We start from the raw sequence: 56,016 nt of genomic DNA on the forward strand, positions 1-56,016 counted from the left end.
AGCCCAACGTCGTCGGCGTCGAGTCGATCTCGGGCAACACGGTGACCATCCGGGTCATCGCCAAGACCGCCCCGGAGCAGCAGTACGGCGTGTCCCGGGAGATCCGCGAGCGCGTCAAGGCCGCCTTCGACGCCCAGGGCATCAAGGCGCCGGCCATGATGCCCTACGGCCCGGGGGCACCATGACCAGCACGGGGCAGTTCGGGAGCTTCTACGACGAGGTCGGTGGGCACGAGACGTTCCGCAAGCTCGTCGCGGAGTTCTACCGTGGCGTGGCGGGCGACCCCGCGCTGCGGGCGCTCTATCCCGAGGCGGACCTGGGACCGGCCGAGGAGCGGCTGCGGCTGTTCCTCGAGCAGTACTGGGGTGGGCCGACGACGTACTCGCAGGAGCGCGGCCACCCCCGGCTGCGGATGCGCCACCACCCGTTCAAGGTGACGCCCGCCCAGCGCGACCGCTGGCTGCTGCACATGCTGGCGGCGGTCGACACCCTCGACCTGCCCCCGGCCAACGACCTGCTGCTGCGCGACTACCTCGAGCGGGCTGCGCACTCGCTGGTCAACTCGCTCGACGAGGACTGACCCGGACCCTCGTACTCGGGCCCTCGTCGTCCTCGGGACCGTCCTCGGGACCGTCCTCGGGACCGTCCTCGGGACCGTCCTCGGGACCGTCCTCGGGACCATCCTCGGGACCATCGTCGACCCGTCCATTTCAGCCAGTAAGACGGTGTCGCCCCGCAGGTGCAGCCGGTTTTCCCGAACGCGTTCGATGCGTCAGCATGGTTCACCGTGACTGCCTCACTCGACACGCACCTCATCCACGCCGCCGCTGCGGCCGACGCCGCCTGGTGGCGCCATGCCGTCATCTACCAGATCTACCCCCGCTCGTGGGCCGACGGCGACGGCGACGGTATCGGCGACCTGCCCGGCGTGACTGCACGCCTCGACTACCTCAAGGCCCTCGGTGTCGACGCGGTGTGGTTCAGCCCCTTCTACAAGTCGCCTCAAGCCGACGCCGGCTACGACGTGGCCGACTACCGCGACATCGACCCGCTGTTCGGCACGCTCGCCGACGCGGACGCGATGGTCACCAAGGCCCACGGGCTGGGCCTCAAGGTGATCGTCGACCTGGTGCCCAACCACACGTCCGACGAGCACGAGTGGTTCCAGGCAGCCCTGGCCGCCGGCCCCGGCAGCCCCGAACGCGACCGCTACATCTTCCGCGACGGCCTCGGAGCCGACGGCTCCACGCCGCCCAACGACTGGCACTCGGTGTTCGGCGGGGACGGCTGGACCCGCGTCACCGAGGCCGACGGCCGGCCCGGTCAGTGGTACCTCCACCTGTTCGACGTCAAGCAGCCCGACCTCAACTGGGACAACCCCGAGATCGGCGACGAGTTCGAGTCGATCCTGCGCTTCTGGCTCGACCGCGGCATCGATGGCTTCCGCGTCGACGTGGCGCACGGCCTCATCAAGGAGGAGGGGCTGCCCAACTACGACGCCGAGCTGCACATCCTCGACGGCGAGGTGAAGCCCGGGGCCCCGATGCCCCCCATGTGGGACCAGGACGCGGTCCACGACGTCTACCGCCGCTGGCACAAGGTGCTGGCCGAGTACGGCGAGCCCGACCGCATCCTCGTCGCCGAGGCCTGGGTGCGCCCGCAGGAGCGCGCGGTGCGCTACATCCGGCCCGACGAGATGCACCAGGCCTTCAACTTCGACTTCCTCCAGTCCCAGTGGCGCGCCAAGGACCTGCGTGAGGTGATCGAGTCCTCGCTCGAGGCGGCTGACTCCGTCGGCGCCCCGAGCACCTGGGTGCTGTCCAACCACGACGTCGTGCGCCACGCGTCGAGGCTCGGGCTGCCCGTCGGACAGCGTCGGCCCAACGGCATCGCCGCCGACGACCCGCAGCCCGACCGTGCCCTCGGTCTGCGTCGGGCCAGGGCCGCGAGCGCGCTGATGCTCGCGCTGCCCGGTGGGGCGTACGTCTACCAGGCCGAGGAGCTGGGGCTGCCCGACTCGACCGACATGCCGGCTGAGTTCCGGCAGGACCCGACCTTCGTCCGCAGCGAGGGCAAGGAGGTGGGTCGCGACGGCTGCCGCGTGCCCATCCCGTGGGAGAAGGACAAGCCGTCCTTCGGCTTCGGGCCGACCGACCAGACCTGGCTGCCGCAGCCCGCGATCTACGGTGACTATGCCGTCGACCAGCAGGACGGCGTCGCAGGGTCGACGCTCGAGCTCTATCGTGACCTCCTGCGCCTCCGGCGCGAGCGCAACCTCGGCACCGGCGGCCTCGAGATCGCACGGGACTTTCCCGACGACGTCGTGGCGCTGGTCAACACCGGACAGGGCGAGCGGACGCTCATCATCGCCAACCTGGGCGTCGAGGCCGTCGAGCTCCCCGAGGGCGCGACCGTGCTGCTGGCCTCCGGCGCCCTGACCGAGGACGGTCAGGTGCCCACCGACACGACGGTCTGGGCGGCTCTCTGACGGAGGCTCCAGCCCGGACACGTCGATCCCGGGACACCTCGCTGAAGGGGTGTGCCGCGTCCCCGCGCGGTGCACCCCTTCAGCGTCCGACTGCCCCACGATCCCGTCCCCGCCGTGGGTCCATGCTCGGCCGGAACGCTCGTGGATGCGCGTCACCGCTGGTCAGCCTATGATTGGCGAGCCGCCCGCCTCCGGGCGAGCGGCACCGACGAGACTGCTCTGGACCGTATGGCAGCGCCCCATCGAGGCACGCCCTGCGGAGGTACCGTGAGCCAGCAGATCGACGACCAGTCCGTCCGCGACACAGCCGAGCCGGCTGCGCCCCCGTCGTCTTCGGGGCCTACCCCCCTCGACCTGCCGTCGCTGACGGTACGCGCCCTGGTGACGGCGCTGGGCGAGGCCGAGGACGTGCTGCGCGGCCTCGAGCCCTTCGTCGTCCAGCACGGACGCCTGGTCGTGAACCCGGCGCGGGCACCGTGGATCACCCGGGAGCGAGCACTGGTCGCCGAGCTGCGGTCGCGGCACACCTCCTGGCGACGGGGCGCTCTCAACGGTTATGCAGCCCCCGGCACCGACCGGCGGCCCGACTGAACGCCCGAGTGGACGCCGCGAGTGAACGCCCCTGACGAACGGCTCAGGGACGCAGCCCCTCCTCGACCACCATGGACGCGACGGTGTGCAGCGGCGTGTTGTGGTTGCGGGAGTAGGACCGGATCCGCTGGAAGGCCTCGTCAACCCCCACGCCCAAGGCCTCGGCGAGCACCCCCTTCGCCTGCTCGACGACGACGCGTGAGCTCAGGGCACGCGACAGCTGGTCGGACAGGTCCACCTGCTGTTGCAGCCGCGACGCGTTGGCGAGGTAGGCCGTGGCCATGTCGGCCAGGGCCTGCGCGGCTGCGAGGTCAGCATCCGGCCACTCACGCACCTCCCCGGCATACAGGTTGAGGGCCCCGACCCCCTTGCCCTTCAGCCGCATCGGGATCCCAGCCACGGCTGCCACCCCGAGCCCTTGGGCCACCTCGGCGTAGTCGCCCCACCGCCGGCCCGCCTCCCGGACGTCACCCACGGCCACGATCTCGCCGGAGTAGCAGGAGTCGACGCAGGGCCCTTGTTGCAGGGTCTCCTGGAGTCGCTCGAGCTGGGCCACCCGGCCGGCCACGGCCGAGACGAAGGTCAGCCGGCCGTCGACGTCCAGCGACACCCCGCTGCCCACGAGGGCGAGGACGTCGGTGACGCCCTCCGTGAGGCGCTCGAGCACGTCCTCCATGTCGTAGTCGCTGACCATGTCTGCCGTGAAGGCCGACAGGGTCCGCAAGAGGCGCAGCTGGTCGTGCATGGTGAGTCTCCGTGACGTCGTGACCTCGCTCCCGGCAACCCAACTGTATTCCTGCAGGTCAGGGGCGTGCGGGTAAGCGGCGGCCCAGTTCCTCCAGTCTCGGTCGCCGGCCGGTGGCGGGCACGCGCAGGTCGGGCCGGTACCCCAGAATGGACCGGTGAGAGCAGCCGACCACCCCTACTTCGACTCCCCCACCCCGATCGGGCTCGCCCACCGTGGTGGCGCGAAGCTCGCGGCCAACCTGCACCTCGAGAACACCATGGCCGCCTTCCGGGAGGCCGTGCAGCTGGGCTACCGCTACCTCGAGACCGACGTGCACGCGACGGCAGACGGGGTCCTGCTCGCCTTCCACGACGCCCGGCTCGACCGGGTCACGTCCGGGACGGGGCGCGTGGCCCACCTGCCGTATGCCGTGGTGCGCGAGGCGCGGATCCACGGCACCCAGGAGATCCCGCTGCTGTCGGAGCTGCTCGAGGAGTTCCCCGACGTCCGGTTCAACGTCGACGTGAAGTCGGCCGGGGCCATCGACCCGCTTGCCGAGGCGATCAGGGCGCACGGGGCCATCGACCGGGTCTGCGTCGGGTCCTTCTCCGACCGTCGCCTGAGGGCGATGCGCGCCCTCGTCGGCCCGGGTCTGGCCACCTCGGCAGGTCCGGCCGAGGTCGCTGCCCTGCGGCTGCCGCCGGGCTGGCTCGCGGCGCAGGTGCGCTCCCCCGCCGCCGCCCTCCAGGTCCCCACCGGACACGTCGTCCACGGCAGACGTCTCGACCTGGTCACCCCTGCCTTCGTCCGACGCGTCCACGCCCTCGGCAAACACGTGCACGTCTGGACGATCGATGACGCCGACGAGATGCACCGCCTCTTCGACCTCGGGGTGGACGGCATCGTGTCCGACCGGATCGACGTGCTGGCCGACGTGCTGGCGCAGCGGGGCGTCCCCCTGGGCGCCTGACGGCGCCCCTCAGCGGATGAGGACGTGCCCCGCGTCGGTGGACAACCGGGTCCAGCGCCCGTGGCTCCAGACGGTCACCTCGCTGCCGGGTCGGCTGAACCCCAGGACGTATGCCGCGAACGCGCCGCCCGAGGGCACCGGAGGGACGGTTGCCGTGGGCTGGCCCCACACCTGACGGCGCAGGGCAGTCACGGCGTGGCCACCGGCCGCCGCCGGGGCACCCTCGGCGATCTGCGAGATGCCTTGCCTGGCAACCGAGTTGAGCTCATCAGCGGGCACCGCGCCGACACGCTCCCACCCGCCACGAGGCGGCGCCACCGCCGACCACGCGGTGCTGACGGTCACCGGCGGCAGGGGCAGCGTGGTGCCGACCTCGCGGGCGAGCCGGTCGGTCAGGGCCGCGAGCGAGACGGTGAGGTCGAGGTCGGCCGGCTCCTCGAGCGGCATGACGCGCAGCCCGATCACGGCGCCCTCGGCCATCAGCCCGGCACCCGGCAGGATCCCGACGTAGGCCGCGAGCGTCCGGTCGCTGGCCTGCAGCCGGACCGCGCCATCCTCGTCGGCGGCCTTGGCGCGGGCGACGAACGTGCGCAGGTCGTCGAGCCCCCTGGCGTCGGGAAAGTGCAGCTCCATCAGCGCCGCCGCCACCGGAACGGCACCGGTTCGCCGGCGTGGGACCGCAGCCGGGCGCGCAGTGCCTCGTCCATGCGGCGGGGTCTGCTGGTCGCGAAGTCGTAGAGGACGAGGGTCGTCTCGGCCCGGGCGAAGACGGTGTCGTCGCTGCTGGCGTGCTCGCGTCGGCCGTCGCGCACGACGTACCCCAGGTCGAACCCGGCTCCCCCGAGCGAGGTCACCCACATCTCGACCACGATCGGCGGGACCCGGAACAGCAGGGGTGCGAGGTACTCGATCTCGTGCCGGGCGACCAGGATGCCCTCGTTGAGCACGGAGCGGTCCTGCCCGAACCACTCCTCGAAGCCGATGACGCGGGCGTCCTCGAGCAGCCGCAGGAACTGCACGTTGTTGACGTGGCCGTAGGCGTCCATGTCGCTCCAGCGCAGCGGCACGTTGACGCGGTACCGGGCGTCGGGCGTGCTCGGCTGCTGGGCCAGGTCGTCGTCCATGGGGCCATCCTCGCAGGGGTGTCGGCCACGCGGCATACGGTGGTCGCCATGGGAACCCCGACCGCCGCCGCACCCGCCACCGACCTGCGCCCCGGCGCCGCCGGGTCGCTGCGGCAGCAGGCGACGGCGGTGCTGCGCCGCCTGGTCGGGCGCGACGACGTGGACTTCCGCGACGGACAGTACGACGCGGTCGAGGCACTCGTCGGGCAGCGCCAGCGCGTGCTGGTCGTCCAGCGCACGGGGTGGGGCAAGTCGGCGGTCTACTTCGTCTCCACTGCGCTGCGGCGTGCCGAGGGCGCCGGGCCCACCGTGATCGTGAGCCCGCTGCTGGCCCTGATGCGTGACCAGATCGCGGCCGCCGAGCGCGCCGGCATCCGGGCGGTGACGATGAACTCCGCCAACGCCGACGAGTGGGGGCGGGTCTCCGCGGCCCTGGCGGCGGACGAGGTCGACGTGCTGCTGGTGAGCCCCGAGCGGCTCAACAACCCCCGGTTCCGCGACGAGCAGCTGCCCGACCTGGCCCGACGCTGCGGCCTGCTCGTCGTCGACGAGGCGCACTGCGTCTCCGACTGGGGGCACGACTTCCGCCCCGACTACCGGCGCATCCGCGACCTGCTCACGACCTTGCCCTCCGACACCCCCGTGCTGGCCACCACCGCGACGGCCAACGCCCGGGTGGTCACCGACGTCGTCGAGCAGCTCGGGGCAGGCGGACACGAGGTGCTGACCCTGCGCGGCGGGCTGGCGCGCGACTCCCTGCGGCTGGGCGTCATGCGGCTGACCTCCCCGGAGCAGCGCCTGGCCTGGCTGCTGGCGCACCTCGACACCCTGCCCGGCAGCGGCATCGTCTACACCCTCACGGTGTCGGCCGCCGAGGACATCGCGGTCGCCCTGCGCGAGGCAGGTCATGAGGTGCGCGCCTACACCGGGCGCACCGACCCCGCCGACCGCGAGCAGCTCGAGGGGCTCCTGCGCGACAACCGGGTCAAGGCCCTCGTGGCGACGTCGGCGCTCGGGATGGGGTTCGACAAGCCCGACCTGGGCTTCGTGCTCCACCTGGGTGCACCCTCGTCCCCGGTCGCGTACTACCAGCAGGTGGGTCGCGCTGGTCGCGCGACCGAGCGAGCCGACGTGCTGCTGCTGCCGGGGCCCGAGGACAAGGACATCTGGGCCTACTTCGCTTCGGCGTCGATGCCCCGACAGGAGCAAGCCGACGCGGTGCTCACGGCTCTGGCCGAGTCGGCACGCCCCTTGTCGACGGTCGCCCTCGAGTCGATGGTCGACATTCGGCGCACGCGGCTCGAGCTGCTCCTCAAGGTGCTCGACGTCGACGGAGCGGTCCAGCGTGTCCCGGGGGGCTGGACGTCGACCGGTCAGCCGTGGACCTACGACGCCGAGCGCTACACCCGCGTCACCGAGGCGCGGGTGCGCGAGCAGGACCTCATGGTGGCCTACGAGCAGGCCACCGACTGCCGCATGGCGTTCCTGCAGACCTCCCTCGACGACCCCACGGCCACCCAGTGCGGGCGGTGTGACGGGTGCGCCGGGACGTGGTTCCCGACCGAGATCCCGGACGTGGCCGTGACCACCGCCCGCGGACGCCTCGAACGCGCCGGGGTCGAGCTCGAGGCGAGGGCCCAGTGGCCTTCGGGCATGGACCGTCTCGGCGTTCCCCTCAAGGGCAAGATCGCCGCGTCCGAGGCGATGGAGACCGGTCGCGCGGTGGCGCGGCTGACCGACCTGGGCTGGGGTCAGCAGCTGCGCAGCCTGCTGCGGGCAGACGACGCACCCGTCCCGGCCGAGCTGCTGAGGGCCTGCGTCCCCATCCTGCGCGACTGGGGCTGGGCGCAGCGGCCCGTCGCGGTGGCAATGGTGCCCTCGCGTACCCGTCCGCTCCTGGTGGAGTCCCTCAGCCGTGGCATCGCCGAGATGGGGCGCATGCAGTGGCTGGGCGCGCTCGAGCTCGTCGATGGCGGCCCCGTGGGTGAGGCCGGCGGCAACAGCGCCTTCCGGCTGGCCGGGGTGTGGGGTCGGCTCCGCGTGGCGGGTGAGCAGGCCACGCTCCTGGCTGACCTCGACGGGCCGGTGCTGCTCGTCGACGACATCGCGAGCTCGCGGTGGACCCTCACCGTCGCGGCCCAGGCGCTGCGTCAGGCGGGGGCACCCGGCGTGCTGCCGTTCGTGGTGGCCCTTGAGGCCTGAGCCCGGTTGGCAAGCGCGCCCTGCGGAGGGGCCGGGCCTCCCCGACCGTCGAGTGAGCGCGATGGGCGGCTCCCGGGGCCGGGAGGAGCACATCGCGCTCACTCAGGCGCTCACCCAGCGGTCAGGCTGCCTCGACCTGCGGGCTGGTGGCGACCAGCGACTCGACCGCGGCCACGAGCCGGTTGACGACCTCCTGGTCGCCGAGCACGTCGACGTCGATGCTGGTCTGCGAGAACACGATCTCGTCGGGCGCCACGGCTCCGGCGATGGTGGCCGAGCGGCGGGCGTGCTCGTGCGCCCACTTGCCGCCGTAGGGAGTCGGGGTCACGCCGACGACGGCGAACGGCTTGCCCTTGATGGCACCGGCGCCGAAGGGGCGGGAGAGCCAGTCGATCGCGTTGTTGAGCACGGCGGGCATGGTGCCGTTGTACTCGGGGGTGACGGCGAGGACGCGGTCGGCGCCAGCGACCAGCTCACGCAGCGCGCGGGCGGCGTGCGGGGCCGACCCGGTGTCGAGGTCCTCGTTGTAGAAGGGGATCTCGCCGAGGCCCTCGGCGATCTCGACCTGCACACCCTCGGGGGCGTGCTCGCGGACCTTCTCGGCCACGCGGCGGTTGACGGAGTCGGCGCGCAGGCTACCGAGGAGGATGACGACGCGGGTGTCGGACATGGGGGGCCTTTCGGAGGGAGGATGTCTGCCATCGACCCTAACCGGACTGTGGTCCGGTTCATTCCCGCCCCTAGGATCGCCCCATGAGCCAGGCGCCGCTCCCCCTCCTCGGTGGGCCGCCCCCGGAGCGACGCGACGCCGCGCGCAACCGGGAGGCACTGCTCGACGCCACGACACGCCTGCTCGACCACTGTGGCGTCGACGCGGTCACGATGGATGCCGTCGCCGCGGCCGCGGGCGTGGGCAAGGGCACGGTGTTCCGCCGGTTCGGCAGCCGGGCCGGGCTCATGGCCGCGATGCTCAACTTCCGCGAGCTCGCCTTCCAGACCAGTGTGCTGTCCGGACCACCCCCGCTCGGCCCCGGCGCACCGCCCATGGAGCGACTGCTGGCATTCGGACGCAGCCGGCTCGAGTACAACCTCACCGCCGGCCAGCTCATCGAGGCGGCCGGTCGAGCGGGGCGCCAGGCCACGGGCGTGAGGTCGTTCGGCGTCATGCACGTGACCTACCTGCTCGGTCAGCTCGGGGTCGAGGGCGACCGCAGGTTCCTCGCCGCAGCGGTCCTAGCGCCCCTGGACAGCCTCGTCCTCGAGGACCCCGAACGGCTCGAGGAGCTCGTCGTCGACGACGTCGTCGCGGGCTGGACCGACCTGGTCCACCGCGTCGTCACCGGTCACCCCAGCAGGCCGGTCTGACCGCAGTGCGACGGTGAACAGGGGTAGGAAGGCCTGCACGACGGGGCCGATCGCCACGGCATACAGCACGGTGCCCAGGCCGACGACGCCGCCCAACAGCCACCCGACGACGAGCACGGTGAGCTCGATGCTGGTCCGCACGACCCGGATGCTGCCACCAGTGCGCCGGACCAGCCCGGTCATCAGGCCGTCGCGCGGGCCGGGTCCGAACTGGCTGCCGATGTAGAGCGCGCCCGCGATGCCGTTGAGCACGACCCCCGCCACCAGCAGGGCCACGCGGGCCACCATCGCGTCGGGAGCCTCGAGCAGCGCCAGCGCCGCGTCGGAGACCAGGCCGATGACGACCACGTTGGCGATGGTGCCCAGGCCCGGCCACTGCCGCAGCGGGATCCAGAGCAGCAGGACCAACGCACCCACGACGATGACGACGGTGCCGAAGCTGAGCGGGAGGTGCTCGGCCACGCCGTAGTGGAAGACGTCCCAGGGGTCGAGCCCGAGCTCGGACCGGATCATCATCGCCATCGACACGCCGTACAGCGTCAGCCCCACGAGCAGCTGGGTCAGCCGACGCGCGGTCCGGCCGGCTCGCAGCTGCTGGAGCGGGGTCATCGGGGTGAGGTGGGTCCGGGTCATGGACTCCATGATTGGCCCCCATTGGCCTTTCTTTCCATAGCCAATCGTGGAAAAGTGGTCTGCATGGCTCCTCGCAGCATCACCGCCGCCCGGCTCGCGCCACTGCTCGGCTCGGCCCTGTCCGTCACCCCCGCCTACCGCGGCCTCGCCGACGCGCTGCGGCTGCTGGTCGCCGACGGCCGACTGCCCGTGGGCACCCGCCTGCCCAGCGAGCGCGACCTCACGGGCGCGCTCGGGGTGAGCCGGACGACCGTCACCCGCGCGTATGCCGAGCTGCGCGACCGCGGCTACCTCACCTCCCGGCAGGGCTCGGGCAGCGTGGTCGCCCTGCCGGCCGACGCGGCCGGCCACCGGTCGGGCACCGCGTTGCGACCGGGCGACCCGCTCGATGCCGGTGTCATCGACCTCACCTGCGCCTCGATGAGCGCCCCGGCCGGGACCGTGACGGCCTACGAGCACGCGGTGGCCCAGCTCCCGGCCTACCTGTCGGGCACGGGCTACCACCCTCTCGGACTGGCCGAGCTGCGCCAGGCACTGGCAGACCGGTTCACCCAGCGAGGGCTCGCGACCACCCCGGACCAGATCATGGTCACCAGCGGCGCGCTCGCCGGCCTGGCCGTGACCGCACGGGCGCTGCTGTCCCCGGGCGACCGGGTGATGGTCGAGAGCCCGAGCTATCCGAATGCCATCGACACGCTGCGGCGCAGTGGCGCCCGCGCCGTCGGGCTGCCCGTGGGTCGCGGCGGTTGGGACATCGCCGCAGCCGAGGCGGCGCTGCGCCAGACAGCGCCGCGGGCTGCCTACCTCATCCCCGACTTCCACAACCCGACCGGGTTGCTGATGACTGACGAGCAACGGCACGCGCTCGGCTCGGCCCTCGGCGGCACCCACACGATCGCCGTCGTCGACGAGACGCTGGTCGACCTTGCCCACGACCCCGCCCTCTCCATGCCCCAGCCACTGGCCAGCCACCATCGCCAGACGGTGACCCTCGGTGGCGCGAGCAAGTCGTTCTGGGGCGGTCTGCGGGTCGGGTGGATCCGCGCCCCGCGCGACCTGATGCCGGCGCTGGTCAGTGCTCGGCTCACCCTGGACCTCGGTGCCCCAGTCCTCGAGCAGCTCGTGCTGACCGAGCTGCTTGCCCACCGTGATGACATCCTCACCGACCGCCGGGCCACGATCGTGCGCACCCGGGACGCGCTCATGGGGGCTCTGCGCCAGCGCCTGCCCGAGTGGGAGTTCCGCGAGCCCGAGGGCGGCCTGTGCCTGTGGGCCGAGCTGCCCGAGCCGCTCTCCACGCCGTTGTGCGCGGCAGCAGACCGACACGGCGTCATCCTCGCCCCCGGCTCGCAGTTCGCGCCCGAAGGCGGGCTCGAGCGGTTCCTGCGCCTGCCGTTCACCGGACACGAGCCCGAGGTGGTCGCCGAGGCCGTCGACCGGATCGCCCTGGCCTGGCAGGACACCAGCGCCGCCCGGTCCACCACCCGACGCGGACCTCTGGTGGCCTGAGGTTCAGAGCGCAGGGTCGACCACCCCGGTGCGGCACGTGGACGCGGCGGTCAAGGCCTCGGTCGAGCAGCATCCGGCCGCGGTGAGGGCCCTCGCACTGCTGCGGAACCGGGTCGCCGCGCCCGCTAGGGTCGGGGCGTGACCGCAGCCGACACCTCGTCCTTCGACCCGCTGACCGACCTGCTCGACACGCTCGACCTCGAGGAGCTCGGTACCGCGCGCATCACGGTGGAAGGCGTTGGCGACCGCGCCGACTTCGGCGAGTCGGGCGCGACCGTGTTCCTCGGTCGCAGCCAGAAGATGCCCCACGGCCGCGTCTTCGGTGGGCAGGTGCTGGCGCAGTGCATCATGGCCGCCGGCCGCACGATGAGCGACGTCGATGACGGCGACGGCCCCCGTCGGATCCACTCGTTGCACGGCTACTTCATGCGTCCGGGCGATGACACGAAGCCGATCCGGTTCGCCGTCGAGCGGATGCGCGACGGCAACTCCTTCTCGACGCGCCGGGTGCACGCCATCCAGGACGGCCTGCCGATCCTGTCGATGATCACGTCGTTCCAAGAGGCCAGCGGCGGCCTCGACCACCAGGACCCCATGCCGCAGGTCCCCGGTCCTGACGACCTGCCGTCCATGAGCGACCTGTTCGGTGGGATCGACCACCCCGGGGCCCGGCACCTGCTCAAGCGTCCGGTGGAGCACCGACACGTCGACGGCAACCTCTTCGTCGCACCGGGACCCGACCTGGTGTCCCACCAGAGTGTGTGGCTCAAGGCCGTCGGCACCCTGCCGGACGACCCGTTGGTGCACGCGGCCGTCCTCGCCTACGCCTCCGACTACACCTTGCTCGAGGCGGTCTTGCGTCGCCACGGGCTGACCTGGACCGACCGACGGCTGCGGCCCGCGAGCCTCGACCATGCGATGTGGTTCCACCACCGCCCCGTGCGGGCCGACGAGTGGCTGCTCTATACGCAGGAGTCGCCCTCCGCGTCCGGCGGTCGCGGCCTGGGCATCGGGCGGATCTTCTCCGCCGACGGCACGCTCGTCGCGACGGTTGCCCAAGAGGGCATGGTGCGAGTCAAGGAGGGCTAAGCACGGGCATGCGGCCGGCCCCGCCGGGGTCGGCGGGGTGTGGGGCGCGGTCACGCTGGTTCCTGCGCGGCGCGCCGCGCGAGCAGCTGGTCGTAGGAGCCGCGGGTCAGGTCCCACTCCACCCGCTCACCCTCCGGACCGGTCACGACCCGCCCGGCGAGGCGTCGCTGGTGGACGATGGTGTGGTGCCGCTCGCACACCAGGGCGGCGTTGGACAGGTCCGAGGTGCCGAAGTCGGCCCAGTGCACCAGGTGATGACCGTCCGTCCACGCCGGTGGGGCTCCGCACCCGGGGTACGTGCACCCGCCGTCCCGCAGCCACAGCCGTCTGGTCTGCGCCGGGGTGAAGAACCGGACCGTGCGGCCCAGGTCGAGCACCTCACCCCTTGACCCCAGCACGACCGGGACCACGGAGGCGTCGCASGCGAGCCGGCGSACCGTCTCGGGCGCGAGGTGGGTGCCGGTGTCGAGCCCGCCCAACGTCGTRCCGGCCCCGGTGGCGTCGCGCAGGGACGCCCAGTCCATCGTCACCAGCAGCGTSGTCTTGGCGTTCTTGCCCACCGCGTCGTCCGCGCCCACCGCCCGGCGCACCAGCGCGATGAGGGCGTCACCGCGCCGCCGGTCGCTGCTGCGCAGGTCCCGTTCGCCGTCCACCGGGCGGGGTGCCGAGAGGGGTCCGAGGGCCGCCTCCAGGACCGCCTTGCCCTCGGTGTCGAGGGTCAGGTGGTAGTCGTAGATGCCGGTCGGGCAGTCCTGCGGCTGGGACAGGGACACAAACGCCTTGGCGGCGTCCTGCTCGCGCTGCAGCACGTCCTGGCGGCCGTGTCGGGCCAGCAGCGCCGGCCGCACCAGTCGGCAGCCGCGGGGCCCGTGCTCGACGGCTATGGCGATCAGCCCCGCCAGCACGTGCGGCTCGGCCCCGTCGGTCAGCAGCGGGCGCAGCTTGTCGGCCTCGACCACGACCGCGGCCGCGGACCGCACCGGCAACACCCCCGCCCGCACCGCCTCGGCCACCGGCGCATTGACCGGCTTGCCGAACGCCGCCGCCAGCTCCACCACCTGCCGCGCCCCGCCGGCCCGGGTCGACGGCGCATGACACCGCACCCACTGGGCCGGGGTCAACGCCTCCGACCCACCGGACGTCTCCCCCCGGCCCATCGCCACAGCCGTCACCATCACCCGCGCCAGATCACACGCGCCACCCAACGCGTCCACCTCCGTGAGCAGCCCGGACAACCCCTGCGGGCCACCGCCGGAGGGGACCTGCCACAGCAGCTGCCCGAGCGCGCCCAGCGACTCACGGGCGGCGCTGATCCGCTCGCGGTGCTGCTCCAGCGTGAGTTCCCCCTGCATGACAACCACCGTAGAACCCGCCACCGACAGCCCCCCAACCCCAAGGACGACGCGAGTCCCGTTGCAGCGCAACGGAATCACGCGGCATACCAAGCCCGAACAGGCAAGGGGCTGACGCCCACCTGTGAACAGCCAACCGGCCAACGACCGCCCCTGTGGACAGACGGCGAATGACGACGACCCGCCATACCCCTCGAAAGCCAGGCCACCGAACAGGCGCCGAAGGCGTCCGGCGTCAGCCCATCCCGCGATCGGCATCGATGCGGACGATGGCGACGCTCTGCGGTGGCAGGTGCAGGCCGCGGTTCTGGATGCGGGTCTGCCCCGGCTCCCACGCCAGCACCACCTCGAGCGGGGACGCGTCGAGGGGCACCGTCCACCGCGAGCCGTCGAAGTTGCACACGGTACGCAGGTCGCCTCGACGCATGACCAGCCAGCTGGCGGCTTCGTCGAAGTCCACCTCGACCAGGTCGAGACGACCATCGGTGAGCTGGAACTCGTTGCGCCGCAAGGCGATCAGGTCGTGGTACCAGCGGAGCATCCGTGCGTGGTGCGGCTTGCGCGGCTCGGCCCAGTCGATCCGCGAACGCAGGAACGTCGCCTCGTCCTGCGGGTCGGGCACGTCGTCCCAGGCCAGTCCGTGGGTGGCGAACTCACGACGACGACCCTCGGTGACGGCCGCCCGCATCTCGGGGTCGTCGAAGTCGGTGAAGAACTGGAACGGCGTCGTCGCGCCCCACTCCTCACCCATGAACACCATCGGCGTGAAGGCGGAGGTCAGGTAGAGCGCGGCCCCGATGGCCTGCTCCCCCGGCTCGAGCAGCGCGCTGATCCGCTCGCCTCTGGCCCGGTTGCCGACCTGGTCGTGCGTCTGCAGGTAGCCCAGGAAGCGGCGCCCGTCCGTGGCCTTGCGGTCGACCGGGGCACCCCAGTCGGACTCGCGGAAGCTGGACCACGTGCCGTCGTGCAGGAACGCCCGGGTCAGGGTCTTGGCGAGGACCGCCAACGGACCGCCGTCGGGCAGGGCGCGGTTGCGTCCCGCAAAGTCGGCGTAGTACCCCTGCTGCTCGCCGGTCAACGTCACGTGCAGGGCGTGGTGGAGGTCGTCGTCCCACTGCGCGTCCATGCCACGGCCTCCCTTGCTGGTCGGGGTGACCATGCTGGGGTCGTTCAGGTCGCTCTCGGCAAGGAGCTCCAGCGGCCGGCCGAGGCGGACCGACAGGGCCGCAACCTCGGTGGCGAGCTCGGCCAGCAGGTGCCGGTCAGAGTCGTCGTGCAGCTCGTGGACGGCATCGAGGCGCAGCGCGTCGACGTGGAAGTCGCCGAACCAGCGCAGGGCGTTGTCGATGACCCACCGGCGGACGTGGAAGCTGCCGTCCCCATCGAGGTTGATCCCCGGACCCCAGGGCGTCGGGTGCCGGTCGGAGAAGTACGGCCCGAACCGGGACAGGTAGTTGCCGACGGGTCCGAGGTGGTTGTAGACCACATCGAGGCACACCGCCAGGCCCCGGGCGTGACACGCATCGACGAACCGCTGCAATGCCACCGGACCGCCGTACTGGTCGTCCACCGCCCACGGACCGACGCCGTCGTAGCCCCAGTTCCACCGTCCCGGCCAGGAGGCGACGGGCATCAGCTCGACGACGTCGACGCCGAGCCCGACCAGGTGGTCGAGCCGTCCCTGGGCCGCGTCGAGCGTGCCCTCGGGCGTGAAGGTGCCCACGTGCAGCTCGTAGACGACACCGCCGAGGACGCCCTCGCCCAGCTGCGCTCCGGCCCACGTGGCATCGCGCCAGGGGTACAGCCGGTGGTCGAACCAGCGGCTCTCGCCGTGCACGCCATACGGTTGCCACGCGGAGCGGGGGTCCGGGGTGACGTCACCCCCGTCGAGGCGGAAGCCATAGTCCAAGGACGGGTATGCCGCCGTGCCCGACTCCCCGTCGAGCTCGGGTTCGGCCGGTGGTGCCTGCCAGCGCCACCAGCCGTCGCCCTTGGGCTCCATGTCGTCACGCTCCGCACTGGCGTCTGCCAGGGACCACTCGACCTCGACGCGGGTAGCGTCGGGCGCCCAGACGGTGAGCTCCGGTCCGGCATGCAGTTGTGGTTGGTGCGTGGTCATCGCGGGCAAGACTGTCATGTCCGCGCGAGCACTGCGACCGGCAGCACACCCAACAGCGCTCCGAGGCCGACCCGGCCGTCGGCGGACTCGACCTCGCGACCGGTGAGCAGGTCGCGCCAGGTCCCCTCGGGCACGGCGACCGTGTGCTCACCCCAGCCACCCGCGGACGCCAGCGACTCGCTGAGGCGGGTCACGACGGCGATGACCTCGGGCCTGTCGGCGTCGCCCCGCGCCACGGCGACGGCGTGTGCGCTCGAGGCTGGCACCGCGGCATACGTCGCGTCGGGGCCGGTGAACCACTCGGGGTGCTCGCGGCGCAGCCGAAGCACCCGCGAGGTGACCAGGAGCTTCTCGTCGTCGAGGTCTCGGGCGGGCTCGCCGGAGTCGAGGCGCGCGAGCCGCTCGAGTCGGGGTGCGTAGTCCACGGGCCGCCGGTTGTCCGGGTCGACGAGCGACAGGTCGACCAGCTCGGTGCCCTGGTAGACGTCGGGCACCCCAGGCAGCACGAGCTGGAGCAGCTTCTGGCCGAGGGTGTTGACGCGAGCCGCCGCAGCCGCCCGGTCGACCCAGGCATCGAGGTGCGCAGCCAGGGCGGGGTCGGTCGTGAGCGCGGAGACGACCCGGGCGACGGCGGTCTCGTACGCCTCGTCGGGGTCGGTCCAGGTCGTGCGGTCCTTCGCCTCGCGAGTCGCCTTGGTGGCGTACGCCTGGAGGCGGTCCTCGGTGATCGGCCAGGCCCCGACCGCGGTCTGCAGCAGGAGGTACTCCGTGCGGGCGTCCACCAGCTCGCCGCGGTGGTCGGCCAGCAGCTCGCGCGCCGTCGCCACCCAGGCGGCCCACTCGACCGGCAGCTCGGAGATCACCGACAGGCGGGCCCGGACGTCCTCGGACCGCTTGGTGTCGTGGGTCGAGAGCGTCGTCATGGTCGTGGGCCAGTGCGCGAGCTGTCGCTCGGCGAAGGCGTGCAGCTCGGCGGGGTCGAGCCCGAGGTGGCCGGGGTCGCCGCCCACCTCGTTGAGCCCCGTGAGTCGGGCGTAACGGTAGAACGCGGTGTCCTCGATGCCCTTGGCCATCACGGGACCGCAGGTCTGCTGGAAACGCACCATGAACTCGCGGTGGGCGGCCTCGGCGTCGTCGTCGAGCTCGTCGAGAGGCGTTCCCTCGGCCAGGAGGGCGACGATCCCGATCGCGTCCTGGTCGGCATCGTCGGCGGCCGCGGCGGCCCGCGCCTCCGCGTGAGCGAGCACCTGGAGCTGGGCGTGATCGGCGTCCTGCCCCGGCGACAGGTAGGCGCGGTAGCGGTCCATGGCGACGAGCAGCGCCCCGAGGCCGCGGCGCAGAGCGGCTTGGTCCTCGTCGGGCACGATCCGTGCGAGCAGGCGCATCAGCCGGTTGACCTCGGCGATCTGCACCTGCGCGACGACCTGCTCCTTGGCGGCCTGCACCATCGCAACAAGGTCCTGGTGCTCACCCACGAGCTCGGTCAGCAGGTCGGTGAGGGGCTGCTCTGCGGCCGGGTCCACGAAGACCTGCTGCACGCGCAGCAGGGTGTCGTAGCCCGTGCTCCCGGCGCACCGCCAGTCCTCGGGGAGCTGCTCCTGGCCCTCGAGGACCTTCTCGGCGACGACCCAGGCGTCGCCCGTGGCGTCCGCGAGCCGCGCGAGGTAGCCGGCGGGGTCGGCAAGGCCGTCGGGGTGGTCGATGCGGAACCCGTCGATCGTGCCGGCGCGGAACTCCTCGAGCAGGAGCCGATGGGTGTGGTCGAAGACGTCGGGCTCCTCGACGCGCACAGCGGCCAGCGTCGTCACGTCGAAGAACCGGCGGTAGTTGAGCCGGGTGGTCCCCTGACGCCAGTCGCACAGGCGGTAGGACTGGGCCTCGACGAGCTCCGGGATCGGCAGCCCCTCCGTCCCGGGACGCACGGGGAACACGTGGTCGTAGTAGTGGAGCACCGGCTCGTCACCGTGAGGTCCCCCGTCGGCCGCCAGGGACAGCTCCTGCGCGGCCACCACGTCCTCGAGCGGTTGTCCGAGCACCGGCAGCAGGACACGGCCGTCTTCCGCGTCCCAGTCGACGTCGAACCAGTGCGCGTGGTCCGAGTCCGGCCCGAAGCGCAGCAGCGACCACCACGGGTGGTTGAGCGACGCCGGGGTCGGCGTGGTCATGTGGTTGGGCACGACGTCCACGACCGTGCCCAAGCCGGCCCCACGCAGGGCCGTGGCCAAGGCGTCGAACCCGGCCGCTCCCCCGGCCTCCTCGTTGAGGAACTCGTGGCTCACGACGTCGTACCCGTGCGCCGAACCGGGGCCGGGCTGCAGGACCGGCGACAGGTAGGCGTGCGAAACCCCAAGCGCCGCAAGGTAGTCCGCTTGCGCCCCGGCATCCTCGAAGGTGAACGCCGGCTGGATCTGGAGTCGGTAGGTCGAGGTCGGCACCACCCGACCCGTTCCCGGACGATGCGGCACTGGACCGTTCGGCATACCTGTCTCCTCCCTCTGGCTCATCGTCGTGCGGCTGCGGCTCCTGCGGGCGATCCGGCGGGAAGGGGCCGCGGGCAGCGCAGCACCACGACGCTCCGCCCCTGCGCCTTGACCTTGGAGTCGGGCTTGTACTCCTTGGCCTCGACCTCCTGGGCGGACGTGTCGATCTCGGTGACCCACCGGTCGCCGTACTCCTTGTTGGGCAGGACGAACGGCATCACCTCGTGGTGGCCGTTGAAGATGACCAGGAAGTGGTCGTCGAGCGTCTGCTGGCCCCTGGTGTCCGGCTCCGGGATGGCCTGCCCGTTGAGGAAGACCATCATCGAGCGGGCATAGCCGTTGGCCCAGGACTCCTCGTCCATGTGGTTGCCACCCGGCTCGAACCACGCGATGTCGCCGACGGCGCTCTCGCCACCGTGGTCGGCAGAGCCGGCGAAGAACCGGCGGCGCCGGAACACGGGGTGGTCACGCCGCAGCTCGACGAGCCGCTGCGTGAAGGAGATGAGGTCGAGCTGGTCCTGGTCGAGGTCCCAGTCGATCCACGAGATCTCGTTGTCCTGGCAGTAGCCGTTGTTGTTGCCGCCCTGGGTGCGCCCGAGCTCGTCGCCGTGCAGGATCATCGGGACACCCTGCGAGACCAGGAGGGTGGCCAGCATGTTGCGCTGCTGTCGGTGACGCAGGGCATTGACCTTGGGGTCATTGGTCGGACCCTCGACGCCACAGTTCCACGAGCGGTTGTGGCTCTCGCCGTCGTTGCCGCCCTCGCCGTTGGCGTCGTTGTGCTTCTCGTTGTAGGACACCAGGTCGCGCAACGTGAAGCCGTCGTGCGCTGTGACGAAGTTGATCGACGCGATCGGCTTGCGGCCGCTGTGCTCGTAGAGGTCGCTCGACCCGGTGAGGCGGGAGGCGAACTCGCCCAGGGTCGCGCTCTCGCCACGCCAGAAGTCGCGGACGGTGTCGCGGTACTTGCCGTTCCACTCGGTCCACAACGGCGGGAAGTTGCCGACCTGGTAGCCGCCGTCGCCGACGTCCCAGGGCTCGGCGATGAGCTTGACCTGGCTGACCACCGGGTCCTGCTGGACGAGGTCGAAGAACGCCGACAGCTTGTCGACCTCGTGGAACTGGCGGGCCAGCGTCGCCGCGAGGTCGAACCGGAACCCGTCGACGTGCATCTCGGTCACCCAGTAGCGCAGCGAGTCCATGATCAGCTGGAGCACGTGCGGGTGCCGCATCAGCAGGCTGTTGCCGGTGCCCGTGGTGTCGTAGTAGTGCGCCTTGTCCTCGTCGACCAGCCGGTAGTAGGCCGCGTTGTCGATGCCGCGGAAGCAGATGGTGGGGCCGAGCTGGTTGCCCTCGGCGGTGTGGTTGTAGACCACGTCGAGGATGACCTCGATGCCGGCCTCGTGCAGCGCCTTGACCATGCCCTTGAACTCGGACACCTGCTCCCCGCGCGTGCCGTATGCCGCGTAGCCGTTGTGTGGCGCGAGGAACCCGATCGTGTTGTAGCCCCAGTAGTTCGACAGACCCTTGTCGCGCAGGGTGAAGTCGTTGACGAACTGGTGCACCGGCATCAGCTCGATGGCCGTGATGCCGAGCTTCTTGAGGTGGTCGATGATCACCGGATGCGCGATGCCGGCATAGGTGCCGCGGATGTCCTCGGGGATGTCGGGGTGGGTCTCGGTGAGTCCCTTGACGTGGGCTTCGTAGATGACCGTGTTGTGGTACTCGTGCCGCGGCAACCGGTCCTGGCCCCAGTCGAAGAAGGGGTTGATGACGACCGAGAGCATCGTGTGGCCGAGGCTGTCCTCGACGTTCGCCTTCTCGGGGTCCTCGCTGGGTGCGTCGAAGTCGTAGGAGAACAGCGACTGGTCGCCGTCGGGCTGCCCGTCGATCGCCTTGGCGTAGGGGTCGAGCAGCAGCTTGTGGGGGTTGCACCGGTGGCCCTCGGCGGGGTTGTAGGGCCCGTGCACGCGGTAGCCGTAGCGCTGACCGGGCTGCACGCCGGGCAGGTAGGCGTGCCACACGAACCCGTCGACCTCGGGGAGCTCGACGCGCGTCTCGGCACCTGCGTCGTCGATGAGGCAGAGCTCGACCTTCTGGGCCACCTCGGAGAAGAGCGCGAAGTTCACCCCAGTGCCGTCATAGGTGGCGCCGAGGGGGTAGGACTTGCCGGGCCAGATTTCCATACATCGCCTTCGTCGTGAGAGCAGCCCTGGTTTCCGGGGCCGTGTGAAGAAGGACGTCGACGGCCTCCAGCTGACCCATTGTGCACGACACGGCGGCCTTTCACCGCCACGCCCACCGCACGGGGTAAGCAAGCGCTTAGTACACTCACCGCCATACCTCATGCGGTGAGGCCCCACTGCGCACCCCGGTGGGACCCACCACCGCGCACGCCATGGGACCGCACCGGCCCACGAGCTGACCCGACCAAGGAGTCCCGATGTCCAGCACCAGCACCCAGCGCGTCGCCATCGTCACCGGAGCCGCCCGCGGGATCGGCGCGGCCACAGCCGTGCGGCTCGCCAAGGACGGGCACGCCGTCGCGGTGCTCGACCTCGACGAGGCGTCCTGCGCGGGCACGGTCGCGGCGATCACGTCCGCCGGCGGTCGGGCCATCGCGGTGGGCGTCGACGTCAGCAAGGCCGACCAGGTCGAGGCGGCCGTGCAGCGGGTCGCCGACGAGCTGGGGGCTCCGACGATCCTCGTCAACAACGCCGGCATCATCCGCGACAACCTCATCTTCAAGATGACCGAGGACGACTGGGACGCCGTGATGGGCGTGCACCTGCGGGGTTCGTTCCTCATGACCCGCGCCGTCCAGGCGTACATGTCCCAGGAGAAGTACGGCCGCATCGTCAACCTGTCCTCCTCGTCGGCCCAGGGCAACCGCGGCCAGGCCAACTACTCGGCCGCGAAGGCTGGGCTGCAGGGCTTCACCAAGACCCTCGCGATCGAGCTCGGCCGCTTCGGCGTCACCGCCAACGCCGTGGCACCCGGGTTCATCCAGACCGACATGACCGCGGCCACGGCCGAGCGCATCGGCGTGCCCTTCGAGGACTTCATCAAGCACTCGGCCTCGCAGATCCCCGTCCAGCGGGTCGGCCAGCCCGAGGACATCGCGGCCACCATCTCGTTCCTCTGCTCGGAGGAGGCCGGCTTCGTGTCCGGTCAGGTCATCTACGTGGCCGGCGGCCCGCTCGACTGAGACCGGCACCGGCGAGTTCCTCGACGTCTTCCAGCCGCGACACCTCTTGACACAGCCCACGGCCAGGTTCATAGTTTCCCTATCGGTTAATAAACCGATTGGTTAACAAGCGAACGGCAGACCGCATGGAGCATGACCCGCTCAGCACCACCTTCGCCGCCCTGGCCGACCCCACGCGACGTGCGATCCTCGAGCGCCTCGCCGACGGCGACGCCACGGTGACCGAGCTGGCCGAGCCGTTCGCCATGTCCCTGCCGGCCATCTCCAAGCACCTGGCGGTGCTCGAACGAGCCGGGATGGTCGCCAAGAGCCGCGACGGGCAGCGCAAGTACTGCCGCATCACGGCGACGCCACTGAAGAACGCCAACGCCTGGCTGGACGAGTACCGCCGCCACTGGGAGGCCAACCTCGACCAGCTCGACGCCTACCTCACGAGGATCCAGGCACCGGGCCCACGGACACCGGGCCTACGGACACCGAGCCCACGGACACCGAGCGGCCCACCGAGCAGGGGCCCAGGCACACAGGAGAAGAAGTCATGAGCACAGCCACGCACCGCGCCACCGTCACCACCGAGGGTGCGGACATCGTCATCACCCGCGAGTTCAGCGCCCCGGCCGACCTGGTCTACGACGCCATGACCACGCCCGAGCACGTCCGCCAGTGGTGGGGCGCCGGTCACGGCACCATGACCACCTGCGAGATCGACCTGCGGGTCGGCGGGCTCTGGCACTTCGCACAGGTCACCGGCGACGGCCACGAGGTCTCGTTCTCCGGCGAGTACCTCGAGCTGGACCGGCCGCACCGGATGGTCCACACCGAGAAGTTCGACAACATGCCGCAGAGCGAGCCCTCGACCATCGTGACGACCCTGACCGAGGAGGGCGGCGTGACGACGTTGCGGGCCGTCTGCACGTACGACTCCCCCGAGACCGTCGACCTCGTCGTCGGATCCGGGATGGAGCGCGGGCTCCAGTCGTCGTACGACGCCATCGACGAGCTGCTGGCCCGCCTGCAGGCTGCCTGAGCCGCGAGGCCGGGCGGACACTCGACGCACCGCAGCGCCTGGGCGCCTGCGGGTCAGGCGCCCAGGACGACGACCCGACCGGTGCTCTCTCCCGCGGCGACGCGGGTGAGGGCGGCCGGCGCGTCCTCGAACGAGACCTCTTGCGAGACAACGGGTTCGATGCGGCGCTCCGCAGCAAGGTCGAGCAGCCGTGCATGGGCGTCCAGAGCCACAGAAGGGTTCTTCTGCAGGTACAGCCCCCAGTGCAGGCCGACGAGTGAGTAGTTCTTGACCAGCGCGTGCCCGAGCGGCGGCGCCGGGATGACGCCACTGGTGAACCCCACCACGACGATCCGGCCCTCGAACGCCACCACCTTGGTCGAGGCGTCGAAGGAGGGACCACCCACGGGGTCGAACACCACGTCAGCACCTCCGCGACCGAGCGCGTCCTTGAGGTTCGCGACGAGGTCACCGGACGTGCGGTCGACCACCACATCGGCCCCCGCCGCCCGGGCGACCTCCGCCTTGGCGGAGCCGCCCACAACCCCGACCACCCGGGCGCCGAGGGCCTTGCCGAGCTGGACCGCTGCGGTGCCCACCCCACCGGCTGCCGCGTGGACGAGCAAGGTCTCCCCTGCCTGCATGGCCGCCCGCCGGACCAACCCGACGTATGCCGTCTGGTAGCCGATCGTGAGGCAGCTCGCCTGCGCGTCCGTCCAGCCGGGCGGCGCGGCGAAGGCGCCGCCCACCGGCATGAGGCACTGTTCGGCGAGCCCACCCGCCGGGACCGCTGTGGTGCCGACGACGCGGTCACCGACACGGTGCCCGGCGCCGTTCGGACCGTCGCCCAGCTCGAGGACCTCGCCACACACCTCGATGCCCGGCGTGAACGGGGGTTCCGGGCGGACCTGGTAGTGGCCCCGGATCATCAGGGCGTCGGGGAAGTTCAGCGCCGTCGCCAGCACGCGGACCCGCATCAGGCCAGATGAGACCTCGGGTGGGGAGGTTTCGACGAGGGACATGACCTCGGCGGGCTCACCGAGGGCCGTGACCTGCCACGCCTTCACTCAGTCGACCCCCATCGTGACCGGCGGCAGCGCCGCGGCCATCTTGCGCATCCCCGCGAGCCAGCGGTCAGGCTCGGCCGCCCGGTTGGCGTACATCTGGGCCACCTCGGGGTGTGGCAGCACGAGGAAGCGCCCCTCGTCCATTGCCGCCAACAGGTCCTTGGCGACCTGGTCGGGCTCGACCGCCGACGGCTCCATGAGCGCGCGGCCTGCGGCGCCCGAGCTCCACAGCATGTCGGTCCGGACCCCCTGAGGGCACACCGCGTGAACACGGATTCCCTTGGCGCCGTAGGTCATCGACAGCCACTCGGCGAACGCGACGGCGGCGTGCTTGGTCACGGCATAGGGGGCCGCGCCGGGGATCGAGAGCAGGCCGGCGGCAGAGGCGGTGGTCACGAAGGTGCCACCACCGCGCTCGAGCCACTCGGGGACGAGAAGCCTCGCGGCGCGGACGTGGGCCATGACGTTGACGTTCCACGACACCTCCCACGCCTTCTCGTCGACCGCCTCGGTGCCCCCGCGGGCGACACCGGCGTTGGCGCAGAACACGTCCACCTGTCCGAGCTCGGCACGCGCCGCCTCAACCAGCGCGGTGACTCCGGACTCGCTGCATGCGTCGCCCGGGATCGCCACCGCACCGAGGGCTGCAGCCGTCGCGGTGGCGGTCTCAGGGTCGAGGTCGTTGACCACGACCCGCGCCCCACGGGAGACGAAGGCCTTGGCGAAGGCCGCGCCGATCCCCCGGCCGGCGCCCGTGACCACGACGCCCTGCCCGGTGAGGTCGAGGCTCACAGCCCGCCACCCAGCGTGACGCCTCCGTCGACGACCAGGGTCTGACCGGTGATCCAGTCCGCGTCGCGGGACAGCAGGAACGAAACCGCGCCGGCGATGTCCTCGGGGACGCCGAGTCGCTTCATGGGGTACCTCGAGGCAACCTTCTCCTCGCGCCCCTCGTAGAGCGCTCCTGCGAACTGGGTCTTGACGATGGCCGGAGCGACCGCGTTGACCCGCACCGCGGGTCCGAGCTGGTAACCCAGCTCCACGGTGAGGTGGATCAGGGCCGCCTTGCTCACGGCATACCAGCCGATGACCCCGGTGGCACCCAGGCCGGCGATGGACGCGACGTTCACGACGGCGCCGGGCGTGCCGTCACGGCCCAGCCCTGCCGCCACGGCCTTGCTGGTCCACGAGAACGCGGCGACGACGTTGGTGTCGAGGATCTTGCGGACCGCCTCGGTCGGCGTCTCCAGCATCGGTCCGTAGGACGGGTTGATCCCCGTGTTGTTGACCAGGTAGTCGAGCCCGCCGAAGGTCTCGCGGGCGGCGGCGATCACCTCGTCCTGGTGTGCCTCGTCGGCGGCGTTGCCGGCGACGCCCAAGGCGTGCTCAGGTCCGCCGAGGTGCTCGACGGCCTCGGCGAGGGCCTCGGGCTTGCGGGCGGTGATGACCACCCGTGCGCCTTCCGCCACGAGTCGCTCGGCGATCCCGAGCCCGATGCCCCGCGAGGCGCCGGTGATGATGGCGACGGCGCCCTCGTGCTTGCCGGTGGCTCCCATGTGGTCAGCCGGCTCAGAGACCGAGGTCGCGGCCGATGAGTTCCTTCATGATCTCGTTGGAGCCGGCCCAGATCTTCGAGACGCGGGCGTCGCGCCAGGCGCGGGCCACGCGGTACTCGTTCATGAAGCCGTAGCCGCCGTAGAGCTGGACGCACTCGTCGAGGACGTCGTTCTGCACCTGGGCCGAGAACCACTTGGCCTTGGCGGCGTCGACCGGCGTCAGGGTGCCCTCGGCGTGGGCCGCGACGCAGTCGTCGACGTAGGCCTGGGTGACCTCGAGGCGGGTCTGCAGCTCGGCGATCTTGAACTTGTTGTGCTGGAAGGAGCCGATGGCCTGGCCGAAGGCCTTGCGCTCCTTGGTGTAGTCGATCGTCTCGCGCAGGATCTGGAAGGCGTGGGCGGTGTTGGCGACGGCGGCACCGACCCGCTCCTGCGGGAGGCGCTGCATCATCGCGACGAAGCCCAGCCCCTCGTCGCCGAGGCGGTTGGCGTCGGGCACGATGACGTTGTCGAAGAACAGCTCGGCGGTGTCGGACTCCTCCTGACCCACCTTGTCGAGCTTGCGCCCGCGGCTGAAGCCCTCCATGCCGGCCTCGACCATGAACAAGGTGATGCCCTTGGCGCCCTTGGACGGGTCGGTCCGCGCCGCGACGATCACCAGGTCGGCCTGGTAGCCGTTGGTGATGAAGGTCTTGGAGCCGTTGAGCACCCAGTGGTCGCCGTCCCTGACCGCCGTGGTCTTGAGGGCGGCGAGGTCGGAGCCCCCGGACGGCTCGGTCATGGCGATGGCGCAGATGAGGTCGCCGTTGGCCATGCCCGGCAGCCAGCGCTCCTTCTGCTCCTGCGTCCCGAGGTCGACGATGTAGGGCGGGCACACGTCGGAGTGGATGCCGAAGCAGCTCGAGACCGCGAAGTTGAACCCAGCGACGACCTCGGCCGCGATCGCGTTGAAGCGGTAGTCGTCCGCACCGGCGCCGCCGAACTCCTCGGGGATGTCGAGCCCGAACAGGCCCTGCTTGCCGGCTTCCTTCCAGATGTCGCGGTCGATCGACTTGACCTCGAGCATCTGCTCGGCACGGGGCTTCAGGGTCCGCTCCACGAACTCCTGGACGGAGCTGCGGAAGGACTCGTGGTCGGGGCCGTACAGGTTCCGGGGCATGGGCTCTCCTTGGCGACACGTTCTGGGGGTGCGACTGCGGTGACTAAGCGCTTGCTTAGTCTGCGATGGCTGCGGCATGCTGTCAACCATGTCCAGCCCCGCCCGCTCCGTGGATTCCGGCACCGACGCGCCGCACCGCCTGCTCGAGGCGGCCGCGGACGCGTTCGCCGACCGCGGCTTCCACGCGACCACCACGAGGGACATCGCCTCCCGGGCCGGCCTGTCACCTGCTGGCGTCTACGTGCACTTCGCCTCCAAGGAGGAGCTGCTCTTCCAGCTGAGCCGCGAGGGGCACGAGGTCGCCAGGGACATGCTCCGGGCCGCCGGGGCCACGGCCGACTCCCCCACCGAATCCCTGCGCGCCATCATGGGCACCTTCGCCCGGTGGCACGCCGAGCACTTCCGGGTGGCCCGCATCGTGCAGTACGAGTTCGGCAACCTGACGCCCGAGCACCGCGACGCGGTCCTGGCGCTGCGCAAGGAGATCGACGCCGTCGTGCGCGAGGTCGTCGCCGACGGCATGGCCTCCGGCGAGTTCGAGGTCGCCGACGTGGCGGACACCACGCTCGCCCTCATGTCGATGGCCGTGGACGTGGCGCGCTGGTACGACCCCGAGATCAAGCGCACCCCCGAGGCGATCGGTGAGGCCTACGCCGAGCTCGGCCTGCGCCTGGTCACCGCCCGCTGAACCGCCGCACACCGGGCCCGGCTGGCTGAGGCGGCACGGTGTCGGCATCGCGGTCCGCCCCGCCCACCGCTGCGAGTGGCGCGTCGAGGGTGCCGAACACCGCGACCACGTCCTGCCATCGAGCCGCGGTGAGGGGTTCGATGCGCAGGACGTCGGTCATCGTGCGGGTGGGACTCAGTCGCGGGTCAGCTTGCGGTAGGTGACGCGGTGCGGGCGAGCCGCATCGGCGCCGAGCCGCTCGATCTTGTTGGCCTCGTACGACTCGAAGTTGCCCTCGAACCAGTACCACTTGGCGGGGTTCTCGTCGTCGCCCTCGTAGGCCAGGATGTGCGTCGCCACCCGGTCGAGGAACCAGCGGTCGTGGCTGATGACCACGGCGCAGCCGGGGAACTCGAGCAGGGCGTTCTCGAGGGAGCCCAGCGTCTCGACGTCGAGGTCGTTGGTGGGCTCGTCGAGGAGCAGCAGGTTGCCGCCCTCCTTGAGCGTAAGCGCGAGGTTGAGGCGGTTGCGCTCGCCACCGGACAGCACGCCGGTCTTCTTCTGCTGGTCGGGACCCTTGAAGCCGAACTGCGACACGTAGGCGCGCGAGGGGATCTCGACCTGGCCGACGTTGATGTAGTCGTGGCCACCCGACACGGTCTCCCAGAGGTTCTTGGCCGGGTCGAGGCCGCCACGGCTCTGGTCGACGTAGGAGATCTTGACCGTCTCGCCGACCTTGACGACGCCAGTGTCGGGCTCCTCGAGGCCGACGATGGTCTTGAACAGGGTGGTCTTGCCGACGCCGTTGGGGCCGATGACCCCGACGATGCCGTTGCGCGGCAACGTGAACGACAGGTTGTCGATGAGCACGCGGTCGCCGAAGCCCTTGCGCAGGTCCTTGACCTCGATGACCGTGGAGCCGAGCCGCGGGCCCGGCGGGATCGCGATCTCGTCGAAGTCGAGCTTGCGGGTGCGGTCGGCCTCGGCGGCCATCTCCTCGTAGCGGGCCAGACGGGCCTTGGACTTCACCTGACGGGCCTTGGCGTTGGAGCGGACCCACTCGAGCTCTTCCTTGAGCCGCTTGGAGAGCTTGGCGTCCTTCTTGCCCTGCACCTGCAGTCGGGCCTGCTTCTTCTCGAGGTAGGTCGAGTAGTTGCCTTCGTAGGGGTAGGCGCGGCCGCGGTCGAGCTCGAGGATCCACTCCGCCACGTTGTCCATGAAGTAGCGGTCGTGGGTGACCGCCACGACGGCGCCGTGGTAGGCGGCGAGGTGCTGCTCGAGCCACAGGACGGACTCGGCGTCGAGGTGGTTGGTGGGCTCGTCGAGCAGGAGCAGGTCGGGCTTCTGCAGTAGGAGCTTGCACAACGCCACGCGACGCCGCTCACCACCGGAGAGGACGGTCACGTCGGCGTCCGGGGGCGGGCAGCGCAGGGCGTCCATCGCCTGCTCGAGCTGGGAGTCGAGGTCCCAGGCGTCAGCGGCGTCGATGGCCTCCTGGAGCTTGCCCATCTCCTCCATGAGGGCGTCGAAGTCGGCGTCCGGCTCGGCCATCTCGGCGGAGATCGCGTTGTAGCGGTCGACCTTGGCCTTGATCTCGCCGGCGCCCTCCTCGACGTTGCCGAGGACCGTCTTGTCCTCGTTGAGCTCCGGCTCCTGCATGAGGATGCCCACGGAGTAGCCCGGGGTGAGCCGCGCCTCGCCGTTGGAGGGCTGGTCCAGGCCGGCCATGATCTTCAGGACCGAGGACTTGCCCGCCCCGTTGGGGCCGACCACGCCGATCTTGGCGCCGGGGTAGAAGGAGAGGGTGACGTCATCGAGGATGACCTTGTCGCCGTGGGCCTTGCGGGCCTTCGACATGACGTAGATGAACTCGGGCATGGGGGCAAGGCTAACGGCCGCAACCCCCACGCCCGAATCCGCGTCAGGCGCCCCGCCGGGCTCAGCTCGCCGTGCTCAGCTCGCCGTGCTCAGCTCGCCGTGCTCAGCTCGGGCGTGGCCTCAGCCCCCGGCACGACGTACTCGTCGGTCTCGCCGTCCTCCTCGGCCGGGTAGCCCTCGAACTGGGCGTTGACGGACTGGATCTCGGGGTCGGCCATCCGGTCGGTCTGGTCCACCTGCGCTCGCGAGACCTTGACCAGCTCGGTCGTGCCCCAGGTGAGGTCGTGGCCCACGGTGTAGGCGTCGACCTCGACGGACGTTCGTGGGTGGTCGTCGCTGCCCATCCACTGGTTCACGCGCATCCGGCCGAACACCACCACCGGATCGCCCTTCTTGAGGGAGTTGCCGACGTTCGCCCCGAGGGTGCGGAAGGCGGTGACGTTGAAGAAGCTGGTCGGCCCGTCCTCGTACTCCTTGGTCTGGGGGTTGGGTCGCCGGACCGTCGAGGCGATCCGGAACGAGGTGAAGGGCACCCCGCCCCTCGTGGTCCGTGACTCCGGGGCGGCCACCAGCCGCCCCTGGATGGTCGTGTAGATCTCGTTCACTGCGCTCATCACTCCTGACTGTCCTCGTTGGCTGTGTTCCCGTAGCGGGCCGACCCACAATCGGTCGGCTCACGGCGGGTTGGAACCAGCGTGGGCGCAGCACCCCGTCACCACGAGCGGGGCGCAGTCATCTGTGGACGGCGAGGTCGACACGGACCCCTTGTGGACAGCCGGGAGGATCGAGAGGGCGGGTCAGTCTGCGGCGAAGCCCAGGGCCGCGCGGGTGCGCTGGTGCCGGTCCAGGACCTCGCGGACCGGGGCGAGGATCCGCTCCTGCGCCACGGTGCCCACGGCGTCCAGGAGTCGCCGCCGGATGCGCTGGCCACGCCGTCGCGCCCCGACCCTGGCCAGGGTGCGGGCGAATGCCGCCAACCCCAGCCCGAGGAGCAGACCGCCCACGAACATCAGCGACGGGTAGGGCAACGGGCCGAGGCTCGGGGTCTGCATGTCGGGCAGCTGCAGCCACCCCATGACCACCAGGACGGCAAGCCACAGCAGACCGGCCACCGCCACGAGCGCAAGCAGCAGCTGTGCGATCCCGAACGCCTTCCACCACAACGGTGCCCGCATCTTGAGCGAGGTGCCCACGACGGCCTGGTCGAGGGCGTCGCCGAGCTCCGGACCGGGCGGCGTGGCGGCGTCCGCCACCGCGTCGGCCCAGCGCGGCGGCAGGCCCTCGGCGGCGAGGTCACCGATCCTGCGGGTGGCGAGATCGACCCCTGCGCGGGCCGCCGGCGTGGGCGGCGGCAACGACGACCGCCCCAGCACGCTGCGGACGTCGGAGGCGGTCACCGCGAGCTTCTCCTCGACAGCATCCTTGGCGTTGAGGCGCAGCCGCTTCATGGGGTCCGGTCGCAGCCCCCGCACCCACCGGGTGAAGGGCCAGCCGGTCCTGCCCCACGCCTGGTTGCGGTAGTCGCGCTCGACGGCGGCGACCACGGTCGGGATGCCTGCGGCACGTCCGAGGGCGTCGAGCAGCTCGGCGTCGACATCCTCGGACAGGGTGGTCTCGGACGGGGACACCCCGGACCGCAGGCGCGCCGCGCTGGCCTTGATGTCAGCCGCCAGGCGGTGCCGCGCGGCGTTCTCACTGGCGACGGCCGCGGCAAGCCGCAACCGCAGGTCGCCGACCCCGGCAGAGGTCTTGGCCGAGGTGGTGACGACCTGGATCGACCCGATGCCGTCGGCCTTCGCGAGCCGAACGAGGTCGTCACGCACCCGCTTGGACTGCTCCTCGGACAGGCGGTCGGACTGGTTGAGGACGACGACGGTCACGGCTTCGTGCGTCGACAACGCGCGCAGGTAGTCGTCGTGCAGCCGCGCGTCGGCGTACTTCTGCGGGTCGGTCACCCAGACGAACACGTCCACGAGGGACAGCACGCGCTCGGCCTCCTCGCGGTGTGCGGTCACGCGGGAGTCGAAGTCGGGCAGGTCGAGCAGCACCAGGCCGTCGAGGGTCCCCACCCCGGCGGAGGCCGACTCGGCGTCGACGTGGTGGCGCTGCGACACCGACAGCCAGTCGAGCAGCTCGGAGGCGTCCCTCGAACCCCACACCGCCGCCACCGGGCGCGAGGTCGTCGGGCGGCGGGCCCCCACCGTCGCGACGGCCGAGCCGACGAGGGCGTTGAACAGGCTGGACTTGCCGGACCCGGTGGCGCCAGCGAGGGCGACGACGGTGTGCCCGCCGGTCTTGGACGTGCGCTCGCCGACCTTGGCGACGATCGACCTCGCCTCGTCCGCCCGAGCCGGGTCCAGCTGGTCACCGCCGAACTCGAGGGCCTGCTCCAGCGAGCGCGTGCGGAACGAGAGCTCCTCGCCGCTGAGCGCCTTGACCTGCCTGCTGCCCATCTTCACCGGGCTCATCGAACCGCCTTCACCGCTGCAGCCGCAGACTGCAGGCGGGTCGCCTGGTCTGCCTTGATGTCCACGCCCGCAAGGGCGGAGTCGTACCTGGCCTGCTCCTCGGCATACAGCTGCTCCACCATCTCGAGCAGGCGCCTGCGGGCCTTGGTCGCCATCTCACGCACGGCCTGGTCGCCGAAGATCGCCTCGAGGACCTTCTGGGCGAGGACCGCGGTGCCGCCGGCGATGCCGACCTCGGCACCGATGAGTCCGCCGGTGTGCGCGAAGGCCACCAGCATGAGGATCACGCCGATGCCGTTGAGGCCGTATGCCGCGATCCGCGCCGTCGTGCGCCGGTCCTTGCCCTCGCTGCGGACCATTTGGAGGAGCTCGCCCTGCCAGTCGCGGACGAGCCGCTCGATGCGCGGGACGAGGTCGCTGGCGGGCTTCGACAGGTCCGGGCGGGAGGCGAGCACGGGGTCGCCGCCGGGCAGCTGGCGCCACTGACGGGCCACCGTCGCGGAGGCTCCGCGGGCCTGGGCGGTGATGAGGGCAGCGACACCCGACTGGAGGGCCTCGCCGAGGTCGCCGGACGGCGGCGCGGTGCCCTTCAGGGCTGCCGTGATGCGGTCGCGAACCTTCGAGATCGTCGACTCCACCTGCTTGAAGAACTCACCGGTGCCGACGTACTCCTGCCAGCGGGCGAGCACCTCACCGCGCAGCAGGGTGCCGTCGGTCATGCCCTGCTCGACGTGGTGCAGCGCCTCGGCATACGCCTTGTCGGGCACCGCGTGCAGGGCCGCGCCGGCATCGACCTGGGCCCGGGTCGCCGCCACCAACGACGCCGCCCGGGCGTCGAGCGAGGCCAGGGCACCCTCGAGGGTCTGGTGGACGATCACGGTGCGGGCACGGGCGTCGCTCGCCAGGGCGGTCAGCCAGGACTTGAGGCGGGCCACGTCAGCCTCGGGCAGCCGGCCCGCCGCCGTGAGCTGGGCCTCCGGGATGCCGAAGATGGGGGCGGTCGACAGGCCCTGCTCGCGCAGCATCGAGGCGAGGTGGCTGCGGATGTCCGCCATCGCCTCGGGCGGGACGCGGTCGAGCACGATCGCGATGGCCGCGCCCCGCTCCGACGCCTGGCGCAGCAGGTCCCAGGGCACCGCGTCGGCATACCGCGCGGCGGTCGTCACGAAGAGCCACAGGTCGGCCGCTGCGAGCAGCTGTCCGGCCAAGGCGCGGTTGGCACTCACGACGGAGTCGATGTCGGGCGCGTCGAGCAGGGCCATGCCCGCCGGCAACGACCGGGACTCGACCAGCCGCAGCGCCTCGCCACCGTCACTCGCGGTCACGGTGCCGGTCACCCTCGCCAGGCTGGGCAGGATCCGGTCGTCGGAGAACCAGCGTCGGTCCTCGGGATGGTGCACGAGCACCGGCGTGGTCGTCGTGGGCCGCAGCACCCCCGACCGGCTGACCTCGGAGTCCACGATGGAGTTGACGAGGGTGGACTTGCCAGCGCCCGTGGAGCCGCCGATGACCGCCAGCAGCGGCGCGTCGAGGGACTTCAGGCGCGGGATGACGTAGTCGTCGAGCTGCTTGAGCAAGGCGTCACGGGAGGCCCGGCCCGCCGCGGCCTCGGGGATCTCGAGGGGCAGCTCGCTGCCCGCCACCTCGTCGCGGAGGGTCGTCACAGCTCCGAGCATGGAAACGGAGTCGACCCCTGAAGTCACCTCGCAAGCCTAGCCAAAAGGACGCTTCCGACATCGCGCGACAGACCCGTGGCGCGCCGCGATCCGAGCCATTTCGCGGCCGATTTGGCTGGGACGGCCCCTGGCAGGCGGGGTTGGGCTCAGAAATGCCGGAAGTAGCCGTCGTAGCCGCTGCTCGTGGCGCCGTCGTCGCGACCGGAGTCCCGAGGGGTGAGGCGCTCGACGGGCTCGATCTGCTCCACGCCGTCCAGCAGCAGGACGTCCTCGCGGTCCGCCTGGCGGCGCTGTCGGGGCGTGGGCGCCGAACGGCGCGGGACTCGCCCCCGGGCCGCCCCCACGGCGCGGTCCCGGGGCCCGGCCCCTGGTCCCRCGAGCTCGTCCTCGCGCTCGTCCTCGCGCTCGTCCTCGCGCTCGTCCTCGCGCTCGTCGTCGATGGAGTCATCGAGCGCGTCGAGGTCCTCCGCGAGGTCGTCCTCGACGTCGCGCTCGTCTGCCGACTCGAGGTCGCTGGGCAGGCGCATCCACCACAGCCCGCTCGCCGCCAGGCACAGCGCGCCGGCAACTGGCCACGCGGCCCCAGCAACCAGCTGCAGCAGCATGCTGGGCCGGTAGCTGTCGTCCGGCGGGATCGTCTGGGGCTCACCCTGCGACGCGAAGGGGTCCTGGCCGAACAGCGCCAGCACGTGGAACGCGATCGTCACGACGGCCATGGCCATGGCGACGCCCCACAGGGCCAGCAGCTCCCAGCGCAACAGCCTCCCGTTGGTCACCGGTGCCCGCAGGAGCGCCCCCACGCCGAGGGCCACCACGGCTGCGACCGCCACGAGCGCGAAGAACGTCGAGCGCAGGTCGTTGAAGAAGACCACGGAGGTGACGCGGCTCATGAACGGGATCTCGGGGTTGCTCGTGGGGTTGGCGCCGAAGGGGTCGAAGTCGGCAGTGGACGCCCAGGCCGACCAGAGCTGGATGCCGACCGTGACCAGCATCGCGAGCGCCGCGACCTCGACGAGCCGCACCGTCACGAACCACTGCCGCGGCGTCGTCATCTCTCCCCATGACGGCATTCGCACCTTCATCCCCGGCCCATCCCCTTCCTCGCTGCCGTGTCCCTGCCTCGGACCCTGCCCGTCACTCAGGGTAGTTGGGCACGGCTCCCCCACAATGGGCCGATGCGGGTCTTTGCCGCGCTGGTGCCCCCGCCAGCGGTCCTCGACCACCTCGAAGCGGCCCTCGCGCCGCGCCGCGAGGCCGGTACGGACCTGCGCTGGACCGACCCGCACCAGTGGCACGTCACCCTCGCGTTCATGGCGGCCGTGCCCGAGCACGCGGTCGAGCCGCTGCTCGAGCGGGTGTCCGACGCCGTCGTGGATGTCCCCGCGCCCCGCCTCTCGCTGGTCTCGGCTGGCACCTTCCCCGACTCCGTTGCCGCGCGGGTGCTGTGGGCGGGGGTGGCAGGGGACGACCTCGTGCCCCTGGCGCGCAGGGTGCGCAGCGCCGCCAACCGCGCGGGCGCGGCCCCCGACGGTGGCGCCCTGCACCCGCACGTGACCGTGGCGCGGTTCCGCCGGCCCACCGAGGCCACCCGGTGGGTGCGTGCCCTGGAGCCGTATGCCGGTCCGGCCTGGACCTGCGAGGAGGTCACCCTCATCGCGTCCCACCTGGGCGAGAGCCGGGGTCGGCGACCGCGGTACGAGGAGCTGGCGAGGGCTCCCCTGTGGCACCGCTGAGCCCGCGTTCGCGGGCTCAGCGCGGCGGCGCCATACGAGGGTGCTGGCCTTGGCCAGTCCCGCACGCGACGTTGCCGCGGGTAGGTGACCCTGCCGCGAGCACGCCCGCGGCAACGTGAGGCGAGCGCGGCACCGTGGCAGGACCTCGGTTGGTGCCCTCGGCAGGACTCGAACCTGCGACCTAGAGATTAGAAGGCTCTTGCTCTATCCAGCTGAGCTACGAGGGCAGCGGCGGCAAGTCTAGGCGGAAGGCCGACCACCGCTGAGGAGCGCCAACCGCCGCAGCGCCAGCTCGGCCAGCAGTGCCGCCCCGTCGGGCACGACCGAGTCGTCGAAGTCGGCTCGGGGTGAGTGGTTGTCCGGCGCGGCCTCGTGGTCCGCCGCCGGGCACGCGCTCAGGTTGACGTACGCGCTGGGCACCAGCCGGCCCACGAACGAGAAGTCCTCGGACCCCATCTCGGGGTTGCGCTGGTGGGCGTAGCGCTCCTCGCCGAAGAGGTCGGTGATCGTCGCCTTGGCGAAGGCGTACTCGTCGTCGTCGTTGACGGTCACCGGGTAGCCGGGCAGGTGCGTGACCTCCGCGCGCAGCCCATGGGCGGCGGCGATGCCCGTCGCCAGCTGCTCGATCCGGCGGCTCACCTCGACCCGCGCCTCCTCCGACAGGCTGCGCACCGTCGCCTCGAAGACGGCGTCGTCGGGGATGATGTTGTCCTTGGTGCCGCCGACGAACTTGCCCACGGTGACCACCACCGGGTCGAACACGTCGAACCCGCGGGTGACGAGCGTCTGGAGGGCCACCACGATCTCGCATGCCACGGGGATGGGGTCCTTGGCGCGGAACGGCTGCGACCCGTGGCCACCCTCGCCGACGACGCGGACCGCCACCTCGTCGGCTGCGGCCATCAGCGGTCCGGGGCGGCCGAACCACGTGCCGAGCGGGTACTCGGAGGAGTAGACGTGCAGCGCGTAGGCGGCGTCGACCCGCCGGCCCGCCACGTCGAGCAGGCCCTCGTCGATCATCGGCTCCGCGCCGCCCGGGCCCTCCTCCCCCGGCTGGAACATGAAGACCACGTCGCCCTGCAGCTCGTCGCGCAGCTCGTGCAGGATGCGGGCCGCACCGACCAGCCCGGCGACGTGCAGGTCGTGGCCACACGCGTGCATGAAGCCCTCGTGGCGCGAGGCGAACTCCAGCGGCAGGTCCTCGGTCACGGGCAGGGCGTCCATGTCGCCGCGCAGCAGGACGACCGGGCGCGCTCCGTCGACGGCACCCCCGTCGACCGCACCCCGTCCGCGCAGGACTGCCACCACCGACGAGAGCTCCCGACCCAGCGTGATCTCGAGGTCGAGCCCGGAGAGCGCCTCGAGCACGGCCTGTTGGGTCAGCGGCAGGTGCAGGCCGACCTCGGGGATCTGGTGGAGCTCGCGCCGCAGGGCGACGAGGTCGGGGCCGAGGGTCTGGGCGAGGTCGAGGGTGCGCACGCGCAGCACGCTAGTACGAGCCGAGGAAGGCATTGCGGCGGGACGTCATCGCCCGCAGGAGCTCCTGCTCGGTCTCGAGCGCGTGGGCGTCCGCAGCGCTGTGGTGCATCCGGAGCCGGAGCAGCGCGAGCTCGCTGGCCGAGTCCTGGAAGGCGCGCATCGACCGCAGGGAGGCGCGCCCGCCCCGGGTCTTGGCCCACAGCCGGGCACTGCGCCGCCCGGCCATGGTCGACAGCATCACGACCTCGCTCTGGCTGAGCCAGCCTGCATCGGCGTAGGGCATGAGGTACTGGCCGATGACACGTCCCTCGCGACGCCTGGCCCAGAGGACCAGGACGACGAAGGCGACGAAGATCGGCACCTCGACGAGGACGTAGACGGCGACCATCCCGGTGCCTCCCGTCACGGCGCCGAGGTTCCACACGGCGTGCGAGAGCGCGGCGAGGAGGAAGCCGCCGACGGGGGCGAGCACACGCAGGGCCCTGCTCCGCGTGGTCGATGCGATGCCGATCCCGATGCCGGTCAGCACCGTGAACATGGGGTGCGCGAACGGCGTGAAGAGGCACCGCGCGAGGAACGTGCCGGTCAGCGCCTGGTCCCCGCCCTCGTCGTAGGCCATGCCGAGGTACTGGATGTTCTCGGTGAACGCGAAGCCGGCGGCGACGATCCCCGCATAGACCATCCCGTCGATGATCCCGTCGAACTCCCGACGCCGGACCAGCCACACGAGCAGCACGAGCAGGCCCTTGGCGAACTCCTCGACCAACGGTGCCGAGAAGACGGCCGTGGCCAGCAGCGCGTCGTCGGCGCGCCCCGTGGCGGACTCGAAGGCGATGTTGGCGCCGGTGTTGAAGATGCCGGCTGCGAGCGTCGCCACCAGCGCGCCCCAGAGGAAGGCGACGACGAGGTAGCGCGCCGGCTCTGCCTCGAACCGGTCGAGCCACAGGAAGGTCGGGATGACGACGCCGAGCGGCAGGGCTGCGAGGAGCACCGCGAGCAGGGAGGTCACGACGCCCAGGGTCGCGCCGTAGTACACCGCGAGCACCGTGGCGGACAGGGTGAAGCCCACCACCACGAGCCCGGCGAGCAGCCAGCCCCGCAGGGTCCGGCGGCTGCTGCGGGCACCGGCCGGGGGCACGGCATACGGCTGCGGCTGTCCCCTCGTCATGACGGGCAGGGTAGTGCAGGGGCTGTGGACCCCGCCCGCCACGCGGTGGCGGGGCAATAGGGTGGTCCGGTGCCTGCGAACCCCACCGACCGCTCCCTCAACGACCGCATCGTCTGGATCGACTGCGAGATGACCGGGCTGTCGCTCGAGCACGACGCCCTCATCGAGGTCGCTGCGCTCGTGACGGACTTCGAGCTCAACCAGCTCGGCGAGGGGGTCGACCTGGTCATCAAGCCGTCCGCGGAGTCGCTGGCGCAGATGGACGACTTCGTCCGCGCCATGCACACCAGCTCGGGCCTGCTCGAGGAGCTCGACGCTGGCACGACCATGGAGGACGCCCAGGAGCAGGTGCTGGCGTACGTCCGCCAGTGGGTGCCCGACGCCCGCAAGGCGCCGCTGGGCGGCAACACGGTCGCCACCGACCGTGGGTTCCTCGCGCGCGACATGCCCGAGCTCGAGTCGCACCTGCACTACCGGATCATCGACGTGTCCTCGATCAAGGAGCTCTCGCGACGGTGGTACCCCCGCGCCTACTTCGGCGCCCCGGCCAAGTCTGGTGGGCACCGCGCCCTGGCCGATATCCGCGAGTCCATCGCCGAGCTGCGTTACTACCGCGAGGCCGTGTTCGTGCCCGCTCCCGGCCCCGACTCCGATGCCGCCAAGGAGATCGCCTCCCGTCACGTCGTGGACCACGACTGACCGGTCCGTATGCCGTGTGGCCGGGTCGGGGTGCCGCCGGGCCGGGTCGCTGTGCCGCCGGGCCGGCACGTGGGTGGGCGAGGTCGCCCACCTGGTCACGAGCACCCCGTGGGACCGGGTAGGATTGTCGACGCTTGCACGGCCGGGCCCTGTCCGGTCGTGTCGCATGGTGGGCGTAGCTCAGCTGGTAGAGCACCGCGTTGTGGTCGCGGGGGTCGCGGGTTCAAGCCCCGTCGCTCACCCCATGCACGAGGCCCCCGACCGTCGCCGGTCGGGGGCCTTCGTCATGCGTCGCCAGGACAGGGCACGATGGGTCGTGTGTTCATGGAGTCACCGCGCAAGAGCAACCTGATCAGGATCACCGTCTGGGCCGCCGCGCTCGGGCTGCTGCTGGGCGTGCTGTCGTCCCTGGCGATGGCCGGCTCGGCCGACGCCCACGCGGTGCTGAAGTCGATCTCACCCAAGGACGGGGCGCGTCTGAGCTCGCCGCCGAGCGAGGTCGTGCTCACGTTCAACGAGCCGATCAGCTCGAGCTTCGCAACGGTGACCGTGGCAGGCACGGACGGGCAGTCGGCGAGCTCGGGCAAGGCGCGGGTCTCCGGCACGACGGTGACGCAGGACCTCTCCGGCGACCTGGCCGACGGCCGCTTCACCATCACCTTCCGGGTGGTCTCCGAGGACGGGCACCCGATCTCCGGCCGCACCACCTTCACCGTGGCCTCGCCGGCGACAAGCACCACCGCCGCCGCGACCTCGACGACCGTCGCGCCGGCCGCCAGCAGCGCCGCGACCAGCGCACCATCGGCTACTGCCGCAGCCGAATCCGATGACGGCGACGGTCGTCCCCTGCGCCTCGGACTGGCCATCGGAGTCGCCGGCCTCGCCATCGCGGCGGGCTTGGCACTCGTCGCCAGATCGCGTCACGACGGGGCCCACTGACGCGCCCGGCGCCGATTTCACTCCGGCCCCGCCGTCCTGCTAATGTCTCTCCTCGCGCGCCATTAGCTCAATTGGCAGAGCAGCTGACTCTTAATCAGCGGGTTCGGGGTTCGAGTCCCTGATGGCGCACCAACACGAAAGGGCCGATCGCGCGATCGGCCCCTCGCGTCGCCCCTCAGGAGGGTGTCTGGGTGGCAGCCATGTGGTGACGGTCACGATGGCCGTGATGGTCCCAGCTCATCGTCGTGGCTGGGTCCCACGAGCATGCTCAAGCCCGGCGCGAGCGGAGTCCCGCCCCCCGGATGCGGGTCGCCCGCAACCTCGGACCAGGTCAGCCGCGCGCGCTGCGGGCAGCGCGAGGTGGAGCGAACTGCCTCCCGAAGCTCGGGTGAATCTGCGCCGTGGAGGTCAAGGACGGCAGGACGAGCCGCACCTCAGCCAGCTCGGGCCCGAGCGAGAATCTCGCGGGCGATCCGGACAGTGGCACGGTCCATGATCTGGCCATCGGGTCCCCGAACAGCTCCCGCACCGGAGGCGAGCGCCTCCTCGTACGTGCTGACGATGGTGCGAGCCCGGTCGACCTCCTCGGCATCGGGGGTGAAGGTGAGGTTGATGGTCTGGATCTGGTTCGGGTGAATGGCGGTCCGCGCTCGGAAGCCCTGCCTGAGCTGCTCTGCCGACGAGCTGGCAAGCCCCGGGGCATCGTCCAATGCCGTGTGCACCGGTCCGATCGGCCGTTCCAGACCAGCACTGGCCGAGGCGACGACGACCGCGAGACGCAGAGGGAGCAGCTCGGTGCGTCGTTGGTCGGGCATGAGTCCGAGTTCACCAGCGAGGTCCGCCTCGCCGAGGGCCATTCGAGACACCCGCGGCGACTCGGCGACGTCCCAGAGGTGTCGGATGCCCTGAGCCGTCTCCACGAGCGCGATGAGGGAAAGGCTCTGCGGCGGCAGCGACCGCTCGGCCTCGAGCCGGTCCAGGAGGCTGGCTGCCATCCGCAGGGACGATGGCTCGGCCTTGGCGAGCATCACGCCCCGGAGTCCCGGGCCGACCACCGCCGTGAGGTCCTCTGCCAAGGTCGAGGCGTCGACCCGCACCCAGATCTCTCCGGCTGTCACCCCGTCGACGATGTTCTCGGCGACGACGCGGGCGGTGTCCTCTCGAGCCGACGCCCGCCGAGCGGGGGCAACCGAGTCCTCGAGGTCGAGGATGACGGCATCCGCGTCGGACGCCCAAGCCTTGGGAACCCACTGGGGCCTGTCCCCGGGCACGTACAGGAGGCTGCGCGGTGAGCGCTCAACCACCATCAGCGACCAGTCGGTCGGTGCAGGAAGCGTCCGGTGGGCTCGCCGACGACCTTGCCCTCGCCGAGCACGCGAACACCTCGAAGGAACGTGTCGGTGACGGCAGCAGTGAGCTCGAAACCCTCGAACGGCGTGTACTCCTGCGACGACTCGCTGTCGGCCGCGCGGACCGTCCAGGTCGTCGTGGGGTCGACGAGCGCGAAGTCGGCGTCGAGGCCGACAGCGACGGCTCCCTTCGTGCGCAGGCCGAACCGCTGCGCCGGGTTCCAGGAGGTGAGGCGGGCGATCTCGCCCAACGGCAACCCGCGCTTCGAGCCCTCACTCACCAGSCCCGGCAGGAGGTACTCGGCGCCGCCGAAGCCCGACTTGGCCACGAAGACGTCGTCCTTGGGCTCTCCGAACTTCAGCTCCTCCCGGCAGCACGCGTGGTCGCTGACGACCCAGTCGACCTCGCCGGCGAGCACGTGCGTCCACAGCGCCTCCACGTCCTCGCGTGGGCGGATGGGTGGGTTGACCTTGGCGCCGAGGCCGCTCGCGGTGTCGATGTCGGCCAGGAGGTGGCCGACCGTGACCTCACGGCGGAAGTCGACCTGGGGAAAGGTTGCGGCCATCCGTAGCGCCGCATCGATCGCCTTGGCCGACGACAGGTGGAGCAGGTTGATCGTGGGCAGCTCGGTCTCGTGCGCAAGGTACGACGCGATGGTGACGGCCAGGCCCTCGGAGTGCTGCGGACGCGAGGCGCTGTAGGCAGCCAGCCCGGTCAGCTCACCGGCCTCCTCGACAAGCTTCGTGTAGGCCGTCATGATCTCGGCCGTCTCGCAGTGCAGCGACAGCGAGATCTCGTCGGCGATCTCCGGGTTCTCCACCCGGGCCTTCTGGACCGCCCTCATGACGAACTCGAAGTGGGCGATGTCGTAGCGCTCGTCCGCGGGGATCATGAGGAAGTCGCTCTGGCTGCTCGACCGGCCGTGCAGACCGTGGCTGCCGTAGAACATGAAGATCTTGAACGACGTGACACCGTGCTCGGCGACGAGCGAGGACACCTCACCCAGGTGCTCGCGGCTCATCGGCGCGAGGTGGAACGCGTAGTCGACGTGGGCGTGACCCTTCGACTTCTCGAGCACCTCGGGGAAGAAGTCACGGTAGGAGCCGCCCTTGTTGAGGTAGTACTGCCCGGTCCTCATGTAGGTCAGTGCGGTCGTGACCCCACCCTGAGCGCAGGCTCGGCTCTCCGTGCTCACGTCGGTGGTGAGGTCGTTGTAGATACCCCAGTGCTGGTGCGCGTCGACGACCCCCGGGAAGAGGAGCCGCCCGCCCCCGTCGACGACCTCGGTGACGCCGTCGACGGGCAGGTCGGGGCCGACGGCCGAGATGACGCCATTGGTGACGGCGACGTCCCAGGCCTGGGGCTCGGGGTGGTCGTGGTGGACGACGCGGACGTTGGTGATGACGAGGTCGGCGGTGCTCACGGTGGCTCCTTCAGCGAGTGGTAGAGGTCGCCAAGCGGCGAGGTGCGGGGGGTGTGGGGTCGGCCAGGAGGGGCATGAGGTTGCGGACGTCTGCAGGAAGCGGCCCGTCGAGGCCGAGGACGAGGTCGCGTACCTCGGCGCTGCGGTGGTCGGGGAGGTGCCCGGCACAGTTCATCGAGAACTTCACGCCGAGCTCCTCGTCTGACAGCGGGCGCCGTGGCCCGCCCCTGTTGGTGAGGACGGACTCGGTCTCCGCGCTCCCGTCGCGAAGCGTGACGGTGACGACCGCGGGGAACTCGTGGGGGAAGATCCCATCGCAGACCTCGTCTCCCTCGACCGTGACCAGGGCCATCAGGGAGCGTCGAACAGGGTCGCGTGCCAAGTCGTCGCGGTAGTCGTCCAGACCCATCGCAAGGCCGCCCCCTCCGCCGAGGAGTCCGGCGACGACCGCATACGGGCCACTGAACTGGGCCTGGTAGCCGGTCTCGGGCGCCTGCTTGGTCGCGAGCGGCTCACCGATGGTCCGCACGACTGCGGAGGGAACGCCGAGGCGGATGGCCACGATGTCCTCCGCGCGGACGCCCCGGGCGCGGAGAGCGAGCCCGGCGTCGATCGCCGTGTGGGTGAAGTGGTTGGCTGGGTACGGCTTGAAGAAGATGTCGGGCACCGCCCAAGTCGTACCGAGCCCGGTGCTGACGGCCGCCGGGTTGGCCTCGCCGCGCAGGAACGCCTCGAAGAAGCCGAACCGACCCTCGAGCACCGTGGGCGGGCCGGTGTAGCCGCGCTGGACCAGCTGGGCGGCCATGACCGCGGCGTGCGCGGCCCACCCGCAGTGCATCCGCTTGACGGTGCCCCCGGTGCGGTTCCCCTCGATGATCCCCGAGGACATCGAGGCGGTGACGCCGAGGACGTCGACGAGCTGCGCCCGGGAGAGGCCAAGGAGCATTCCCGCGGAGACCGCGGCGCCCATGGCCCCGCAGATCGACGTGGCGTGCTGGCCGTGCTCGAAGAACACCGAGTTGCCGAGCTCCTCGTCGTAGCCCGCCATCCCCAGGCGCACGGTCACCTCGAGCCCCACGGCCACGGCGTCGACGAGCGCCCGGCCGTTGGCCCCGACCGACTCGGCGACGGCCAGCGCAGCCGGGACGACGACAGCACTTGGGTGCAGGACGGAGGGCAGGTGGGTGTCGTCGAAGTCAAGGCTGTGAGCGAGGACGCCGTTCGCCAGGGCCGCCTGGGCGGCAGGCAGGGCGACTGCGAGGCCGACGATGTGCGCCTCCGGAGTTCCGCCCTGGGCCTCGACGAGTCCGGTGACGGCGCGGCTCGTGTCGAGGTCCTGCGCCGCGACGCACAGGCCGAGGACGTCGAGGACCCGCAGCGCCACGCTGCGCGACACCTCAGCAGGGGCGCCGTCACGGCGCACGTCGGCGGCGAACTCCGCGAGAGACTGGGCCAGGGTGGGGGCGTCAGCCACGGGAGACCACCGCCAACGGACGGACCGGCGACCCGGTCGCTCCGACGAGTGGCAGCGGTGCGAGGACGAAGGTGAACTCGTGGTCACCGGCGGATGCGACGCCATCGAGGTCCATGGCCTCGATGATGTAGATCCCGTTCTCGACCAACAGGATCCGGTGGGCTGGGAGCAGGCCGTGGCCGGCCCCGGGACGCAGGCACTCGAAGGCGATCGTGTCGGCGCCCACGGCGTGGACGTTGCGGTCTGCCAGCCAGCGCGCACCGGTCTCGCTGACGCCGGGCACGCCCGTGTCGGAGCCGCGGTACACCGACGGGTCGGGGTCGTGGAAGTGCCGACCCCAGCCACTGCGGACCAGGACCACGTCACCAGCCCCCACGTCCGTGCCCTGGACCTCGACAGTGCGCTCGAGGTCATCGACGGTGATCTCGTAGCCCGCGCCACAGCCCTCCTCGAGACCGAGCGCTCTCGGGACGTCGAGGACGACTCCGCGCCGCACCATCGGCTCGATGGTGTGGACACCGAGCTCGAGGAATCGGCCTCCAGTCTGAGCTTGTGCTGCGTTGGCACCCCCGTGGAGGCAGCCGTCCTGCGAGACATGGGCCAAGGCATCGATGTGGGTGCCGACATGCGTGCCCATCGTGATGACGTCGTTGGCCGCCGAGCCGCCGTCCGCCCGGACCATGTCGCCGTGCCGTCGGGGCAGCGAGTGCCAGTACGGCGGGTGGTTCGGCGACTGGGGCATGCCGATGGAGAGGGGCCGTCCGAGGTCGTGGACCCGTATGCCGGCGCGTACCGCCTCGAGGAGGGGGTCAGTCCTGGTTCGGGCCGAGGGCGTAGTCACCGTGGTCTCCATTTTCGTGTCGTCACGCGATGACCTTGCGGTCCCGCAGGTCTGCGATCCGGGCTGCGTCGAGCCCGGCATCCTCGAGGACTGCGTCGGTGTCAGCCCCGAGCGGTCGTCCGGTGAACCGGATCCCGCCGGGGGTGTCCGACATCCCCCAGAGGACGTCGTGCATGGCGAGGCGACCAAGATCGTCGTCCTGGACGTACGTCACCATCCCGGTCGCGCGGACGTGCTCGTCCTCGATGATGTCGCGCGCCGAGTAGACCGGGGCGACGGCCGCCCCAGCCTGTGCGAAGGCCTCGACGACCTCCGCCCGGGTGCGGTGTCCCACCCACGAGCCGACGAGTTCGTCGAGCACGTCAGCGTGCTCTGCGCGCTCACGCCCGGAGCGGAACCATGGCTCCGCGACGACCTCGGGGTGGCCGACAAGGGTGAGGACGCGCTCAGCGATCACCTGGGCGCTCGTCGAGATCGCCAGCCAGTGGTCGTCGCGCGTCCGGTAGGTGTTGCGTGGGCTGTTGTTGACCGACCGGTTGCCGTGCCGATGCGGGACGACGCCAGTCTGTTGGTACTGGGTGGGACCGGGCCCGACTGCGGTCATGATCGGCGCGAGCAGGCTGAGGTCGATGACCTGGCCGCGGCCGGTCTGCTCCCTCGCGTACAGCGCCATCGAGACTGCCGACGACGCTGCGATACCGGCGATGCTGTCGGCGAGTCCGAACGCGGGCAGCGTCGGTGGGCCGTCGGCCTCGCCCGTGAGGTGGGCGAACCCGCTCATCGCCTCCGCGAGGGTCCCGAAGCCGGCACGCGACGCGTAGGGACCGCTCTGGCCGAAGCCGGTGACCCGGACCACGACGAGCCGCGGGTTCGCCTCGAGGAGGACGTCAGGACCGATCCCCCAGCGCTCAAGGGTTCCCGGCCGGAAGTTCTCGACGAGGACGTCAGCTCCGCGGGCGAGGGCCAGCAGCACCTGGGCGCCGTCGGGGTCGCTGAGGTTGATGGCGACGCCGCGCTTGTTGCGCGAGATCTCTTTCCACCACAGCGGAATTCCGTCCTTGACGGGTCCGTGGCCGCGCATGCTGTCGCCGGCAGTGGGGTGCTCCACCTTGATCACGTCGGCGCCGTAGTCCCCGAGGATCTGGCAGGCGAGGGGGCCAGCGAGGATCGTCGAGACGTCGAGGACGCGGACGCCCTCGAGGGGTCCGCCGCTCATCGTGCGACCTCAGGCGCGGGGGCCCGGTGACCGAGCTCCTCGCTGATCAGGCGCGCGGTTTCGACGACGACCTTGGCGTGCTCGTCGATTCGCCCCTGGTCGAAGCGGTCCTGGGGCCCGCAGAGCGAGATCGAGCCGAAGACCTCGCCCGACGCGCGATGGATCGGCGCCGCGACGCTTCCGGCGCCCGACTGGCGCTCGCCGCGGCTCACCGCGAAGCCCACCCTGCGCACTTCCTGCAGCTCACGACGCAGGCGGGCGACGTCGGTGATGGTCGCGGGGGTGACCGGGTCGAGGGCGTGCTCAGTGAGGTACTGGTCGATTTCGTCGTCCGCCAGGTGGGCGAGGATCGCCTTGGAGGAGGAACCCGCGTAGAGCGGGTGGGCGGTACCCAGCGAGATCGACATGCGGATCTCGTGCGGCGAGAGGACCTGGTCGACGTAGACCCGCACCCAGCCGTTGCGCACACTGAGCGTCGCGGTCTCCCCGGTGCGTGCCACCATCCGCTGCAGATGCGGGCGCGCGACCTTCGGGGCGTCGAGGGTCCTCAGCGCCGCAAGCCCGAGGGTGAGCGACCCCGGGCCCAGCCGGTACTTCTTCGTGCCGTCGTCGAACACGAGGAATCCCGCCGAGGTGAACTCCTTGAGGATGCGGTGGGCGACCGCCTTGGGCAATTCGAGCTCGCGAGCGATGCTGGAGACGCCCATGCTCTGCGGCGCCTGGTCGGCGATCAGGGTGATGACACCCAGCGCCCTGAGCAAGCCCGACTTCTGGTCGACGACGATGGTGCTCATGGTGTCCTCCCTGCACAGCTGGGAACAGCAGAATCGGCGATGTTGGCCTGCACGACCCCGTCGCGACGCGCGGATGCCGGCCCGCCCTCGCCGGGCACCGGGAGTGCCGCATCAGGCAGCGGGAGTGCCGCGTCGGTCGGTGGCATCGCACCGCGTTCGGCGGCGACGACGAGGGCAACCGCGCCGAGGATGAGCAGTGCTCCTGGCGCCTGGGCCTGGGTCAACCGCTCACCGAGCACGACCGAGCCAAGGACGACAGCGACGACGGGGTTGACGTACGCGTAGGTGGTCGCGAGCCGGAGCGAGGTGTTCTGCAGCAACCAGGCATAGGCGCTGAAGCCGATGGCGGTGCACAGCATGGTGAGGCCGAGCCAGGCGAGTGCCGAGCGCTGGCTGATCGCCAGGGTGTCCAGATGGGCGGCCTCGCCGACGGCAACGGCGAGAAGGCTGACGACACCGCCGCCGACGAGCATCTGCCAGCCCGAGCTGACGAGGGGGTCCTCGGGCAGGCGTAGCCGTTGAGCGAGCGTCGAGCCCGTCGCCCAGGTCAAGGTCGAGGCGAGCAGGATCAGGACTCCGGTCGTCGCGGTGGCAGTCACGGCGCTCGCGCCAACGAGGAGGAGCAGCCCCACGAAACCGGCGACGATGCCGCCGGCAGCCGTTCCCGAGGGGCGCGACCCGAGGAGCAGGCCGATCGCGAGAGCCCACAGAGGCATGCTCGCGATGAGGAGCGAGGCGAGTCCGCTGTCGACCCGCTGCTGCCCCAGCGCGAGGAGCGAGCTCCCAGCACCGACGAGGAAGAGGCCCACGAGCGCAGCCGATCTGGCCTGCCGGACACCGGGCCACACGGGGCGCCCGAGCACCGCGGCCGCTCCAAGGAGCAGTGCCCCGGCCGTGAGAAACCGAGAGCTCGTGAGGAGCAGCGGCGGGATCGACTCCAGCGCCACCTTGTTGCCGAGATAGGTCCCGCCCCAGAGGAGGTAGACCGCGGCGAGGGCGAGCGCCACCACCGCGCCACGCGCCGTGCGGCGCCGATGCGGTTGGGGACGCGGGAACGCTTCAGGCACGGCCGACCGCGGTGATCTCGACGCGGATGTTTCCGCGGGTGGCCTTCGAATACGGGCACAGCGTGTCGGCCAGCGCCACGAGCTCCTCGAGCAGGGCCTGGTCGCACTCCGGGGCGTTGACTGTGAGAGTGACCGCGACCGAGTACTGGTGGTCCTCGGTCGTGAGGAGCGACACCGCTCCGGTCGTGGTCACCGGACCGAGTGAGGCACTACGGCGGCGTGATCCCACGGCGAGGGCGCTGTCGAAGCACGCTGCGTAGCCCGCCGCGAACAGCTCCTCGGGGTCGGTTCCGCCGCCGGTTCCTCGCTGCGCAGGGCGGGCGAGCTCGAGGTCGAGCGAGCCGGACTCGGAGACGGCCCGACCGGCGCGTCCCCCTGACACTGCGACGACAGCCGTGTACAGGGTCGTGGTCCCAGTGGTCACGCGACACCCCCACTGACCTTGCGGCCGGCGAACGTGTGCGTCCAGCGCGCGACCGTCTCGGTGAACTCGGCCGGGTGCTCGTCCGGTGCGAAGTCGGTGCCGGGGACGACATCGAGCTCGGCCCAGGGCAGAGCCGCGGTGACGACACCCGTGAACCGGTCGACGAGGTCGCGGTCCCCGTGGACAAGGGCGATCGGCACCTCACGCAAGGCCTGCGCGGGGACCTCGTAGTCGAAGACGGCTCGGTACGCAGTGGCGTAGTCGGGTCCCGTCGCGAGGTACTCGAGCACCTGGCGGTTGCACTCGTCGACCGGCAGCTCTGGGTAGAGGCCTTGGACGCGGTCCCAGATCACCCGTAGGTGCGAGCCGTCGGGAGACGGCACATACCCTGGCGCGTAGGAGCGCTTCTTCTCCTCGCGCTCTGCCTCTGAGTACAACGGGAGCCCCTGGAGCACGAGGCCATTCACGCGAGCGGGCTGCTGCACCGCGACCTCGCAGGCGACGACGGCACCGGTGTGCTGGCCGAGGAGCGTGAGATCGCCGAGACCCAGGGCGTCGGCCACCTGCAGGACGGCTTGGGCGTACTGCTCTATCGACCACGGCTCGGGGGTGGGGTCGGACATGCCGAAGCCAGGGGTGTCGACAGCGACGGCGTGGATCCCCTTGTCCGCCAGCGGCTCGAGGACGCCCTCGAAGGTGGCCGATGACAACGGGGACTGGTGCAGCAGGAGGAGGGTCGGATCGCCCGCCTGCCCTGCCTGACGAACGTGCACCTGTCCCCACGGCAAGCGCACGTAGGACCGGTCGGAGCTGCCTCGAAGGTCCCTCATCGGTCTTGCTCCTCTGCCATTGCGGCCATGACGGCGATGACGTGCCGGATGCCGTCACGGTAGTCATCGAGTCGAATGTTCTCGTTGGGTCCGTCTATGCCGGCGTCGGCTCTGGAGACGCCCACCCCGACGATGGGCAGTCCCGAGAGAACGCCCTGGTTCCCGATCCACTGGGTCCAGGGCTCGATGATCGGCTCGGTCCCGTACACCTCGCGGGCGGCGTCCGCCACCAGGCCGACGAACGGGTGGTCGTGAGGCGTGCGATTCGGTCGGCTCATCGCCATGACGTCGACCGCGATGTCGCCGTAGCCCTCCTCGACGAGGTGCTTCTGCACGGCGCCAAGGACGGTTTGCGGCTCCTGCCCGGGCACCAGGCGAATCTCCACCTTGGCCCAGGCGGTGGCGGGGATGCCGAGCGTGACATCGTCGCGACGGTCGCCCCCCTCGATGCCGCTGATGGTCAGTGTCGGCTTGACCCGGATGGCGGCGGCAGCCGCCGGACCGTCCTCGTCGTTCCGGAAGCTGTCCACCTCTGCGCGACCCTTGAGGAAGTCGACGTCGAACGGCAGTGCCGAGAGCAACGCCGCCTCCTGCGCCGTCGGCTTCTCGACGCCGTCCTCGAAGCCGCGCACGCGGCACTCTCCTTGGGCATCGACGAGACTGGCGAGCGCCCCGACCAGACGCGCCGTGGCCGACGGCAGGAGCGCGGTGTTCTGGCTGGTCAGCTCGCGGGCGATGGTCTGCACCGACAGTCGCAGATAGAGGACCCCCTTCTCGCTCAGCTTGAGAAGGAGGCGGCCCTCCCCGTCGAGCCACGAGTTCTCCCACAACGCTGCGTCGCTGTCCAGGCTGTCGCGGTGAGCCTCGATGAAGCTTCCGAGGCCGGGGCTGTGCAGCCACTGCTTGCCCTCGACGATGAAGCGCGAGGTGACCGGGGCCTCCTGCCCGGACAACCGCCACGCGGCCGCGGCGTGGATCCGCGACATGATGGCACCCTTGTCGTCGGCAACACCGCGGGCATACAGGCGGCCGTCCACGATCTCCCCGGCATACGGGGGCACGATCCACGCGTCGTCGTCACCAGTCGGCTCGACCTCGACGTCGTAGTGCGTGAAGTGCAGGAGGCGCACGGGACCACCCGGGACCTCCCCGATGACGTAGGGGTGGGAGTCGTCCCACGGGACGACCGATGACGTTCCGCCCCAGCGGCGCAACGAGGTCGCGATGAAGTCGGCGGTCAGCGCCATCTGCTCGGGCTCGTGTCGACGGCTGCGGAACCGGCAAAGTTCCTGCAGCTCGGCGACGAACTCGTCGATGTGCTCGTCGACCGCGGCGAAGGCGGCGGCCTTGTCGAAGGGCATTGGTGCTCCTGTCAGTGGATGGTGACGCCTCCGTCGACGAAGATGGTCTGTCCGGTGACCATCGACGCGGCGGGGCTTAGCAGGTAGGTGATGACGTCGGCCACGTCCTCGGCCTCGGCCATCCGGCCGAGCGGGATCGAGCTGAGCTTGAGCTCCATGTAGGTGTCGTCGCCGCGCACGTCGGAGGTCATGTCGGTGGGGACGATGGTGGGGCCGACGGCATTGACGCGGATGGCGTCCGGCGCCCACTCCAGGGCTAGGACCCGCGCCAGGTGCATGACGCCAGCCTTGCTGATGCAGTAGCCGAGGGTGTTGGTGACGGCGATGTGGCCATTGGTGGAGCCGAGGTTGACCACGCTCCCGCTCGTTGCGCGTAGCGCGTCGTATGCGGCGGTCGTGACCCGGAACGTGCCGACGAGGTTGACGTCGAGAACCGTGGTGACCTCCTCGTCGGACATCGTCGCGGCGGGGCCGCGACGCACGATGCCGGCGTTGTTCACGAGGTGGTCCAGGCGCCCGTGGGCGGCCACGACCTCGGCGATGAGGTTCCGGCACGAAGTGGCGTCACGCACGTCAACCGCGTGACGGGTGTGTCCGTCCTCGCCGGCACCCAGCTCGTGATCCCATTGGTCCGGGGACAGCACGTCGGCCATGGCGACCTTCGCGCCACGCCTCGCGAGGCCCGAGGCGACGACAGCGCCGATGCCACGTGCCGCTCCCGTCACGAGCGCCACACGACCGGTGAAGTCGTAGGGATCGCGCCGTGCGCCGTCAGTGACGCTCACGCCGCGATCACCCGGCTCTCCTCCGCCCAGAAGGCGACCTTGCGCTGGATGACTCGAATGAGCGTGTGGGCGATCAGGCCCATGAGCGACAGGACGACGAGCACGGCGAACATCCCCGCGATGTCGAAGTTGTAGTTGGTCTGCAGCAGCAGGTAGCCCAAGCCCTCTTGCGCCCCGATGAACTCTCCGACGACCGCGCCGAGAATCGCGAAGACGATACCGATGTCCAGGCCAGCGAAGATGAACGGAGTCGCACTGGGCAACCGAACCATCCGGAAGATCTGGGTCCGACTCGCACCGAAGACGGTGAGCATCTGGATCCGTTCGGCCTCAGCCGAGCGGAGGCCCTCGATCACGTTGATGAGCATCGGGAAGAACGAGATGACCGCCGCCATGACGACCTTGCTCGTCAGGCCGAACCCGAACCAGACGACGAACAGCGGGGCGAGAGCAACCTTCGGAACGGTCTGGAACATGACCACGTACGGCATCAGGGTCTTCTCGAGGAGGCTGACCTGGGAGATTGCCGTCCCGAGCACGAGGGCCGTGAGGACGCCGATGGCGAAGCCGAACAGTGCCTCCTCACTCGTGACCAGCAAGTGACGCCAGAACAGTGGGCTCTCGAGCTGCATCACGAGCTTTTCGAGGATCTGAGAGGGAGGTGGCAGGACGAAGTCCTCGACCTTGAGGACCTTGACGCCCAGCTCCCACACGACCATGACCAGGGCGAACAGGCCGGGGATGAGCCAGACCTCCGGCCGCTCACGGGGGTCGAGTCGGCTCCACCGGGCTCGGCCGGGGGCACCGGGGACGGACGCGACGGGGGTGTCGGTGATTTCGCCGGTGTCGCCAGACTCGTGGTTCTTCACAGGGGTGTCCATGGCCATCCTCAGTCGATTACGCTCTGCGCGTTGAAGTACTTGCGGATTCGATCGACGTAGACGCCCGCCTGGTCGCTCGACATGACGCCGAGCGACCTCGGGCGAGGGATGTCCACCTCCATGATCTCGGCGATGCGTCCCGGCCGTGGGCTCATGACGATGACCCGGTCGGAGAGAAACACCGCCTCGGGGATGGAGTGGGTGACGAGGACGATCGTCGCCTCGCTCTCCTTCCAGATCCGGAGTAGCTCGAGATTCATGTACTCGCGCGTCATCGCGTCGAGGGCACCGAACGGTTCGTCCATCAGGAGGACGGCGGGGTCGTGCACCAGCGCCCGACAGATGCCGGCCCGCTGTTGCATGCCGCCACTCAGCTCGAACGGGTACTTGTCCTCGAAGCCGGTGAGCCCCACGAGGTCAAGGAGATCCCTCGCCCGCTGCTTGTGCTTCGTGCGATCGAGCTTCTGGATCTCCACAGGCACCATGACGTTCTCGATGATGGAGCGCCAAGGCAGCAGGGTCGCCGCCTGGAACACCATCCCCACCTCGTGCAAGGGCTTGGTGACGTCCTTGCCCGCGATGGCTACCGATCCCTCCGTGCGCGGGCTGAGGCCAGCAAGGATCTTGAGAAGCGTCGTCTTCCCGCATCCCGACGGACCGACGATCGAGACGAACTCGCCGCGTCGGACAGTGAAGTTGATGTCGGACAGCGCGTGGGTCGGCTCGGACCGCTTGGGCCGATAGACCTTGTGGAGTCCGGACACCTCGATCCACGAGGCGTCCCCTGGATTGGCCGCAGCGGATTCGGCGGTGCTGCTCGGGAGAACGGCTTGGCTCATCGGGCCACTTCCTTCGAGGATGGTGGGCATGGGGGTGGTGACCGTCAGGTCACTCGGTCCACTCTTTGGCCTGCTTGACCACGGCGGCGGAGTCGAAGTCGTTGGCGGCCTCGAGCAGGCTCGGGTCCCAGAGCTTGCCGAGATCGACATCGCTCTTGATCTGTCCGGCTTCCTTGGTGTAGGCCTTCGTCGCTGTCCAGTCGGCATCCGGGATGGCGCCCCAGTCCTTGAAGGACGACGGGTCGCCGGTCTTCGGGGTCGCGGTCTTGAGCCAGGTGGTCAGGCTCTTCACATCGTTCCCGAGGCGCGCGTCGGGAGTGGATCCAGCGAGGATCTGCGGGTAGACCTTGTAGCCGATCTTCATGGCGGCCTCAGGGTTCTGCGCCGAGAAGAGCATCGCCTTGTAGCCGGCGCGGAGGAAGCGCTCGTAGACGCTCTTGTCCTCCTTGAGGGTCTTGCTCGTCACGGCAAAGCTCAGCGAACGAATGCCCTTGAACACCTCGGGGTTGTCGATGTAAGCGAGCTTGGTCCCGCTGTTCTCGATGACCGCGTAGGCCTGCGAGTACAGGGCCAAGGCGTCGACGTCACCACGGGTCAGGGCTGCAGCTGCCTGGGCGCCCACACCCACGGGGAGGAGCTGGACGTCCTTCGCGGGGTCCAGTCCGCCGGCCTTGACGAACGCCCGGGCGAACGGGGCACTGCCGGAGGCGAGCGAGATGACACCGATCTTCTTGCCCTTGAAGTCACCTGGCGAAGTCAGCTGGCTGCCGGTGGTCGTGGCGATCTGCCACGGCCAGTTCTGCACGAGGCCACCGACGGCGGTGACCGGGACGCCCTTTTCGCCGGCAGCGAGGATGGAACCGCTGTCAGCAGCGGTGACGTCGGCCTGGCCGCTGCCGACTGCCTGGACCGCTGCGATGGAGCCATCAGTGTTGATGGTCTTGACGGTGAGCTGCTCGTCCTTGTAGTAGCCGAGCTCCTGAGCCACGGCGAACATCGCCACCTCTTCCTTCGGGCCGATGACGGCGGACGCGATGGCGAAGGTGAGGTTGGCAGGCTTGACGCTGCCGGCGGAACCGGAAGCGCTTGGCTTCTCGGACCCGCTGCCACATGCGGAGAGTGCGGCGACGGCCAGGACCGCTAGGGCGGCGGTCGTGTGTTTGCGGATCGACATGGTGGTTTCCTTTGGGTCAGACGGGCAGGTGTGATGGGTGGGGTGCCGCAGGTACTGGGATGGGGGGCGGGGTGGCTGAGTCCGTTCGGCTTGCTTCGCTGGCGACGGGGGCTGCCGAGACCGGGACCGTGAACCCGCTCTCACTCAGGTCGTTCCAGACGAGCTGTTCGCTGATCAGACCGTCACGCACAACGAAGACGTCGACGTAGCGGATGTCCTCGAACGGGGTGCCGTCGAGCCGTTCGCCGTAGAGGCGGCCGATCGACGTGACGACCGTCGTGTCACCATCGGCGCCCACCGCATACCGGTCGCGGAGCTTGCGCACCCAGGTGTAGGACTTCGGCGCCGCCACGAGCTCGGCCAGCGACCCGTACTCCTCCCCCGCAGGGAACTGGATACGAACGGTCGGCGCGAGGTGCCGGGCGGCGGCCTCGATGTCCCGGTCCTCGCAGAGCTGGAGGTACTGGTCGACCAGGGCGACGGGGTCGGTCACGACTCCGACTTCCTGGCGAGCGCGGACTCCCACTGGTCCCGCAGCGGGTGCTCGGCAGGGCCGTTCTCGGTGATGATCCTCATGAGGCGGACCATGTAGGCGGTGCGCGTCTCGTCGAGCACCCGCGTCTCGCTCTCGCTCGGGGTGAAGGCGTCGAGCTCGCCCTCACCCAGGACCCCTTGGCGGACCAGGAGGGCCTCGAGCGCGCGGACCCGGTGGGTGGTCACGTGAAGCTCTGTGGCGAGCTGGAGCACGAGGTCGAAGAGCTTGGCCGTCTCGGCCGAGCTCAGGTAGCGGAACTCGTCGGCCATCACGCCTCCTTCGTGGCTGACAGGACGGCCCACGGGAAGTGCCACTCGGTGCGCTCGCCCCAACCGTCCGGCTGGACGCCGAGGGTGCGCTCGTCGAAGGGGCGCCACTGGACGTCGGTGAGCCCGGCGTCCTTGCACGCCTGGATGGTGTCGGTGGCGAACAGGGCCCGGAAGAAGGGCTCGTTGTTGCGCTCGGCGTGTTCGATGATCGTGGCGTCGCGCAGCGGGTCGCCCGTCATCATGAACTCCAGGAAGTGGGCTTCGCCGCCCGGCTTGAGCAGGCGCGCGGCCTCCGTGATCGTCTCGACGATTGCTTCGGTTGGCATCTCGTGGAGGACCATCGTGCCGGTGACGACATCGCAGGAGGCGTCATCGAGCCCCGTCCGACGAGCGTCCGCCTGGACGTACGAGACGGCCAGACCCTCGTCCTCGGCCTCGGCGTGCGCCAGGCGCAGGCCGGGTGCGGCAAGGTCCATGCCGATGACTTCTGCCCCGGGGTATCGCCTGGCCAGTGGCCGGGTGCTCTTGCCGAAGCCGCAGCCCAAGTCGACCACCCGCGTCGCTTCGGGCTTCTCAGGTAGCGCTGTCTGGCTGAACAGCGAGTGGAACTTGTAGCCGTCGTTGTCTCGAAGCATGACGATGCGGGCGCCGAACTCGTACACGAAGGCCGACAGGTCGTCCGAGGAGAAGCCGCCTGGCTGGATGTGGATGTCGTAGTCGGTGTACCAGCTCGGCGGGTCGATGTCGGGGTCGAGCCTGAGCGACCCGTGGCCATCGGCAGCCGAGGCGTCGAGGTCGTGGACGAGCTCCTCGCGCCTGCGGATCACCGCGTCGCCGGCCGTGCGCCACAGCATCTTCTGCTGGACTCGCTCGAGGTGGCTGAACCAGGGGTAGGCAGCCAGTTCGTGCAGGGTGGCCTCGGCGTCTGCCGCGGTAGCCGGCTTGGCTCCAGTCGCCTCGAACTCTTCGACGAGCGCGGGGTACACGGTGTCGGACCAGCGTTTGCGGAGCCCGAGGATGAAGTCGACCGTCGCGCGCTCGTCGAGCGTCAGGCGGTCCTCGATGTCGATCATTCGTGAGTCCCTTCGGTGTTCGGGGGGTGTCGTTCCCGTCCGGGGAGAGCGGGGTCGGTCAGGTGGCGGACGTGACGAGGCGGGCCTCGGGGGTGTCGAGGCCGTCGAGGAAGGCGCCGGCGAGGCGGCCCTCGTAGACGGCTTCGAGGGCGGTCCTTGGGGAGTTCGCGTCCCCCACGATGTGCACCCGGGGTCCACCCGGGGTCGCATCGAGGGCGCGGTAGAGGTCGTCGCGGGCCGTGGGCCGCCCCGCGTCGACGATGACGGACACGTCTTCGAGGATGGTGGTGTCGTCGGAGAGAGTGTCGGTGAGGGTGACGCGGCCGGG

At 70.7% G+C, this 56,016-nt stretch carries 54 protein-coding genes, 3 tRNA genes and 1 pseudogene (2 of these 58 running past the window's edge); 18 read left to right on the forward strand and 40 right to left on the reverse strand.

Features of this window, described 5'->3' with window-relative positions; all coding sequences use genetic code 11:
* From AC1DV7_RS04940 to AC1DV7_RS04955, 4 genes are all read left to right on the forward strand, one after another.
* Positions 1-185 carry the final stretch of a mechanosensitive ion channel family protein gene (locus tag AC1DV7_RS04940; protein ID WP_477595175.1) on the forward strand. The gene continues 748 nt to the left of window position 1, outside the view, so only the last 185 of its 933 coding nucleotides appear in the window; its start codon lies off the left edge, out of view; it ends in the stop codon at positions 183-185.
* Complete coding sequence (locus AC1DV7_RS04945) at positions 182-580, forward strand: globin (protein ID WP_477595177.1); 399 nt, start codon at positions 182-184, stop codon at positions 578-580. The genes AC1DV7_RS04940 and AC1DV7_RS04945 overlap by 4 nt, the downstream gene beginning before the upstream one ends.
* A 207-nt stretch (positions 581-787) precedes the next feature.
* Positions 788-2,488 carry a glycoside hydrolase family 13 protein gene (locus AC1DV7_RS04950; protein WP_477595179.1) on the forward strand — a complete coding sequence of 567 codons (1,701 nt, stop codon included), beginning with the start codon at positions 788-790 and terminating at the stop codon, positions 2,486-2,488.
* 267 nt (positions 2,489-2,755) lie between these two features.
* Entirely contained in the window at positions 2,756-3,079 is a 324-nt protein-coding gene (locus AC1DV7_RS04955; RefSeq protein ID WP_477595181.1) for a hypothetical protein, read from the forward strand.
* 43 nt (positions 3,080-3,122) lie between these two features.
* Here the strand turns inward: AC1DV7_RS04955 and AC1DV7_RS04960 are convergent, their stop codons facing one another.
* Entirely contained in the window at positions 3,123-3,824 is a 702-nt protein-coding gene (locus tag AC1DV7_RS04960; protein WP_477595183.1) for a GAF and ANTAR domain-containing protein, read from the reverse strand.
* Between the two features lie 157 nt (positions 3,825-3,981).
* Here AC1DV7_RS04960 and AC1DV7_RS04965 point away from each other — a divergent pair, with 157 nt between their 5' ends.
* Entirely contained in the window at positions 3,982-4,776 is a 795-nt protein-coding gene (locus tag AC1DV7_RS04965; protein ID WP_477595185.1) for a glycerophosphodiester phosphodiesterase family protein, read from the forward strand.
* A 9-nt stretch (positions 4,777-4,785) separates the two neighbouring features.
* Here the strand turns inward: AC1DV7_RS04965 and AC1DV7_RS04970 are convergent, their stop codons facing one another.
* Positions 4,786-5,409, reverse strand: a complete 624-nt coding sequence (locus AC1DV7_RS04970; protein ID WP_477595187.1) for a DUF8185 domain-containing protein — start codon at positions 5,407-5,409, stop codon at positions 4,786-4,788.
* A complete protein-coding gene (locus AC1DV7_RS04975; protein ID WP_477595189.1) occupies positions 5,409-5,900 on the reverse strand; it encodes an acyl-CoA thioesterase in 492 nt (163 codons plus the stop codon). Before AC1DV7_RS04975 ends, AC1DV7_RS04970 begins: the two co-directional genes overlap by 1 nt.
* Before the next feature lie 48 nt (positions 5,901-5,948).
* Here AC1DV7_RS04975 and AC1DV7_RS04980 point away from each other — a divergent pair, with 48 nt between their 5' ends.
* Positions 5,949-8,102: a RecQ family ATP-dependent DNA helicase gene (locus AC1DV7_RS04980; RefSeq protein WP_477595191.1), complete on the forward strand. Its 2,154-nt coding sequence runs from the start codon at positions 5,949-5,951 to the stop codon at positions 8,100-8,102.
* Between the two features lie 121 nt (positions 8,103-8,223).
* Here AC1DV7_RS04980 and AC1DV7_RS04985 read toward each other — a convergent pair whose 3' ends face one another.
* The gene (locus AC1DV7_RS04985; RefSeq protein WP_477595193.1) at positions 8,224-8,772 is read right to left on the reverse strand and encodes an NADPH-dependent FMN reductase; all 549 of its coding nucleotides are present in this window, start codon (positions 8,770-8,772) and stop codon (positions 8,224-8,226) included.
* Between the two features lie 83 nt (positions 8,773-8,855).
* Between AC1DV7_RS04985 and AC1DV7_RS04990 the strand changes: the two are divergent.
* Positions 8,856-9,059: pseudogene (locus AC1DV7_RS04990) on the forward strand (TetR family transcriptional regulator); the annotation flags it as partial.
* A 276-nt stretch (positions 9,060-9,335) separates the two neighbouring features.
* Here the strand turns inward: AC1DV7_RS04990 and yczE are convergent.
* Positions 9,336-10,100, reverse strand: a complete 765-nt coding sequence (gene yczE, locus AC1DV7_RS04995; protein ID WP_477595195.1) for a membrane protein YczE — start codon at positions 10,098-10,100, stop codon at positions 9,336-9,338.
* Positions 10,101-10,163: 63 nt separating this feature from the next.
* Here yczE and yczR point away from each other — a divergent pair, with 63 nt between their 5' ends.
* Positions 10,164-11,609 (forward strand): MocR-like transcription factor YczR, encoded by a 1,446-nt coding sequence (gene yczR, locus AC1DV7_RS05000; RefSeq protein ID WP_477595197.1) that lies wholly within the window; start codon positions 10,164-10,166, stop codon positions 11,607-11,609.
* A gap of 138 nt (positions 11,610-11,747) precedes the next feature.
* Complete coding sequence (locus AC1DV7_RS05005; protein ID WP_477595199.1) at positions 11,748-12,698, forward strand: acyl-CoA thioesterase; 951 nt, start codon at positions 11,748-11,750, stop codon at positions 12,696-12,698.
* A gap of 50 nt (positions 12,699-12,748) precedes the next feature.
* Here the strand turns inward: AC1DV7_RS05005 and AC1DV7_RS05010 are convergent, their stop codons facing one another.
* The 4 genes from AC1DV7_RS05010 to glgX all read right to left on the reverse strand — a co-directional run bounded on the left by AC1DV7_RS05010 (position 12,749) and on the right by glgX (position 20,835).
* Entirely contained in the window at positions 12,749-14,050 is a 1,302-nt protein-coding gene (locus AC1DV7_RS05010; RefSeq protein ID WP_477595201.1) for an HNH endonuclease signature motif containing protein, read from the reverse strand.
* Between the two features lie 235 nt (positions 14,051-14,285).
* Positions 14,286-16,169 carry a malto-oligosyltrehalose trehalohydrolase gene (gene treZ / locus AC1DV7_RS05015; protein WP_477595203.1) on the reverse strand — a complete coding sequence of 628 codons (1,884 nt, stop codon included), beginning with the start codon at positions 16,167-16,169 and terminating at the stop codon, positions 14,286-14,288.
* Between the two features lie 14 nt (positions 16,170-16,183).
* Positions 16,184-18,604, reverse strand: a complete 2,421-nt coding sequence (gene treY, locus AC1DV7_RS05020) for a malto-oligosyltrehalose synthase (RefSeq protein WP_477595205.1) — start codon at positions 18,602-18,604, stop codon at positions 16,184-16,186.
* Positions 18,605-18,669: 65 nt separating this feature from the next.
* Entirely contained in the window at positions 18,670-20,835 is a 2,166-nt protein-coding gene (glgX, locus tag AC1DV7_RS05025; RefSeq protein WP_477595207.1) for a glycogen debranching protein GlgX, read from the reverse strand.
* Positions 20,836-21,092: 257 nt separating this feature from the next.
* Between glgX and fabG the strand changes: the two genes are divergently transcribed.
* The 3 genes from fabG (at position 21,093) to AC1DV7_RS05040 (ending at position 22,884) form a co-directional block, all read left to right on the forward strand.
* Positions 21,093-21,857 (forward strand): 3-oxoacyl-ACP reductase FabG, encoded by a 765-nt coding sequence (gene fabG / locus AC1DV7_RS05030; RefSeq protein ID WP_477595209.1) that lies wholly within the window; start codon positions 21,093-21,095, stop codon positions 21,855-21,857.
* A 125-nt stretch (positions 21,858-21,982) separates the two neighbouring features.
* On the forward strand, positions 21,983-22,399 hold the full coding sequence (locus AC1DV7_RS05035) for an ArsR/SmtB family transcription factor (RefSeq protein WP_477595211.1): 417 nt from the start codon (positions 21,983-21,985) through the stop codon (positions 22,397-22,399).
* Positions 22,396-22,884: an SRPBCC family protein gene (locus AC1DV7_RS05040; RefSeq protein WP_477595213.1), complete on the forward strand. Its 489-nt coding sequence runs from the start codon at positions 22,396-22,398 to the stop codon at positions 22,882-22,884. The genes AC1DV7_RS05035 and AC1DV7_RS05040 overlap by 4 nt, the downstream gene beginning before the upstream one ends.
* A gap of 53 nt (positions 22,885-22,937) precedes the next feature.
* Here AC1DV7_RS05040 and AC1DV7_RS05045 read toward each other — a convergent pair whose 3' ends face one another.
* Genes AC1DV7_RS05045 through AC1DV7_RS05060 form a run of 4 tightly spaced genes read right to left on the reverse strand, consistent with a single transcriptional unit; the run spans position 22,938 to position 26,645 of the window.
* Positions 22,938-23,930, reverse strand: coding sequence for an NADPH:quinone oxidoreductase family protein (locus AC1DV7_RS05045; protein ID WP_477595214.1), 993 nt, complete (start codon positions 23,928-23,930; stop codon positions 22,938-22,940).
* The gene (locus tag AC1DV7_RS05050; protein WP_477595216.1) at positions 23,931-24,722 is read right to left on the reverse strand and encodes an SDR family NAD(P)-dependent oxidoreductase; all 792 of its coding nucleotides are present in this window, start codon (positions 24,720-24,722) and stop codon (positions 23,931-23,933) included.
* Positions 24,719-25,486, reverse strand: coding sequence for an SDR family oxidoreductase (locus AC1DV7_RS05055; protein ID WP_477595218.1), 768 nt, complete (start codon positions 25,484-25,486; stop codon positions 24,719-24,721). The genes AC1DV7_RS05050 and AC1DV7_RS05055 overlap by 4 nt, the downstream gene beginning before the upstream one ends.
* Before the next feature lie 13 nt (positions 25,487-25,499).
* On the reverse strand, positions 25,500-26,645 hold the full coding sequence (locus AC1DV7_RS05060) for an acyl-CoA dehydrogenase family protein (protein ID WP_477595220.1): 1,146 nt from the start codon (positions 26,643-26,645) through the stop codon (positions 25,500-25,502).
* A gap of 88 nt (positions 26,646-26,733) precedes the next feature.
* On the opposite strand from AC1DV7_RS05060, the gene AC1DV7_RS05065 reads away from it, so the two are divergent.
* Positions 26,734-27,333: a TetR/AcrR family transcriptional regulator gene (locus AC1DV7_RS05065; protein WP_477595222.1), complete on the forward strand. Its 600-nt coding sequence runs from the start codon at positions 26,734-26,736 to the stop codon at positions 27,331-27,333.
* Here AC1DV7_RS05065 and AC1DV7_RS05070 read toward each other — a convergent pair.
* From AC1DV7_RS05070 to AC1DV7_RS05095, 6 genes are all read right to left on the reverse strand, one after another.
* Positions 27,320-27,493: a hypothetical protein gene (locus AC1DV7_RS05070; RefSeq protein ID WP_477595224.1), complete on the reverse strand. Its 174-nt coding sequence runs from the start codon at positions 27,491-27,493 to the stop codon at positions 27,320-27,322. The two genes, AC1DV7_RS05065 and AC1DV7_RS05070, sit on opposite strands and share 14 nt — an antisense overlap.
* A 14-nt stretch (positions 27,494-27,507) precedes the next feature.
* Complete coding sequence (ettA, locus tag AC1DV7_RS05075) at positions 27,508-29,190, reverse strand: energy-dependent translational throttle protein EttA (RefSeq protein ID WP_477595226.1); 1,683 nt, start codon at positions 29,188-29,190, stop codon at positions 27,508-27,510.
* A gap of 89 nt (positions 29,191-29,279) precedes the next feature.
* Positions 29,280-29,804 carry a single-stranded DNA-binding protein gene (locus AC1DV7_RS05080; protein ID WP_477595228.1) on the reverse strand — a complete coding sequence of 175 codons (525 nt, stop codon included), beginning with the start codon at positions 29,802-29,804 and terminating at the stop codon, positions 29,280-29,282.
* Between the two features lie 183 nt (positions 29,805-29,987).
* Positions 29,988-31,658 (reverse strand): GTPase, encoded by a 1,671-nt coding sequence (locus tag AC1DV7_RS05085; protein WP_477595230.1) that lies wholly within the window; start codon positions 31,656-31,658, stop codon positions 29,988-29,990.
* Positions 31,655-33,322, reverse strand: a complete 1,668-nt coding sequence (locus tag AC1DV7_RS05090) for a GTPase family protein (protein WP_477595232.1) — start codon at positions 33,320-33,322, stop codon at positions 31,655-31,657. Before AC1DV7_RS05090 ends, AC1DV7_RS05085 begins: the two co-directional genes overlap by 4 nt.
* Positions 33,323-33,480: 158 nt before the next feature.
* Positions 33,481-34,404 carry a hypothetical protein gene (locus AC1DV7_RS05095; RefSeq protein WP_477595234.1) on the reverse strand — a complete coding sequence of 308 codons (924 nt, stop codon included), beginning with the start codon at positions 34,402-34,404 and terminating at the stop codon, positions 33,481-33,483.
* A gap of 105 nt (positions 34,405-34,509) precedes the next feature.
* Here AC1DV7_RS05095 and thpR point away from each other — a divergent pair, with 105 nt between their 5' ends.
* The gene (thpR, locus tag AC1DV7_RS05100) at positions 34,510-35,067 is read left to right on the forward strand and encodes an RNA 2',3'-cyclic phosphodiesterase (RefSeq protein WP_477595235.1); all 558 of its coding nucleotides are present in this window, start codon (positions 34,510-34,512) and stop codon (positions 35,065-35,067) included.
* Positions 35,068-35,217: 150 nt separating this feature from the next.
* Here thpR and AC1DV7_RS05105 read toward each other — a convergent pair.
* From AC1DV7_RS05105 to AC1DV7_RS05115, 3 genes are all read right to left on the reverse strand, one after another.
* Positions 35,218-35,294, reverse strand: a tRNA-Arg gene (locus AC1DV7_RS05105).
* Between the two features lie 13 nt (positions 35,295-35,307).
* Positions 35,308-36,579, reverse strand: a complete 1,272-nt coding sequence (locus AC1DV7_RS05110) for a M20 metallopeptidase family protein (RefSeq protein WP_477595237.1) — start codon at positions 36,577-36,579, stop codon at positions 35,308-35,310.
* Positions 36,557-37,714 (reverse strand): PrsW family intramembrane metalloprotease, encoded by a 1,158-nt coding sequence (locus AC1DV7_RS05115; protein WP_477595239.1) that lies wholly within the window; start codon positions 37,712-37,714, stop codon positions 36,557-36,559. Before AC1DV7_RS05115 ends, AC1DV7_RS05110 begins: the two co-directional genes overlap by 23 nt.
* Before the next feature lie 69 nt (positions 37,715-37,783).
* Between AC1DV7_RS05115 and orn the strand changes: the two genes are divergently transcribed.
* The 4 genes from orn (at position 37,784) to AC1DV7_RS05135 (ending at position 39,484) form a co-directional block, all read left to right on the forward strand.
* Positions 37,784-38,413: an oligoribonuclease gene (gene orn, locus AC1DV7_RS05120; RefSeq protein ID WP_477595241.1), complete on the forward strand. Its 630-nt coding sequence runs from the start codon at positions 37,784-37,786 to the stop codon at positions 38,411-38,413.
* Between the two features lie 169 nt (positions 38,414-38,582).
* A tRNA-His gene (locus tag AC1DV7_RS05125) sits at positions 38,583-38,658 on the forward strand.
* 64 nt (positions 38,659-38,722) lie between these two features.
* Positions 38,723-39,352: a copper resistance CopC family protein gene (locus AC1DV7_RS05130; RefSeq protein ID WP_477595243.1), complete on the forward strand. Its 630-nt coding sequence runs from the start codon at positions 38,723-38,725 to the stop codon at positions 39,350-39,352.
* 56 nt (positions 39,353-39,408) lie between these two features.
* Positions 39,409-39,484: transfer RNA gene (locus tag AC1DV7_RS05135), tRNA-Lys, on the forward strand.
* A gap of 302 nt (positions 39,485-39,786) precedes the next feature.
* Here the strand turns inward: AC1DV7_RS05135 and AC1DV7_RS05140 are convergent.
* The 18 genes in view from AC1DV7_RS05140 to AC1DV7_RS05225 are tightly spaced (at most 58 nt apart) and all read right to left on the reverse strand, a layout consistent with a single transcriptional unit that may run on beyond the window.
* Positions 39,787-40,659 (reverse strand): HpcH/HpaI aldolase/citrate lyase family protein, encoded by an 873-nt coding sequence (locus AC1DV7_RS05140; protein WP_477595244.1) that lies wholly within the window; start codon positions 40,657-40,659, stop codon positions 39,787-39,789.
* On the reverse strand, positions 40,659-42,125 hold the full coding sequence (locus AC1DV7_RS05145; RefSeq protein ID WP_477595246.1) for a dihydroorotase: 1,467 nt from the start codon (positions 42,123-42,125) through the stop codon (positions 40,659-40,661). The genes AC1DV7_RS05140 and AC1DV7_RS05145 overlap by 1 nt, the downstream gene beginning before the upstream one ends.
* A 10-nt stretch (positions 42,126-42,135) precedes the next feature.
* A complete protein-coding gene (locus AC1DV7_RS05150) occupies positions 42,136-43,599 on the reverse strand; it encodes an MmgE/PrpD family protein (RefSeq protein ID WP_477595248.1) in 1,464 nt (487 codons plus the stop codon).
* Complete coding sequence (locus AC1DV7_RS05155; protein WP_477595250.1) at positions 43,592-44,440, reverse strand: cyclase family protein; 849 nt, start codon at positions 44,438-44,440, stop codon at positions 43,592-43,594. Before AC1DV7_RS05155 ends, AC1DV7_RS05150 begins: the two co-directional genes overlap by 8 nt.
* A gap of 22 nt (positions 44,441-44,462) precedes the next feature.
* Positions 44,463-45,656, reverse strand: coding sequence for a CaiB/BaiF CoA transferase family protein (locus tag AC1DV7_RS05160; protein ID WP_477595252.1), 1,194 nt, complete (start codon positions 45,654-45,656; stop codon positions 44,463-44,465).
* Positions 45,653-46,450 carry an IclR family transcriptional regulator gene (locus tag AC1DV7_RS05165; protein WP_477595254.1) on the reverse strand — a complete coding sequence of 266 codons (798 nt, stop codon included), beginning with the start codon at positions 46,448-46,450 and terminating at the stop codon, positions 45,653-45,655. The genes AC1DV7_RS05160 and AC1DV7_RS05165 overlap by 4 nt, the downstream gene beginning before the upstream one ends.
* On the reverse strand, positions 46,447-47,457 hold the full coding sequence (locus AC1DV7_RS05170) for an EamA family transporter (RefSeq protein ID WP_477595256.1): 1,011 nt from the start codon (positions 47,455-47,457) through the stop codon (positions 46,447-46,449). Before AC1DV7_RS05170 ends, AC1DV7_RS05165 begins: the two co-directional genes overlap by 4 nt.
* A gap of 52 nt (positions 47,458-47,509) precedes the next feature.
* Positions 47,510-47,941 carry an Ohr family peroxiredoxin gene (locus AC1DV7_RS05175; protein WP_477595257.1) on the reverse strand — a complete coding sequence of 144 codons (432 nt, stop codon included), beginning with the start codon at positions 47,939-47,941 and terminating at the stop codon, positions 47,510-47,512.
* Positions 47,938-48,771 carry an alpha/beta fold hydrolase gene (locus AC1DV7_RS05180; RefSeq protein ID WP_477595259.1) on the reverse strand — a complete coding sequence of 278 codons (834 nt, stop codon included), beginning with the start codon at positions 48,769-48,771 and terminating at the stop codon, positions 47,938-47,940. The genes AC1DV7_RS05175 and AC1DV7_RS05180 overlap by 4 nt, the downstream gene beginning before the upstream one ends.
* Positions 48,768-50,132 carry a M20/M25/M40 family metallo-hydrolase gene (locus tag AC1DV7_RS05185; protein WP_477595261.1) on the reverse strand — a complete coding sequence of 455 codons (1,365 nt, stop codon included), beginning with the start codon at positions 50,130-50,132 and terminating at the stop codon, positions 48,768-48,770. The genes AC1DV7_RS05180 and AC1DV7_RS05185 overlap by 4 nt, the downstream gene beginning before the upstream one ends.
* An 11-nt stretch (positions 50,133-50,143) precedes the next feature.
* On the reverse strand, positions 50,144-50,917 hold the full coding sequence (locus AC1DV7_RS05190; protein WP_477595263.1) for an SDR family NAD(P)-dependent oxidoreductase: 774 nt from the start codon (positions 50,915-50,917) through the stop codon (positions 50,144-50,146).
* A complete protein-coding gene (locus AC1DV7_RS05195) occupies positions 50,914-51,798 on the reverse strand; it encodes an ABC transporter permease (protein ID WP_477595265.1) in 885 nt (294 codons plus the stop codon). The genes AC1DV7_RS05190 and AC1DV7_RS05195 overlap by 4 nt, the downstream gene beginning before the upstream one ends.
* Positions 51,799-51,806: 8 nt before the next feature.
* Positions 51,807-52,637 (reverse strand): ABC transporter ATP-binding protein, encoded by an 831-nt coding sequence (locus tag AC1DV7_RS05200; protein ID WP_477595267.1) that lies wholly within the window; start codon positions 52,635-52,637, stop codon positions 51,807-51,809.
* 49 nt (positions 52,638-52,686) lie between these two features.
* Entirely contained in the window at positions 52,687-53,811 is a 1,125-nt protein-coding gene (locus AC1DV7_RS05205) for an ABC transporter substrate-binding protein (RefSeq protein WP_477595269.1), read from the reverse strand.
* A gap of 16 nt (positions 53,812-53,827) precedes the next feature.
* Positions 53,828-54,304: a nuclear transport factor 2 family protein gene (locus AC1DV7_RS05210; protein ID WP_477595271.1), complete on the reverse strand. Its 477-nt coding sequence runs from the start codon at positions 54,302-54,304 to the stop codon at positions 53,828-53,830.
* Complete coding sequence (locus AC1DV7_RS05215) at positions 54,301-54,615, reverse strand: hypothetical protein (protein WP_477595273.1); 315 nt, start codon at positions 54,613-54,615, stop codon at positions 54,301-54,303. Before AC1DV7_RS05215 ends, AC1DV7_RS05210 begins: the two co-directional genes overlap by 4 nt.
* Entirely contained in the window at positions 54,615-55,688 is a 1,074-nt protein-coding gene (locus AC1DV7_RS05220; RefSeq protein ID WP_477595275.1) for a class I SAM-dependent methyltransferase, read from the reverse strand. The genes AC1DV7_RS05215 and AC1DV7_RS05220 overlap by 1 nt, the downstream gene beginning before the upstream one ends.
* 58 nt (positions 55,689-55,746) lie before the next feature.
* Positions 55,747-56,016: the 3' end of an oxidoreductase gene (locus AC1DV7_RS05225; RefSeq protein WP_477595277.1), read on the reverse strand. Its footprint extends 1,755 nt past the window's final position; the window shows 270 of its 2,025 coding nt (coding positions 1,756-2,025); the start codon falls outside the window, past its right edge — the gene reads right to left on this strand; it ends in the stop codon at positions 55,747-55,749.

It is taken from the genome of Pedococcus sp. P2_E4 (genome assembly GCF_056403935.1).

Bases quoted from the DNA above. Each gene is read 5' to 3' on its own strand.
- AC1DV7_RS04945 (WP_477595177.1), top strand. From the start codon at position 182: ATGACCAGCACGGGGCAGTTCGGGAGCTTCTACGACGAGGTCGGTGGG.
- AC1DV7_RS04960 (WP_477595183.1), bottom strand. From the start codon at position 3,824: ATGCACGACCAGCTGCGCCTCTTGCGGACCCTGTCGGCCTTCACGGCA.
- AC1DV7_RS04970 (WP_477595187.1), bottom strand. From the start codon at position 5,409: ATGGAGCTGCACTTTCCCGACGCCAGGGGGCTCGACGACCTGCGCACG.
- AC1DV7_RS04975 (WP_477595189.1), bottom strand. From the start codon at position 5,900: ATGGACGACGACCTGGCCCAGCAGCCGAGCACGCCCGACGCCCGGTAC.
- AC1DV7_RS04980 (WP_477595191.1), top strand. From the start codon at position 5,949: ATGGGAACCCCGACCGCCGCCGCACCCGCCACCGACCTGCGCCCCGGC.
- AC1DV7_RS04985 (WP_477595193.1), bottom strand. From the start codon at position 8,772: ATGTCCGACACCCGCGTCGTCATCCTCCTCGGTAGCCTGCGCGCCGAC.
- yczE (WP_477595195.1), bottom strand. From the start codon at position 10,100: ATGACCCGGACCCACCTCACCCCGATGACCCCGCTCCAGCAGCTGCGA.
- yczR (WP_477595197.1), top strand. From the start codon at position 10,164: ATGGCTCCTCGCAGCATCACCGCCGCCCGGCTCGCGCCACTGCTCGGC.
- treZ (WP_477595203.1), bottom strand. From the start codon at position 16,169: ATGACCACGCACCAACCACAACTGCATGCCGGACCGGAGCTCACCGTC.
- glgX (WP_477595207.1), bottom strand. From the start codon at position 20,835: ATGGAAATCTGGCCCGGCAAGTCCTACCCCCTCGGCGCCACCTATGAC.
- fabG (WP_477595209.1), top strand. From the start codon at position 21,093: ATGTCCAGCACCAGCACCCAGCGCGTCGCCATCGTCACCGGAGCCGCC.
- AC1DV7_RS05035 (WP_477595211.1), top strand. From the start codon at position 21,983: ATGGAGCATGACCCGCTCAGCACCACCTTCGCCGCCCTGGCCGACCCC.
- AC1DV7_RS05040 (WP_477595213.1), top strand. From the start codon at position 22,396: ATGAGCACAGCCACGCACCGCGCCACCGTCACCACCGAGGGTGCGGAC.
- AC1DV7_RS05055 (WP_477595218.1), bottom strand. From the start codon at position 25,486: ATGGGAGCCACCGGCAAGCACGAGGGCGCCGTCGCCATCATCACCGGC.
- AC1DV7_RS05060 (WP_477595220.1), bottom strand. From the start codon at position 26,645: ATGCCCCGGAACCTGTACGGCCCCGACCACGAGTCCTTCCGCAGCTCC.
- AC1DV7_RS05065 (WP_477595222.1), top strand. From the start codon at position 26,734: ATGTCCAGCCCCGCCCGCTCCGTGGATTCCGGCACCGACGCGCCGCAC.
- AC1DV7_RS05070 (WP_477595224.1), bottom strand. From the start codon at position 27,493: ATGACCGACGTCCTGCGCATCGAACCCCTCACCGCGGCTCGATGGCAG.
- ettA (WP_477595226.1), bottom strand. From the start codon at position 29,190: ATGCCCGAGTTCATCTACGTCATGTCGAAGGCCCGCAAGGCCCACGGC.
- AC1DV7_RS05080 (WP_477595228.1), bottom strand. From the start codon at position 29,804: ATGAGCGCAGTGAACGAGATCTACACGACCATCCAGGGGCGGCTGGTG.
- AC1DV7_RS05085 (WP_477595230.1), bottom strand. From the start codon at position 31,658: ATGAGCCCGGTGAAGATGGGCAGCAGGCAGGTCAAGGCGCTCAGCGGC.
- thpR (WP_477595235.1), top strand. From the start codon at position 34,510: ATGCGGGTCTTTGCCGCGCTGGTGCCCCCGCCAGCGGTCCTCGACCAC.
- AC1DV7_RS05110 (WP_477595237.1), bottom strand. From the start codon at position 36,579: ATGCCTTCCTCGGCTCGTACTAGCGTGCTGCGCGTGCGCACCCTCGAC.
- AC1DV7_RS05115 (WP_477595239.1), bottom strand. From the start codon at position 37,714: ATGACGAGGGGACAGCCGCAGCCGTATGCCGTGCCCCCGGCCGGTGCC.
- AC1DV7_RS05130 (WP_477595243.1), top strand. From the start codon at position 38,723: ATGGGTCGTGTGTTCATGGAGTCACCGCGCAAGAGCAACCTGATCAGG.
- AC1DV7_RS05140 (WP_477595244.1), bottom strand. From the start codon at position 40,659: ATGGTGGTTGAGCGCTCACCGCGCAGCCTCCTGTACGTGCCCGGGGAC.
- AC1DV7_RS05160 (WP_477595252.1), bottom strand. From the start codon at position 45,656: ATGAGCGGCGGACCCCTCGAGGGCGTCCGCGTCCTCGACGTCTCGACG.
- AC1DV7_RS05165 (WP_477595254.1), bottom strand. From the start codon at position 46,450: ATGAGCACCATCGTCGTCGACCAGAAGTCGGGCTTGCTCAGGGCGCTG.
- AC1DV7_RS05180 (WP_477595259.1), bottom strand. From the start codon at position 48,771: ATGAGGGACCTTCGAGGCAGCTCCGACCGGTCCTACGTGCGCTTGCCG.
- AC1DV7_RS05185 (WP_477595261.1), bottom strand. From the start codon at position 50,132: ATGCCCTTCGACAAGGCCGCCGCCTTCGCCGCGGTCGACGAGCACATC.
- AC1DV7_RS05195 (WP_477595265.1), bottom strand. From the start codon at position 51,798: ATGGACACCCCTGTGAAGAACCACGAGTCTGGCGACACCGGCGAAATC.
- AC1DV7_RS05200 (WP_477595267.1), bottom strand. From the start codon at position 52,637: ATGAGCCAAGCCGTTCTCCCGAGCAGCACCGCCGAATCCGCTGCGGCC.
- AC1DV7_RS05205 (WP_477595269.1), bottom strand. From the start codon at position 53,811: ATGTCGATCCGCAAACACACGACCGCCGCCCTAGCGGTCCTGGCCGTC.
- AC1DV7_RS05215 (WP_477595273.1), bottom strand. From the start codon at position 54,615: ATGGCCGACGAGTTCCGCTACCTGAGCTCGGCCGAGACGGCCAAGCTC.
- AC1DV7_RS05220 (WP_477595275.1), bottom strand. From the start codon at position 55,688: ATGATCGACATCGAGGACCGCCTGACGCTCGACGAGCGCGCGACGGTC.